Genomic DNA, 57,203 nt, shown 5'->3' on the forward strand with positions numbered 1-57,203 from the left:
ACAAGTAAAACCATTGGGGTATATTTTCCAAACGTATCTTCAATGGTTACAATATCACTACCAGCTCTTGTGTTCTCTGGTTGTTCCCCAATTCCATAGGTGAAATTAGTTTGACTCTGTGCTAAAAATGCTGGGATGATTAATAGAAATACGATGATTAAACTTGGGATCTTTATTTTAACAATTTTCCTTTCTATTTTTCCAAAGCTTGAAAGGAACGGTCTATGCTGTGTTTTGTCGATCCATTTGTAAAATAGGAGTGTGAGTGCTGGTAAAAATACCATCACACTAACAAAGCTTAATAGAATACCTTTTACTAGATTTACACCCAAGTCAGAGCCTATTTCGAAGTTCATAAAGGTTAATGCAATAAAACCAAAGAAGGTGGTTGAAGCACTTGCTGCAATAGCAGGAAAGGAACGCTTCATTGCCAGTTTCATTGCTTCTTCCGGAACTTTCCCCTGACTTCTGTAATCTTGGAAACTATGAAGTAGGAAAATAGCATAGTCTAGTGATACCGCAAGCTGCAAAATCGGCGCCACTGATTGGGTAACAAAGGATATTTCCCCTAAAAATATGTTCGTCCCTAAATTAATTAGTATCGAAACTCCAATAGCTGTTAGGAAAAATACGGGTTCCATCCAGGAATTGGTTGAAATTACTAAAATTAATATAATAATAGGAACCAATAATGCGGCGGCGTACATCGACTCTGTACCAGCCATTTTTTGGGATGTAGCTGTATCAAGTGCTTCCCCTGACATTGCATTATCGTCCCCAATAAGCTCATAGATGGCATCGGTCGTCTCTACTTCTTTACCTTCTTCAATACTGAAGGAAAATAAAGCATGATTGTCTTTGTAATAGGACTCTACCATATCCTCATCCATCATTTCGATAGGTGTTTTTATATCAACGGCATCGTCTAGCCATGTTACATCTGTCACTCCGCTGACCGTGGCAAGCTCTTCTTTAAATGCCAATGCTTCCGCTACCGTGACGTTATGGATCATAACTCTTGTATTAGGAATGGTACCTGGAAATTCTTGTTCCATTAAATCTGTTGCTTCCATTGATGGAGCATCTTCTGGTAAGTAATCTACCATGTTGTAGTTTATAGATACAAAAAACTGCGTAAAAATGCTAATTATTGTAGCAATCGTAAAAGCAATAACAATGGATTTTTTATGTTTTAAAATTTGTGTTGCCATATCATTCAAGTTCATCCTCTCTTGCATTATGCCTATTTCCACTTTATTATATAAACACGGTGTTGGATTTTCAACAAACAGTTTATTAATATGCGTTTAGTTGACAACAAATGAAGAAAATCTGTTGGATATTTTAATTTTTTTGGGTGTACAAGGCGCTCGATTTTTCAATATAAAGGGAGATAACCATGAATTCGAAATTGGATAGAAGGAAAAAATATACGAGAATGGTCTTAAAAGATAGCCTAATCAAGTTATTAAAAGAAAAGCAAATTTCTCAGATAACGGTAAAAGAAGTATGTGAGCTTGCTGATATAAACCGCTCTACATTTTATTCCCATTATAGAGACCATTTTGATTTACTTTATCAAATTGAGGAAGAAATTATAGAAGATATGAATGAATATTTAAGTCAGTACAATTTTACGAAAGAGGAAGAGTCTGTAAAGATGACGGCCAAGTTATTAGAATATATTGCTTCTAAACGGGATATTTGCCAAACGCTCCTACATGAGAATGGGGACACTACTTTTCAAAAACGAGTTATGAATGTAGCACACCGATTTTTAATGAAAAGTTGGAAGGATATGATTAATCTAGATGAGGACATTTCAGGGTATTTGAGCACCTTTATCATTAGTGGAAGTATTCATGTTATCAAAAATTGGCTTGATCAGGGGATGGATCAATCACCTAAAGAAATGGCAGGAATCATTAATGCGTTTACAAATAAGGGGCTTTCTTCTATGAATGATTTTTAGTATGGTAGTCTTTAATGAAGTATGAATATAGGGAGGGGATAGTATGGATAAATTTATGAAACGAACAGTAGAGTTAGCACTTCAAAATGTAGAAGAAGGTGGACAGCCTTTTGGTGCAGTCCTTGTGAAAAATGATAAAGTGATTGCTGAAGGAGTCAATGAATTACATAAAAATTATGATGTCAGTGGTCATGCTGAATTACTAGCAATACGAAGGGCCCAGGAGATGTATCAGGTGAATGATTTATCGGGATTTACGATGTACGCAAGTGGTGAACCTTGTTCAATGTGCTTAACAGCGATGTATTTTGCTGGAATTGATAAGGTGTATTACTGTCAATCTGTTGATGATGCGATGGCAGTAGGGCTAGGAAAATCTAGTTTCATTTATAATGAATTAAACAAGTCAAAAGAAAACAGAGAAATAGAAATGATACAAGTGCCACTAAACGAAGCTCAAGAAAACCCGATGAAAAATTGGAAAGAAAAGCAGTAAATAGGAAAGGACAGGCGTAGTTGTTACACCTGTCCTTTCTTAATAAAATTGTATACTCTAAAGAGTCGTTGCTTAAAATTCTTCGTAAACGGCAGGGTCTTGATTTTTAAGTCTTCCATTTGTACGTGTTAATTGTAAGATGGTGTTCATTTCATCGTCATTTAAAGAGAAGTCAAATATACTAATATTTTCTAGTTGTCGTTCTGGGGATGCGGATTTCGGGATGGCAACTGCTCCAAGTTGATAATGCCAGCGTAAGATAATTTGTGAAACGGTTTTAGAATGACTTTCGGCTATGTTTTGTAACGTTTCATTGCCGAAAACTTCATTTGCACGTGCTAATGGACTCCAAGACTCGGTTATGATTCCGTTTTCTTCATGCCACTTTCTTTGTTCCTCTTGGTTAAAAAATGGATGAAGCTCAATTTGGTTGATACTCGGTATAACGCCGGTTTCTTTTTTTAGTCGTTCTAGATGTTCCGGTAAGAAGTTGCAAACACCAATGGAACGAATTAGTCCCCACTTCTTGGCATCGATTAATGCTTGCCATGCTTCTACATACACGTCTTGTTTTGGATTGGGCCAATGGATTAAATATAAATCGTAATAATCTAGATTTGCACGATACAAAGACTCTTGAATGGAAGTAACAGCCTTTTCGTATGTATGGTAACGACCTGGTAGTTTAGAAGTAATTCGTAAATCCTCTCTTGGAACTGAACTTCTCCGAACAGCTTCCCCTACGGTACCCTCGTTTTCATAATTATAAGCTGTATCAATTAATCGATAACCGTTGTGGATTGCACTTGAAATTGCTGCAGCACCATCATTTCCGTTAAGGTTATACGTCCCAAACCCTATAGATGGTATCGTCAATCCATCATTCAATGAAAGTTCTGGTATAGAAATACTCATGTCAGCACTCCTCTTTTTCAAATATTTATAATTATATAACAAGATTATCACCTTGCTAACTGTGATGACAACTTTTATGCGATTGCACTTCTTTCAATCTATTAAATATTCACGGTGGAATTGCCACCGAATTTGTGGAAATATATAAGCGTTGTTATAATGATATAAGTTTATTGGGGGAAAATAATGAAATAAGATAAGGAAGGTAATTATGAAGGCAAGTTTTAAGGTTTTTATAAATGACTTAAAGAATATGAGTACAAATTGGGTTGCAGCTCTTTTAATTGGGGGATTAATCCTCTTACCTTCACTTTATGCTTGGTTTAATATTGCAGCATCATGGGATCCATATGGCCAAACCGATCAAATTCCGATTGGGATTGTGAATGAAGATAAAGGGGCAATGGTTCGTGATGAGGAAATTCATGTGGGCGATGAGATTGTCGATACATTGAAAGAAAATCGTACACTGGATTGGAAGTTTGTTGATCGTGAAAAAGCAATGGATAAATTAGAGTATGGAGATTATTTTGCAGTTATTGTTATTCCAGAAAAGTTTTCTGAAAGACTCGGTACAGTGATTAGTGATCATCCGGAAAAGGCGGATGTAGAGTATTATGTAAATGAAAAGATTAATGCTATTGCACCAAAAATTACCCAAAAAGGTGCAAGTGTTATCGTTGAGCAGGTGAGTAGTAATTTTATTTCGACTGTAAATGGAACGATCTTTGAAATATTTAATGACTTGGGTATCGAAATTGAAGAAAATTTGCCAGATATCGAAAAATTTGAAGATTATCTTTTTACATTGCAAGAAAACTTGCCAGAAATACACAAGAAATTAAATCAGACAGCAGAAGATGCGGATCATGCTGATGATTTAATGGAAAAGGCTAAGGGTCTTATACCAAGAGTGGAAGAAGTAACTTCAAGCGGACTTTCAACCATTAATAATACGACAAGCTATTTGGAGAAGGCGGAGGCCCGTTTAAATGAAATTTCTCCACAAATCGAAAAGGACTTAGGGAAAATTCAACAGATGGTAGCTGATACGAATGCATTTGTTGGTGAAATCAACGAGTCCTCTATTGACTTTAGTGATGAAAAGCAAATAAAAGATTCAATAAACAATCAAATTAATGGCACATTGGAATCAATAGGTACGATAAAGAACGCACTTCAACAGGTAAAAGAAAATGGTCAATCAAATGAACAAGGGCAGGAATCAGAAGACCAGTCGGGTGAAGAAAATAACAAGGTCACTATAAACCCTAATCAAGAAGTAATTAACAATGCAATTTATGAATTGGAAAACATGGAACAACAATTAAAGGAAATACAAAAACAAGGGAATGCAATAGATTCATTGGTCGATAAAAGAAAAGACCAAGTTGAAGGGATCTTCAATTCACTGAAGGAACGTGCGGAAACAGTTAATGAGCGTGTGGATGCTTTTGTTATAGAATATAAAAATAACATTGAACCAACTGTTAAAGCAGAGGTAGCGAGTGCGAAACAAACACTTACAGAGGCTAAAGATATACTAGTTGGTATTCAGTCGACCATCCCCGAAGTGGAGAATTTACTTAATCGAACAGAGAATAGTTTAGGGGATGGAAAAGAGGTTTTACATGATGTTCTCGGAGAATTCCCTTATATTAACGATAAAGTAAATGAATTAGCGAATCGCGTAAGAGACACTAAAGAAGATACCGATATTAATGATATCATTCAGCTTCTACAAAATGATCCAGAAGCGGAAAAGGGCTTTTTTGCGGAACCTGTTGTATTGAATGAAAATAAAATCTTCCCTATTGAGAACTATGGAACTGGTATGACCCCATTTTATACGGCTTTATCTCTTTGGGTTGGTGGACTACTATTAATTTCATTAATGTCAACGGAGGTACACGGTCCTCAGGCAGAAAATTATACCGCCAGACAAATTTATTTCGGTAGATTACTTACATTTATAAGCATTGGAGTTTTCCAAACATTAATTGTGACCTTGGGAGATCTCTTGATTTTAAATGTAAATATTAAAGAGTCGGTTTGGTTTATCCTATTTGGACTTTTATGCAGTATGGTGTTTGTTACAATAGTGTATACAGTAGTTTCTGTATTTGGTGACGTAGGAAAAGCTATTGCTATCATCATGTTAGTAATACAAATTTCCGGATCTGGTGGAACATACCCTGTTGTATTACTTCCTAAGTTCTTCCAGATGATTAATCCATTCTTGCCATTTACTTATGCGGTTGACCTTATGAGAGAAGCTGTAGGTGGAATTGTTTGGGCAAGAGTATTTCATGACGTAACATTCCTCCTTATTTTTGGCATTGTCTTCCTTGTTTTAGGGGGAGTACTTAAAGGTGCAATAAACACAAGCGTATTAAGTGAAAAATCCAAGGAATCTGGACTTTTCCATTAAATTAAGAAAGCTAATAGCGCCAAGCAATTAGCTTTCTTACATGTATAAATTTATAGTATGATCAGCCTTAGTCCCCCTGTTCTGTGACAGGAACCTTGAAAGCGATTTATAATAAATGTAAAATGAGAAAGATAAAAGGAGTGGGATGGTATGAACAACTATAATTTTCAAACACCACGTTATCTCGTGGTGATTGAACAAATAAAAGAAAAAATTAAAAATGGAGAATTGGCACCGGGTGAACGTTTGCCGTCTGAAATGGCTTTTGCTAAGGAATTAGGTGTCTCAAGAAACACACTACGAGAAGCTTTACGGATTTTAGAAGAGGAAAATATCATTATCCGTAAGCATGGAGTTGGTACGTTTGTGAATAAACAACCTGTATTCTCCGGTGGAATAGAAGAGTTATTTAGCATTACCGACATGATTGAAAGAGAAGGGAAGAAGCCTGGAACAGAAATTCTTTTTACAGGATATGTTGATCCACACGGTGATGATATAAAGGAATTAAATTTGGAAAAAAATGAACAAGTTTTTTTAGTTAAACGGGTTCGAACAGCTGATGAGACGCCATTGGTTTATTGTATTGATAAAATCCCAGCGAATTTACTGGAAAAAAGATATAAATTAAATCAAGAATCGATTTTATTATCATTAGAAGAAGAGGGGATCACGATTGGGTATGCAAAAGCTGAAATAAAAACAATGGGCTATAATGAGGAAATCTCTGATATTATGAAGTGTGATCAAGATACACCACTATTAATATTGCGCCAAATCCATTATGATTTAGATAATAGACCTGTTCTTTACTCCATAAATTTCTTTAATTCCAATCAAATATCGTTTAATGTATTGCGTAAACGTACCATTTAGCTGAAGGGGAACTTCCAGTTAATAAAGAAGTTTGAGAAGCTACTTGTGACGGTTTCGTAAAATCGCAGTAATTTTCGACAAGATATTCAAAAAAACAATTGACTTGTTGGACGTCTAACCTTACAATAGTATTGTAATCAAGGTGAAAGGGATTACAATGACTATACGTTGTTGGACGTCCTATCTATTTTAAGTAAAGATAAAACACCCAAACATGAAAGGTGAGAGTGTTTAATGAATATTTTATGGGGCATCATGGGGATAGTTGTTATACTAGGGATAGCATTTCTATTTTCCAATCAAAAGAAAGCGATTAAGCTAAGGACGATATTTGGTGGATTAGCAATTCAAATTTCATTTGCATTTATTGTACTGAAATGGGAGGCAGGAAAGGAAGCCCTCCAATGGTTTACCTTAAGAGTTCAAGATATTATAGACTTTGCGAATGAAGGTATCGGATTTTTATTCGGTTCCTTGGCGGATAATAATCAGTTTGGTACTATATTCGCTTTTCACGTTTTACCAATTATTATTTTCCTTTCAGCATTAATTTCAGTTTTATATTATCTAGGTATCATGCAATGGTTTATTAAAGTTATTGGTGGTGCGCTGTCTAAATTACTAGGAACGAGTAAGACAGAGTCCATGTCAGCTGCAGCGAATATTTTCGTAGGGCAAACAGAGGCGCCATTAGTTGTACGACCATTTCTTGATAAAATGACACAGTCAGAACTTTTTGCTGTAATGACTGGTGGTTTGGCATCTGTTTCTGGTGCTGTATTAGTTGGTTATTCCTTATTAGGGGTACCTCTTGAATATTTACTTGCTGCAAGTTTCATGGCAGCACCAGCAGGATTGGTTATGGCTAAAATGATGATGCCAGAAACAGAAACTGCGAAGGTATCAGATGAGTTTAAATTGGAAAAGGATACAGAAACAGTCAATGTAATTGATGCTGCTGCCAAAGGTGCATCAGACGGTTTGAAATTGGCATTAAATGTTGGTGCTATGTTGTTAGCGTTCATTGCACTAATAGCTTTGATTAATGGAATATTAGGCATTTTCGGTGGAATTACGTTAGAACAAATTTTAGGTTATTTATTTGCTCCAATTGCTTTTGCCGTGGGGGTTCCATGGTCTGAAGCAATACAAGCAGGAAGTTTTATTGGGCAAAAATTAGTACTAAATGAATTTGTTGCCTATGCTTCATTCGCACCGGAAATTGGTGTCTTAACAGAAAAAACAACACTTGTCATAAGCTTTGCCTTATGTGGATTTGCAAACCTTAGTTCCATGGCAATTTTATTAGGTGGATTAGGTGGTCTTGCACCAAGCCGTAGAGGTGACATTGCAAGATTAGGTTTAAAATCTGTACTAGCTGGAGCACTTGCCTCTCTACTAAGTGCAGCAATAGCAGGAATGTTCTTCTAACTTAATACAATCGATATGGAAAGAGAGATGATCACGATGAGAATGTTAGATATTATTGAGAAAAAACGTGATGGTTATTCTTTAACAAAGGAAGAAATTGATTTTGCAATTCAGGGTTATACAAAAGAGGAGATACCTGATTACCAAATGTCCGCATTAGCGATGGCTATCTTCTTTAAAGATATGACGCCAGAAGAAAGGGTTCATTTAACGATGGCAATGGTAGATTCAGGTGATCAGATAGATTTATCTGATATCGACGGCATTAAGGTGGATAAACATAGTACGGGAGGGGTTGGTGATACAACAACACTTATCCTTGCCCCACTTGTTGCTTCTGTAGGTGTCCCTGTAGCTAAAATGTCAGGGCGTGGATTGGGTCATACTGGTGGTACCATTGATAAACTGGAATCTATTGAAGGATTTCAAGTAGAAATTGATAGTAAAACATTTGATGAATTAGTTAACAAGAATAAAATTGCTGTTGTTGGCCAAAGTGGGAACTTAACTCCTGCCGATAAAAAGCTATATGGACTTCGTGATGTGACAGCAACAGTCGACTCCATCCCATTAATCGCTAGTTCGATAATGAGTAAGAAAATTGCCTCTGGTGCAGATGCGATCGTCCTTGACGTGAAAACAGGATCAGGAGCTTTTATGAAGGATCTTGATAGTTCTAAAGAATTGGCGAAAGCGATGGTTCAAATTGGTAATGGTGCTGGACGAAAAACTATTGCTGTAATCTCAGATATGAATCAACCATTAGGTTTTGCCATAGGTAATGCATTAGAGGTAAAAGAAGCTATCGATACGTTAAAAGGTAAAGGTCCAAAAGATTTAGAAGAGTTATGCTTAACGCTAGGTAGCCGAATGGTTTATTTAGGAGGAAAAGCGGAAACCGTAGAAGAGGCGAGAGAAAAATTAGTGGATGCGATGAAATCTGGCAAAGCCATTGAAACATTTAAAACCTTTGTTGCTGCACAAGGGGGAAATGCATCGATTATCGATGAACCAGAAAAATTACCAACCGCAGCATATACCTTTGAAGTTGAAGCGAAAGAAGATGGATTTATCACGCAAATTACTGCAAATGAAATAGGGGTTGCTGCAAGTCTTCTTGGAGCAGGTCGTGTGACAAAGGAATCACAAATTGATTTGGCAGTAGGTCTAGTCCTAAATAAAAAAGTCGGTGAACAAGTTAAGAAGGGTGACTGCTTAGTGACCATCCATAGTAACCGTGAAGATGTTGCAGAGGTTGTTGAAAAAATATATGAATCGTATACAATTTCGAGTGAATCAATTGACAATCATCCATTAGTATATGACGTTATCTCTGAATAACATATAAGGGTCCAACAAATATTGGACCCTTTCTATTGACCTAGAGAGGTTGGACGTCTTACAATAAAAGTATTGAAGGAGGAAAACAGCATGGGCAAAACAACACCATTTAAACGTATATTTCTAATTGTTATGGATTCAGTAGGAATAGGCGAGTCACCAGATGCAGAAAAATACAATGACAAAGGTGCAGATACATTAGGGCATATTGCTGAGCATATGGGCGGATTATATATGCCTAATATGGGCGCGCTTGGATTAAGTAATATCCGTGAATTAAAAGGTATTAAGCCTGTTGAAAAATCTCTTGCTCATTACACAAAAATGCAGGAAGCTTCAGCAGGAAAGGATACAATGACAGGCCACTGGGAAATTATGGGGCTCCATATTGATACGCCTTTTAGAACGTTTCCAGATGGATTTCCGGATCAAATAATTAATAAGCTTGAAGAAAAGACCGGCAGAAAGATTATTGGAAATAAACCAGCATCAGGAACGGAAATTTTGGATGAATTAGGCGAAGAACATATGAAGACTGGAAGCCTTATCGTTTATACTTCAGCTGATTCCGTGTTACAGATTGCTGCTCACGAAGAGGTAGTTCCTTTAGAAGAACTTTACGATATTTGTCAATATGCACGTGAATTATTAAATGATCCAGAATATATGGTTGGACGCGTTATCGCTCGTCCTTTTGTTGGAGAACCAGGTCATTTTGAACGGACACCAAACCGACATGATTATGCATTAAAACCATTTGGACGTACAGTTATGAATGAGTTAAAAGATGCTAATTATGAAGTAATCGCCATTGGAAAAATTTCTGACATTTATGATGGTGAAGGGGTAACCAAGTCACTAAGAACGGTATCAAACATGGATGGTATGGATAAATTACTAGATACGCTAGATATGGATTTTACCGGGTTAAGCTTCCTAAATTTAGTAGACTTTGATGCAAAATATGGACATCGTCGTGATCCACAAGGGTATGGAGAAGCATTAGAAGAGTATGATGCAAGATTACCTGAAGTATTGAGAAAACTAAAAGAAGACGACTTACTTATCATTACGGCAGACCATGGGAACGATCCAATCCACCACGGAACAGACCACACAAGGGAATATGTTCCATTACTTGTTCATCATAAAGGAGTCACAGAAGGTAAATCATTACCAATTAGAAATACGTTTGCGGATATTGGTGAGACCATTGCGGAAAACTTCCAAGTAAAAAGTCCACAACATGGACAAAGCTTTTTGAACGAAATTTGAAGGAGAATGAGCATGAGTAAAATCGAAATCGCGAAAGCATTTATAGAAGAAAGAATTACCTCTAAACCAAAAGTTGGTCTCATTTTAGGATCAGGTTTAGGTGTGTTGGCAGATGAAATACAAAATCCAGTTAAAATTAAATATGAATTGATTCCAGGATTTCCAGTATCCACAGTAGAAGGGCATGCTGGACAATTGGTAATTGGGGATTTAAAAGGGACTACGGTATTAGCAATGCAAGGACGTTTTCATTATTATGAAGGATATCCTTTAGATGAAGTAACTTTTCCTGTTCGAGTAATGAAAGCACTAGGAATTGAAACAGTTGTCGTAACGAATGCTGCTGGTGGTGTAAACCGTACTTTTACTCCTGGGGATTTAATGCTAATTAACGACCATATTAATAATGCAGGAGCCAATCCATTAATCGGCCCAAATGACAGTAAATTAGGTGTACGCTTTCCTGATATGTCAACTGCTTATACACCATCTTTACAGGAACTTGGACGTGAAGTTGCTAAAGATTTAAATATCTCACTAAAAGAAGGGGTTTACGTTTGGAATAGCGGACCAAGCTATGAAACACCAGCGGAAATACGTATGCTAGAGAAAGTTGGTGGAGATGCAGTTGGAATGTCTACGGTACCAGAGGTAATTGTTGCGCGTCACGCCGAAATGAACGTCATTGGTATTTCCTGTATTACGAACATGGCTGCAGGTATTTTAAATCAACCACTTTCTCATGAAGAGGTTATTGAAACAACGGAAAAAGCCAAGGAGGATTTTTTAAACTTGGTAAAAGGTATTGTCGAACGACTGTAAACTGCATGAATTTAAAATAAAGAGGAGATATAATAATGGAAAAAAACGTTGCAAAAATGATTGACCATACGGCTTTAAAACCAGATACAACAAAAGAACAAATTATAAAACTATGTGAGGAAGCAAAGGAATATGGCTTTTATTCTGTTTGCATTAACCCATCTTGGGTGGAAGAAGCCTCTCGTCAGTTAGAAGGTTCTAACGTGGAAGTATGTACTGTAATTGGCTTTCCGTTAGGGGCTAGCACATCTGAAGTTAAGGCTTTGGAGACAAAAGATGCTATTCAAAATGGCGCAAATGAAGTTGATATGGTTATTAATATCGCTAAATTAAAAGATGGCGATCTTGACTATGTCGAAAACGATATAAGAAATGTAGTGGAAGCAGCAAAAGGAAAAGCATTAGTTAAAGTAATCATAGAAACTTGTCTACTTACAGATACTGAAAAAGAAACAGCATGTAAGCTCGCTGTAAAAGCTGGTGCTGATTATGTTAAGACATCCACTGGTTTTTCAACTGGTGGGGCAACTGTAGAAGATATTCAATTAATGCGTCAAACAGTAGGTCCTGATGTAGGTGTGAAAGCATCTGGTGGGGTAAGAAATCGCGAAACTGCATTTGCATTGATAGAAGCAGGGGCAACAAGACTTGGGGCTAGCTCAGGAGTTGCGATTGTTTCTGGTGAAGAAGCGAAAACAGATTATTAATTGATTTTGGTCATTACTTTAAGTATGTGTTCAAAAAGGAGGATAAAAAGGACCGAGTCGGCTAAGAACGCAACGTCCTGTTGCAACGCCGACACTAGCACGTCCTGTGCGTCGGAAGTTCGAGACGGCGTAGTTTTGAGCAGAAGGAAAGCTTCTCTGATTCCGCATCGCACGTAGGAAAAGTGTTCTTCTTTTCCAAGGACCGGAATGTACATTAAAAGGTACATGAGGAGCGGAAAAGCAAGCCAACGAAGAAATTCGAAGTGTCATTTTTACCGGACTTTTTGAACATCCCCTTAAATGACTGGGTGGGTGAGGGAGATTAATAAAGAAGGAAGAAAAATGAAGGAAAAAATGAATAACCTCACAAATCTATCTGCAAAAGGAACAACGATGAAACGAGAGATTCTTGCTGGTTTCGTCTCATTCTTTACCATAGTATATATTATTGCTGTAAACTCAAGTATTTTAGCAGATGCGGGTATACCAATAGAGGCTGCGGTTTGGGCTACTATTCTAACCTCTGTAGCTGGGTGTTTAATTATGGGGATATGGGGTAATGTCCCCCTTATCTTAGTTCCAGGTATGGGTGTCAATGCAATGTTCACTTATACCTTTGTCCATACCATGGGCCTAACATGGCAAGAAGCACTTGCTGTCGTATTTGTTGCCGGATTATTATTTGCTATCATTGCTTTTACCCCATTGTCGGATATACTCGCAACTGCGATTCCAGATTCGTTAAAGGATGCAATTAGTGTTGGTTTAGGCTTGTTTTTAGCCTTGATAGGGCTAGAAAAAAGTCAACTGATTACAAGAGGAGAGCATTCTTTAATTAGTTTAGGTGATATAAGCAGTCCCGAGGTCATTGTGTTTATCCTAACGCTGATTATTGCTGTTATCTTATTTTTACGAAACATTCCAGCTAACTTCTTAATCACTATTTTTGTTGGGACGCTTATTGCTTGGATGTTTGGACTTGTGGACATGAGTCAAATGAAAAATGGCTTTGGAATTTCTTCTGGTGATTATGGTTCTGTATTTGGTGCGATGTCATTTCAAAGCATGACGTCCATTACGTTTTGGATTGCTGTTTTTTCCTTAACAATGGTACTCGTTTTTGAAAACATCGGATTGATTAGTGGACAGTTAGGACAGATAAAACAAAGTGAAAAATATAGTAAAGCTTTTCGGGTTACATCCATTTCAGCTGCGCTTAGCGGTATTTTTGGTTCTAGTCCTACTGTATCGACAGTGGAAACTGCAGCAGGGATTACTGCAGGAGGAAGGACCGGAATTACGTCAATCGTAACGGGTCTGTTATTTTTATTGTCGATATTCTTTATTCCGTTTGTAACGATTATACCGAATAGTGCTATTGCACCAATTCTAATTATTATAGGGGGATTAATGCTTCAGAATGTGAAAAGTATTAATTTCGAGGATTTATCTGAAGTTATCCCTGCTTTTTTAATTATTATTATGATTCCTTTTTCGTATAGTATTGCTGATGGGATCGCATTTGGATTTATTGCCTACCCAATTGCAAAATTAGTAGTTGGAAAAGCATCTCAAGTTTCCATCCCACTATATGTTATTGCAGGTTTATTTTTATTGAATTTTATATTGCACGGTGTTTAAAAAGGGTTGAGCTTTATTGCTTAATCCTTTTTTTAACAAAGAGGAAGAAGTATTTTTTCAAAAGTGCAAAAATATCTGCTATGATGGAGGGTGTAGTAAATTTTAAAGGAAAAGGTAGGATGATTCTTTTGCAATCCATCATTCGTTGGTCCGTTTATTTTATGGGCCTTGTGATTTTTAGTTGTGGTATTACCATGACCATTTATATGCAACATTTGGGAATTCACCCATGGGATGTACTTAATGTTGCCATGTATGAAAAAATTGGGCTAACTATTGGATCATGGAATATTATTTTTTCTTTTTTACTAATTATCGTTTCCTGGATTTTGGATAAAAGTTATATTAAAATCGGTACGTTTCTTAATGCTATTTTAATTGGTGCATTTGTAGATTTTTATATGTGGCTAGATTTTCTTCCAAAGGCAACACATACTTGGCTAGATATCTTTATTATATTGCTTGGGATTATGGTGATGGGAATTGGTGGAGGAATCTATAATGCTGCTGGAGTAGGATCAGGACCGCGAGATGGTTTTATGTTATCCATTTCGGATAAAACAAAGCAACCGATAGGAAGAGTTCGTATTATTGTAGAAAGCTTAGTATTAGTGATTGGACTTATTCTAGGAGGGCCAGTATTTATCGTGACATTTCTATTTACCTTTATCCAAAGCCCTATCTTTCAATTCGTTTACTTAAAATTAAGTAAACGAATTGAGCAGTTTGAATGTAACCAAAAAAGAAAAAGGTCTGTTTCATAACAACACTCTAGTTAAAGCTAGGATGTTGTTTTTTTAAAAGAGATTTTGAAGAATTGTATTATATAACGATGGAAAACAAAGAAAAAACGAGAAAAAGTCATTTGTTTGCGCTTTCCTACCATTTGCATAAATCTGTCGATGTGTTATGATGCAGAAGTTATGGACGGAATCAAGCTTCGAGAAAAGCTTAAAAAATTAAAAGGAAAGAGGGAAAAATTTTTGAAAATAGAACAATTGAAGAATGATTGGTTTGGCAATATTAAGGGTGATGTACTTGCAGGTATGGTTGTTGCATTAGCATTAATTCCAGAAGCAATCGCCTTTGCCATTATTGCTGGTGTGGATCCAATGGTTGGGTTGTATGCATCATTTTGTATTGCGGTTGTGATTGCCATTGTTGGCGGACGACCGGGTATGATTTCTGCAGCAACTGGTGCTACGGCGATGCTAATGGTTACTTTAGTAGCGGACCATGGATTACAATATTTACTTGCGGCTACAATCCTAGCAGGTATTATCCAAATAGTTTTTGGTTTATGTAAATTAGCGAATTTAATCAAATTCGTACCACGTTCGGTGATGGTCGGGTTTGTTAATGCGTTAGCAATTGTCATTTTTACTGCTCAACTTGTCCATTTTGTTGGAGAGTCATGGGTCATGTATGCATTGGTAGGATTAACCCTTGCTATTATTTATCTTTTTCCTAAAATTACAACTGCTGTTCCATCCACACTTGTTGCGATTATTGTGGTAACAGCGCTTGCGATTTTTGGCAATATTGGAGTACGTACAGTAGGAGACTTAGGTTCGATTACACAGCAATTACCAATGTTTTTGCTTCCTAATATCCCACTAAACTTTGAAACATTGATGATTATCTTTCCGTATTCTTTATCACTAGCGATTGTTGGTTTACTAGAAACATTGTTAACTTCGAATATAGTAGATGATATGACAGATACAGAGAGTGATAAAAACAAAGAATCACGAGGACAAGGAATTGCGAATATTGTGTCAGGCTTCTTTGGTGGAATGGCTGGTTGCGCGATGATCGGTCAATCGGTTATTAATGTAAAATCTGGTGGTCGTGGTAGATTATCTACCTTTGTTGCAGGTGTATTCTTAATGATACTCATTGTTGTTTTTGGTGATTTAGTTGTTCAAATACCAATGGCTGCGTTAGTCGGAGTTATGATTATGGTATCCATTAGTACCTTTGATTGGAAATCACTAACAACATTACACAAAATACCACTTACGGATGCGATTGTAATGGTTGTTACCGTTGGAATTGTTTTAGCCACTAATGATTTATCGAAAGGTGTGTTAGCTGGTGTCCTGTTAAGTGCTATCTTCTTTGCAGCTAAGATTTCAAAAGTAAAAGTAACAGAAGAGTTGGATATTCGTGCACAGAGACGTATTTATCAAGTGGAAGGGCAGATTTTCTTCGCTTCCGTAAATGACTTCACGGAAAAGTTCCATTTTGAAGATACGGTTAAAACGGTTGAAATAGATTTAACAAATGCTCATTTATGGGACGACTCTGCAATTGGGGCGTTAGATAAGATTGAAATGAAGTTTGAACAAAATGGGATACATGTCGAGTACACGGGACTTAACACCGAAAGTAAGCAACTAATTAATAAGATTGGTGGACTTACAAAAGCATCCGGAAACTAAGATATAAAAGCAGTTATTTTCAAATAATATTGGAAATAACTGCTTTTTTCTAAGCGGTGAGGGAAAGAATAAAATCTTTCCCGTCTGGGGCTCCGGTTACTCGCCCCACCGTAAAGATTTGCATAAGTGCAACTAAGTCATTCTCCTAAAAGCTTGGTGAATGACAAGTTTTCTAAGCAGTGAGGGAAAGAATAAAATCTTTCCCGTCTGGGGCTCCGGTTACTCGCCCCACCGTAAAGATTTGCATAAGTGCAACTAAGTCATTCTCCTAAAAAGCTTGGCGAATGACTAGTTTTCTAATAAAATTAGATTATTAAATTACTGGATAAGAGGTGTCTATATGTTCCAAAGAATATTACTGGCGACAGATGGATCACAGCATTCTATCAGAGCAACGAAACATGCTATTGAATTAGCCGAGAAATTTAAGGGGAGTTTAGATATTGTTTATGTAGTCGATGGTGAAACTGCAAAAGCAGATGTATTACATGCTGGATCGAAATTTGAAATAGAGAAGAATAGAAAGGAACGACTTAACCCAATTAAAAAGTTGATGGATAAATCAGGAGTAGATTATAATACGCATATTCTACATGGAGAAGCAGGTCCGACTATAGTGGATTTTGCTAATAAAAATGAATTTGATTGTGTAGTAATTGGTAGTAGAGGATTAAACGATCTGCAAACATTTATATTAGGGAGTGTTAGCCATAAAGTTGCGAAGCGTACAGATTGTCCAGTATTAATTGTGAAATAAATTAGAGTGCTCGATTGCAGCAATTTTTCTGGTGGGAAAATAAAAGCTAAAGGAAAATTCGCCGATAAATGAAAAGGGTCATGGGAGCTTTTCCTATGACCCTTAACATAAAGAGGTTTTAGTCCATCAAAGCACCACTAACTGGATAATCAGAAATATCGATTTCAACCTTATTACCTAAAGCTAAATTTGCTAATTGCTTTCCTACAAAAGGGCCGGTAGTTAATCCTGATGAGCCGAGCCCGTTAGCTAACAATAATCCTTCAATACCAGGTAATTCACCAATGACAGGTAAAAATCCTGGCGTAAATGGGCGAAAACCAACTCTTGACTCTAGAATAGTGCTTTTACTTAAGGTAGGAGCGAATTCCAGAACGTTAGATAAAATATCATGCAAACCTCCAACCGTTGTTTCAGAATCGAATCCTTGTTTATCTTCATGAGTACTTCCTAAGACGATATGGTCATCAAAAGATAATATATATTTATTCGTTGGTGGCATAACTACAGGCCAATTCGAAGTATCCATGTTAGGCATTTTTACGTGTAGGATTTGTCCTTTTTGCGGAACTACATCAAAATGGACACCTAAAGGCACCAGTAGTTCATTCATCCATGCTCCTGAAGTAGCGATAACTTTATTAGCTTCAAATACACTATTTTCAACGGAAGCTCCAATTACCTTTTCTTCATTTGCTATCAATTTGGCATCTCCAAAAATCACTGAAGCACCATGTTTTCTTGCTCCTCGAATGAGTGAATCCCTTATAGCTTTCCCGTCTACCCTAGCCCCGCCAGCAATATGGACGGATTGAAAACCATTAGCAAGTAATGGGAACAGTTCTTTCGTTTTCTTTTCATCAAGTAGGCTGATTTCACCGATTTCAGGGGCTGTTTCCCGACGCTTTAATGCCCTTTCTTTCATCCCCATAAGCTTTCTTTCATCTGTATGGATACTAATTGCTCCTACTTGAGAATAGCCAGTCTCTGTCTCTCCATCCTGTTCTAGTTCTTTTACTAGTTCAGGGTAAAGTTTTGCACCACCTTTTGCAAGGGTATACCATGCTTTGTTTCTTCGTTGAGATACCCAGGGACAAATCATTCCGGCAGCAGCGTTAGTCGCTTGTCCAACGTCTTTTCTATCTATTATCGTTACCTTTGCACCGTTTTTAGCTAAGTAATAAGCTGTGCTCGCTCCTAATATACCGGCACCAATTACAATGTATTGATTCATTCATAACATCTCGTTTCTTTTTGTTCTACGCGGCGTTACTAAAACTCCTGCCTCTACAGGCGGGAGATAAGTGCCACCAAGCTTCGAAATAAGGACGACTAAGTTTTAGGTGGAGTTAAAACTCTACCTGAACCAAGTCTTCTTTATTACTATAAAAATAAAAAATGGAAAAGTAAAATGGAACGGACAGAATTTCCAAATATTGAAGAACAAATAGCCTTGTGATAAAATTTGTAGAGGAATTGGAAAGCTATAAATTGTGACGAAGATTTACATAAAAGGAGAAATTAATATGACAAAAACACTTATTTTTGGACATAAAAATCCAGATACTGATACTATTTGTTCCGCATTGTCTTATGCTGATTTAAAAGGGAAAATTGGTGAGGATGTAGAAGCAGTACGACTTGGACAAGTAAATAAAGAAACACAATTTGCTTTAGATTACTTTAAAGTAGATGCACCTGCATTAATAGAAAGAGTGGAAAATGGACAAGAAGTAATTTTAGTTGATCACAATGAATTCCAACAAAGTGCGGATAACATCGAAAATGCAAAAATCAAAGAAGTAATTGATCATCACCGTGTTTCAAATTTTGAAACAAAAGAGCCTTTGTATTTCCGCGGGGAACCAGTTGGTTGTACGGCAACGATTTTAAACAAAATGTACAAAGAAAATAATAAAGCAGTTTCAAAAGAAATCGCTGGTCTTTTATTATCGGCTATAATTTCAGATTCTTTATTATTGAAATCACCAACGTGCACACAACAAGATGTGGATACAGCACATGAACTTGCAGAAATTGCTGGGGTTAACCTAGAACAGTACGGTCTTGAAATGCTTCAAGCAGGCGCTGATTTAAGTGACAAATCTGCTTTAGAACTCGTAACAATGGATGCGAAAGAATTTACGATGGGTAACGCAAAAGTGGAAGTAGCTCAGGTCAATGCGGTAGATACATCTAAAGTTTACGAAATTCAAGCAGAATTAGAAACAGAAATTAATAAAATTATTAATGAAAAAGGATTAGATTTATTCCTATTCGTTGTAACGGATATTTTAGAAAATGATTCTGAGGTATTTGCGCTTGGAGAAGGTAAAGGAAAAGTGGAATCTGGCTATGGAGTAACGTTAGATAACAACAGTCGTGCACTTCTTAAAGGTGTTGTATCTCGTAAAAAACAAATTGTTAACGTACTAACTGAAGAATATACGAAATAAGTAAACAGGCAAAAACCAACCAGCTGGATGGTTTTTGCCTGTATTATTTATTTTAGTAACGCCAAGCTTCAAAATAAGGGCGACTAGTTTCAGGTAGAGTTAAAACTCCACCTAAACCAAGTCTTCTTTATAATTGGCTTTTCTGTTTCTCTCATTTGTTCGGATATCATCATTTTTTTTAGAAGGATTTTTTAATTGTTTAGTGAATGGATTTTCCTTTTTCGAATGTTTTGAACGGTAAACGCTAGACAATATTTCCCCCTCCTTATTGATTGTCCTCCATTCATGTTACGTTAGTTTATTATAGATTGACCGTGTATTAGTCTACTGTTTAAATAATTAGATATTTGTCCAGCCTGCATAATTCATAAATTTTCTCAAACAATATAGTTGGTGAAAGGAGGAGTATGAATGGTAAATCCAAAAGGACCAAAACAACAAGAACGCCCACGTTTACCCCAAAGTCCACAACAAGGGTATGGTGAACCATTAAGTGGTTCGAAAAAGACGAAAAATGCAAATCATTCAAGACAAAAACATAATCCTCACCATGACATGTAAGAAAAAAACTTCCATCTTCAAAACGATGGAAGTTTTTTGATTTATTTATTTTCTGAAGTATTCGTTGCAGATAAATAAATTTTTCTTGATATAGTGGTTTGGATTATCATAAACAGCCCACCAACAGCCCAGTAGAGTGGTAGTGCAGCTGGTGCTGTTAACGAAATAACTCCAATCATAATCGGAGAAATAAGTCCCATTATAGCCATTTGTTGTTTAAGCTTTGGATCCATACCAATTTGAGAAACTTTAAATTGGAAGAAATATATAACGACTGCTAAAACGGTCAGTATAATGTCACTTTGTCCCAAATCAAACCAGAGAAAGGAATGGGTTGCAATTTCTGGTGTACGACGAATTGCGTAATAAAATGCAATTAGGATAGGAAATTGAATCACCATTGGTAAACAACCGCCGAGGGAAGCTAAAGGATTCATATTATGCTTTTGATAAAGCTCCATCATTTCCTGTTGCATTTTAGTTTTTGATTCCATATCTTTTTTATCTTTGTATTTTTCTTGTAATGCATGAAGCTCAGGTTTGATTTTTTCCATTTTTTCTTTCATTTGCACGCTATTCTTTGTTTGTTTTAAAATAAACGGCATTAATATTAAGCGAATAACCAATGTAATGATAATGATGGATAATCCGTAGTTGTCGTTAAATAATGCTGCTATACCTTTAATAAGTAATGAAAAAGGATAAACAAAGTTATGATCGAACCATCCCGTAGAATTGGCGTTAATCGGTTCGAATGATGCACTTTGACAACCTGAAAGTAACAAAAGGGTGAGAATCCCTAAAAGAATGCTATATTTTTTAAAGTTAGTGAATACAGATTTTGGCTCCATTTTTTTCCTCCTTGTCTTTTTGTTATTAAGGTGACAAAGAAGGAAGGAGCTTCGGAATCATCTATTGAATCGATTCTTTTTGTAATCGTACATATCCAATTTCTTAATTCTATAATACGAGGAATTATTTTTAGTTTTGGCAATAAACGAAATTGAACATCGTGACACTTACGAATGTAGATTTGATTTTCAAAGCTACGATATTGTAAATCAAATTGAAGAAATCCCAAGTGAAGGTTGGCAATGACTAAACTTAAGTATAGATAAAATGGTGATAAGTCATTTAGAAGTTCATTCAATAATTCAAGTAACATCTGTATTCACCTCCTTTTTTATTACCGTCTTTTATTATCGTAGTATTTAGTACGTTTCTATCGTATGACAGGTTTCGTTTTTTTTCAATGGTAATAGTAGTAAATTTAAAATGAGACAAATGCCATGATTAATTTAAACTCTTATTAAAATTGGGTACTCGCTTATACACAACCAATACAAATAACATAGGTTATTAGTGTATCAAAACAAGAAAGGGGAATGTATATGAGACGTCATCATGGACCACATTGCGGATGTCCGACATGTGTATATCCAACTAAAGTAAATAACGTTCATACTTGTTCAGAAAGCGTGGTAAATCACGTTCATCCATCTCACACTAATGTCATTAACCATCACACAGTTAAAAATGTTCACACTTATCCACACTCTACTTCTTATCAAAATGTAACGAATAGTGTTGATATTCAAGGACCATCATATCAAGTTCCAGGCCCAGGTTTTGGCCCGGGAACAGGTGTAATGGGGGCATCTACAGGTCCGGGACCAGGAATGATGGGACCAGGATTTGGACCAGGAGCGATGGGCCCAGGACCAGGTGTAATGGGAGCTTCGACAGGCCCAGGTTTTGGCCCAGGAATGATGGGCCCAGGCTGCGGTCACCATAATATGAACCATAAATGCGGCCCTTGCAATAGATAAATGTTATATTAGAAAAAGCTAGCAGTTAATTGCTAGCTTTTCTATTTAAGCGAATAAGTAAGTATATACTTACTTACTTATCTTGTACAGGTGGGAGGATTATATATGAAAAATTTAGTTGTGTCGGGATATAAATCCACGGAGTTAGGTATTTTTAAAGAGAATGATCCACGAGTAACCTTTATTAAGGCGGCAATCGAGAAGCGCTTAATTAGCTGTATCGAAGAAGGACTAGAATGGATTATTATTACCGGACAATTAGGTGTAGAAATGTGGACTGCCGAAGTTGTACTAGACCTTAAAGAAAACTATAATATCAATATCGCTATGATTCCGCCATTTGAGAATCAAGAAAACCGCTGGCCGGATCCTCTAAAGGAGAAATATCAGGAATTAACATTTGTAGTCGATTTCTTCCAACCATTGTATAAAGGCGAATATAAAGGACCTTATCAATTTCAAGCAAAAAATAAATGGTTAGTTGAAAAAAGTGATGGCTGCTTACTCCTGATGGACGAAGATAATCCGGGGAGCAATAAATATTTATATGATATAGTAAAGGAAAAAAAAGGTTATAATGTCTATTTGATTACTCCAATGGATTTGGAAGACATCGTGGAAGAGATTAGAATGAACGACCCAGATTATTGGGGATGATTACCAAAGGCTTGGCGAATGCCAAGTTTTCTAATCATCGTTGACAATGAGAGAATGGTTGATTTCAATAAAAAGGAGGAATAAGGTTATCCCTTACTCCTGCCATAAATATTCCCTTATATCCCCTTGGAATAGGTTTGTATCGATAGTACATGATTCCGCTTCAAGACCGTATTGCCAGCCGTATAGCATAGAATTTTCTGGCCCTTGAGGATTAAATTCAGGAGCGTTATCTTTTGTGGTGATTTGTTCTTGTGGGTAGGCTGTCCATACAATTGTATTTTCTTGAGTTTCTTGTTCCATTGCATTATATGCTTCTAATAAGCTACTACTTTCATCAAAAACTCCGTAAATACCTGATTGATAATTGGCGTTCTCTATCACTTCGTACCATGCTTCTAGAAAAGCGGAATCAACTGGGTAATCTGGCTCAACATCTAGAAAGAGAGCTATTCCTTCAGGTACTCCCAATTCTTCAGCCATGGAGATTGCTTTCTCAGCGTGATTTTTTCCTTGTTCACTACCAGTTACATCATTAACATGGTTATAGATTAATAGAATCGAAATGTTATTTTCGTGAAGAAATTCTATTTCTTGCTTGTCTATTCCAGTAGATACCCCTTCATTTTCTCCGATATATCGGCCCCAAACATCGGGATTTCCGAAGTTATCCACTACGCAAGAATACATGTTTTCATCCGTGTAATTAGCTGAGTCAACTCCCCAGTATAGTTCCTGAGTGTCTTTGTCATTATTGTTAGTTTCATCATTTTCATCATTTTCATTCTCATTATTATCCTCTTCTGCATTTTCCTCCTTATTTTCTTCTTGATTATTTTCCTTCTCATTTGAGTCATTATTATTTGACTCATCCCCGTTCGAATCGGATTTTTCTTGATCATCATCGGAAGATTCCTCATCTTCTCCGTTATTCTTATTTTCCTCATCCGACACTTGTTCTGAAGAAAGGCTGTTGTTCTCAACTTCATCATGTTTTGTTAATGCAAAAAGAACATAAATGAATAGGAACATAATTGCGAAGAAGACAGTTAATCCCCAAAGAGTAAAAGAAAAAATTTTTTTCATCTGATTTTTTACCCCTCCTATTTTCACATTTAATGCAGTATATTAAGGAGAGGCATGAGGTGTGCGGGTGGATAGTGAAATTGATTAAAGAGGATATTTCTTGCTTGAATGAATATAATTTATACAGGTCCATGTTATAATGTTATAAACTGTAATATTTCACTAATTAAAAGGGTGATTAATAGTGGACTACAATATTCGGTTAATGAAAAAAAAGGATATTTCACAAGTGCAGCACGTTGCTAGGGTAAGTTGGAATAGTACATATGAAGGAATTATCCCACTCGAGATTCAAAATAACTTTTTGAAAAAGGCTTATAGTTACAAGGTGTTGAAACGAAAATTGAAATATTCGATGATGTTAGTGGCTGAAGTTCATGGTAAAATTGTTGGATTTGCCAATTATTCCCACGTTTCTACAGAAGGTTCGACTTTGCTTGGAGCTATTTATATTTTTCCAGAATTTCAAGGTTATGGCATAGGAACTGCTTTTTTAAAAGAAGGTGTGAAAATATTCGATGATGTAAAGGAAATTCAATTAAATGTGGAAAAGCACAATTTGGTCGGTATGAGATTTTACGAGGCAAAAGGTTTTGAAAGAATTAGTGAAACTGAAGAAGACTTTAACGGTCATACTATACATACGATAAATATGAAATTGAAAATATGAATGTGTAAAATGTTAGGATGTTTAGATGAAGAAAAATGGTTTCTTTCGAGGATTTAAAATATTTGGTGGAAACTTAATTGCGGTTGCGTTATTAGGTTTAGTTATTATAGCTTCTCTATTATTGATTATTGGTACATATTTCTTTGGGTTCGCAGGATTTTTCTATATCTTTAATGTGAAATATGATTCACTATACTTTTTACTCTTATTCCTAGTCTTTTTTTTCATTTTAAGTTATTTTACTAAATTAATTGCTAAATTATCTCTCATTATCTTTGCGCCTTATTTAAAATCGAAAAAAAGATTTATGAGAATGAGCTTCATTTTACATAGCTTTGCTCTTTGGTTAGCTATTTTCATAATAGATGAAATGATGGTTCAAATTACAGTTCCTATCGGGACAGAAATATTAGGAGCATTCTTGCTATCTATTGCAGATATAGCATTCAAAGGTAAAATGAAAAAAATCGTTATTGTAAAGAAACAATAAGGAAAATCGTCATTGTTTATAGAAGTTTTTGAAAAACCTTTATCTATTGGTGAAAAATATCCCATTGCAACAGTAGTGTATTCCAAAGGGGACAGTATTAGTATTATCGATGATTTGTCCTGAGGATGCATTAAAACGACAAACTGATTATGAAGAAGTTTATATCTTTTCTGTCCAATTAAAATAAAATGCTTGGGCCAAGCAGAAATGACTTGGCCCTTTTCTTATGGCATTTCATCTTCTTTTGGTCTATTTTTAAAAGCTTCATGTGTCACAATATCCTCTACTTGTTCAAATTGTCTGCTATGCTCCTTACCTTCTACCATATTATGTTCTGGAAGGCTATTCGGATTACCTTTCTTTTTATGGTTATAAGCTTTTCCTCGTCCCATGCTTACACTCTCCTTTCAAATAATTCCTAGTTAGTTTACGCGTAAATGTCCTTAACCATTCAAAAATGATACATAAGCACGGATAAATTAGAGAAAATAAAGACATATTATTGATAAGAAGGAATGGAGGTACATAAACATGGCTTACGAAAATTTACATGAAGAATTACAACGAGCAAGTGTGCAAGTAAACGCTGCACAAGAAGCTGTGATTCAAGCGCAAGGGCGAGACACTCAAGTCCTGGACCAAGCAGAACAGCAATTAAAGAATGCTGAACAAATATTAAGAAATTTACAAAGTGAAGCCGGAACAGAAGCAACACAAAATTCACAATTCCAACAAGCGTTTGAAGAATTACACGATGTACGTCAACAAGTACAAGAAGCGCAACAAAACATAAATGATACACTTTAATAAATAAGTAGGGGGTTTGGCCCCTACTTATTTTTTGTTTCGTAGTAGAAAAAACTATTTTTTTCCAAATAAATGGTATGAAGGAAGTTTCTTTGTCGAAACATGTATTAATGCCTTATAATAAAGGGATATTCTAATAAGAGAATGAGTAGGTAATAAAGGAGCTTAAATCCCATGAATTACGAGGAAGCACTACAATATATTCATAACCCAAAGTATAACAGTATGAAGCTTGGTTTAGATAATATTAGATTATTAATGAACGCTTTAGGAAATCCCGAAAAACAGTTAAAGTTTGTCCATATTGCGGGAACAAATGGAAAAGGTTCTGTAGCATCCTTTCTTTCACACATTTTACGGAAAGCTGGTTATAAGATAGGGTTGTTTACTTCACCATATATTACAAGATTTAATGAACGAATTAAAGTGGATCATGAGGATATTTCAGATGATTCTTTAGCGAAAATTACGGAAATGATTAAGAATAAAATAGAGGAAGAACACATACCTACAACAGAGTTTGAAATAATGACGGCAATTGCTTTTCAATACTTTTATGAACAGCAATGTGATATTGTAGTACTCGAAGTAGGGTTAGGTGGTAGGCTTGATTCGACAAATGTTATTGAAGATCCATTGCTTTCTATTATTACTTCTATTGGTTTAGACCATCAAGCATTTTTAGGTTCTACCTTACCTGAAATTGCTGGTGAAAAGGCAGGAATAATTAAAGAAAACACTCCGGTACTTTTATACTCACAAGAAAAAGATGTTGAGGATGTCGTTTTCCAAGTTGCAGAAGAAAAAAATAGTCTTGTTTTTCAACCGGACTTTTCCCAAATAGCGAACGTTTCAACTGATTTGAGTGGGCAGTCATTTGATTATAAATCCATTCAAAATCTAAAAATCACATTGTTAGGTGAACATCAACTTAAAAATGCAGCTGTCGTTTTAGAAGCGGTCCAGCTCCTTAATGAAAATGGAATTTATATCGATGAAAATGCACTAAGATCGGGTTTAGCGGAAACGACGTGGCCAGGCCGATTTGAAGTCATTCATCAAAATCCAATCGTTGTTATTGATGGTGCTCATAATATTGACAGTATCATTGCATTAATAGATAATTTAACAAAGTATTTTAAAGATAAAAAAATAATAGCGATTCTTGGTATTTTAAAAGATAAAGATGTTGATGAAATGATTGAAAGAGTTTCTCCTGTTGTAGATCGTTTTATTACAGTTACTCCTGGTAATCCGAGGGCGATGAAGGCGGAAGATTTAGCCCTTCGTTTAAAAAATAAAAATCAGTTAGCCATGGTTAGTCAGAGTTTTGAAGAAGCGATTGATTTAGCACTGGAAGCGGCTGGGGAAGATGGTATAATTTGTAGTTTCGGATCACTTTACTATATAGGAGAAATCCGAAAAACTATCAAGTCAAAAAAATACGCTAGTAAGAAATGAGGCTTTCATAAATGGATAAGGAAAAAATTCAGTTAGCAGTTCGACAAATTTTAGAAGCGATTGGTGAAAATCCAGATCGCCAAGGTTTATTAGATACGCCAAAACGAGTAGCGAATATGTATGAAGAGGTTTTTTCAGGACTTTCAAAAAATCCCGCTGTTCACTGTGAAACGGTGTTTGAAGAACAACATGAGGAAATGGTACTTGTAAAAGATATTCAATTCTCCTCTATGTGTGAACATCATTTAGTACCATTTATTGGTGTCGCTCATGTTGCCTATATTCCGAAAAACGGCCGTGTCATTGGTTTAAGTAAGATGGCAAGAATTGTGGATGAAATTAGTAAAAGACCACAATTACAAGAAAGGATTACCAAATCTGTTGCAGATTTATTAATGGAAGAATTAGATCCAGTTGGTGTAATGGTTATTTTAGAAGCAGAACATATGTGTATGAGTATTCGTGGTGTTAAGAAACAAGGCTCTAAAACTGTAACGAGTGCAGTACGCGGATCATTCAGAGAAAATAGTAAATCAAGAAATGAAGTGCTTTCTTTAATTAGTAGGTAAAAGAGGTTACATGAATAGTGGCGGATTCACTGAATAAAACAGAGCTTAGAAAAAGAACGATTAACAAATTGAAATATCTGTCAGAGGATGAAAAACTAGAAATTGAACAGCAATTAAGAAATAATTTATTAGGTTCTGACATTTGGCAAAAGGCAAAAACAATCGGAATCACCATTTCACAAGGAGTTGAATGGGATACAACTACCCTTATTGAAAAAGCATGGGATGAGCGGAAAGCTGTTTGTGTTCCAAAGTGTCTTCCGAATAAGGAAATGGTATTTTATTTAATCAATGATTTTCATCAATTAGAAAAAGGTTTATATGAAATTCTGGAGCCAAATCCTAAAAAAACATCAAAAGTAAAAAAACAAAATATTGATTTGTTAATTGTTCCAGGTGTTGTTTTTGATCAAAATGGATATCGAATTGGTTTTGGTGGGGGATATTATGACCGCTTTTTAGTTGATTTTCCTAATGAAACGATTTCCTTGGCAAGCCATCTCCAAGTGATAGATCGAATTCCTACCGACTTCTATGATCTTCCAGTTAAATGTATTATTACGGAAGAGGGAATGATATAAATACGTTTATTAAATAACAAAAAAGCTTGGATTCTATCCAAGCTTTTTAATTTGATACAGATTAATCAGTGACTATTGCTGATTCAGAAGGCATATTTGATTTTCCCTTTTTCATAATTTTCCCATCTGGCCCAACTCTGCGAATGAAGAAGGCTAAGATTAGTGCAAGTGCAGCAATGAAGGTTGAGACTAAGAATGAAAAATTAATTCCATGTAGCATCGCTTCATTTAAAATCTGTGTTTTCATTTCTGTCACTGCTTGTTCCGATGTCGCAGCAGATGGATCCATATTTAACATCGCATCCTGCATTAATACTTCTGCTTCTGATTCACTGCGTTTATTCATGATTGTGATTAATAATGCAGAACCAATGGCACCAGAAACTTGCTGAAGTGTGTTGTTCATCGCAGTACCATGTGGATAATCTTTTTGAGGTAGTTGGTTTAAGCCATTTGTCATAATAGGCATCATTACCATCGACATACCTAAACTACGGATGGCAAAGAGAACCATTAATGCCGTATAAGAAATTTCCATATCTAATTTACTAAAATAATACGTAGTTACAATCGTAATAGTTAACCCAATAATACCTAAAGTCTTTGCACCATATTTATCAAATAGTTTACCGGTGATAGGGGACATGAATCCCATCACAAGGGCTCCTGGTAGCATTAATATTCCAGCTTCCATCGGGCTAAATCCACGAATGGTCTGTACATAAATTGGAAGAAGAATCATTCCAGAGAACATCGCAATTGCTAATACGATGGAAATAGCTGATGATAGAGCGAACATGGAATGTTTATAGATTCTAAATTCAAGCATCGGTTCATCCATACGCAATTGACGGAAAATAAGCCCGATAACAGAGATAACACCTACAATGATAGATCCATAAACGAATGGATTCGTCCATCCATCACTCCCAGCATTACTAAACCCATAAAGTAATCCACCAAAACCAAAACTGGATAAGATAAGTGAGAAAATATCTACTTTAATAGCACGCTGAGGAGTTAGATTTTTAAGTTTGAAAATACCGATTACTAAGGATAGTATCGCAATTGGAATGACAATATCGAATAACGTTCTCCAACTGTAATGTTCGACAACCCATCCTGATAAAGTTGGCCCTAAGGCTGGAGCAACAATCATTACTAGTCCAAAGGTTCCCATCGCTGCTCCCCTTTTTTCCACTGGGAAGGCAACTAGCATAACATTCATTAACAATGGCATCATGACAGCAGAACCTGAAGCTTGAATCATACGAGCAGCTAAGAGTACTCCGAATGTAGGTGATATGCTAGCTAGAATGGTACCTATAGTAAATAAAGTCATCGCTGTAAGGAATAAACTTCTATTTGTAAATCGTTGAATAAAGAATGCACTTGCAGGAATTAATATTCCATTAATTAACATATATCCAGTTGTTAACCATTGCACGGCAGTTGCATCGACCTTAAATTCCGTCATAATGGAAGGTAGTGCAACATTTAACAACGTTTCATTTAGAATTGCTACAAACGCACCGATAAAAAGAATTGCTATCATTCCATATGGTGGTTTACTATGCATTTGATTTTCTTGTGACATGTATCATCCTTCTTTCTTATTTTTACATTTTACAAAAAGGATCCCCATTCATTAAAACAGTGGGGGATTCTCATATACTAATTAGACTTTATACATTTTATACCGATAGTCCAAAAATAGCAATAGTATTTTTCTTTTTTATATTAAACATTGAATTTATGGGATTTAGGCTCTAAAATAAAATAGACTAATATTACAAAGGTGGTTTTTATGAACCAAAAAGAGAAGCAAATTATGGATGCTGCTCAAAAACTTTTTATAATTAAAGGATTTCGCGTGACATCCATTCAAGATATATTGAGAGAAGCTAAAATCGCAAAGGGCACTTTTTATAATTATTTCAATTCTAAAAACGAGTGTTTAATGGCTATACTAGATTCAGTAAATGAAGAAATTAAAAATGAGCGTATGAAACTCGTCTTCCACGAAGAATTAGATGATGAAACTGTGTTTATCAAGCAAGTGGACGTGCGCTTTAAAATGGATAAAAAACATAATTTGATGGCATTGTTTCATTCTATCCCCATTTCAGATGACGAAGATTTAAAGAAATTTATGGAAAAGCATTATAAATTAGAACTAGAATGGATTGCAAATAGATTGGTAGATTTGTATGGGGCTGAAATTAGTAACCACGCTTTGGATCATGCAATTTCGCTATTAGGAATACTCCAACAAGGTATGTATGCCACGAAATTGTTTAAAATGGAAATGAAAAAAACAGAGGATGTTATTAAGTTTGCCCTACAGAGAATGAAACAGGTAATCCAAATCAATCAGTCTGATACTGTGTTTTTCACAAACGACTATTTACATGCATCGAATAAACCAAAAGATTGCGAGAATTATAAAGAAGTGATCATCATTCAACTGAGGGATTTAATGTCAACGGTTCAAAATAAAAAAATCCATGATTATCTTCAATTTTTATTAGAAGAACTTCAAGAAAAGAAACCGAGACTTTACTTAATAGAAAGCGTACTTGAATCATTACAAAAGGAATTGAAGATAAAAGATATGGAATTTGAAGGTCAAAAAATATCTCAGCTAGTGTGGCGATTTATGGAAAGATGGAAAAATGAAAATTCATCTACTAAGGCTTTCAACTAGGCGGAAAGTATTTGTGAAAACGAGGAGATAGAATGCAATTATTGATACAGAAAATGACGGAAAAGTATGCAATTGAGGCGCTTTGTTGGAAATATGAAAAACCGTATAACTTTTATAATAATGTGTTATCAGGAAGCGCTATTATGGAACTTCTTACTAATCGATATTTTGTTGTGTTAAATGAGAAAAATCAATTGATTGGATATTTTTGCGTGGGGAAATCAGCTCGGGTACCTAATGGAGAGGTAGAAGGTCTATATAAAGAGAAATGCGTGGACATAGGAGTTGGAATGAGGCCAGAATTGACTGGTAAAGGGTATGGCTATCTTTTCTTTTCTACTATTCTTGAATTTGTTCAGGAAAACCATGTAGAAAAGGATCTTCGCTTAACAGTTGCTTCATTTAATCAGCGTGCTATTCATCTTTATGAGAAGTTCGGATTTGTTGTAAAAAGGAGGTTTACTAATAAAAAGGTAGAGTTTCTCATAATGAAGAGGAAAGGGGATAAAGGTAGAATGTAGAAATGGCGGAGAAGGTGGGATTCGACTCACGCGACGGCTATCTGTCCTAATGCATTTCGAGTGCATCCCCCTCAGCTGGGTTTGGGTAGTTCTCCGTTATAGAAAGAGGAGTGGATTTCTCCTCAACTAACGGTTAGTAAATTATTTTAAATGCTTTTATCCTTTCAGCCAAGTAGTGTTTAGGCTTTTTCCATATGAGCAAAGTTCAAGTTTGTGTCAATATTACCAATAATTTGTTTTAGGCTTATGTTCTCTCCGTTTAACCATTTCTTAAAATCGAAGACAGTTGGTTCCTGATCTCCTCCTAATGCAAAGCCTACTTTCATTTCATTAGGCAGGTAAGTGGAGGTATGTATCGTACCAGCCCAATTTTGATATTCCTTAGAAAATACACCTTTATCTGTATCGTTCATCAACCGGAATGCTTTGGAAACATCTGTAGCTTGTTCTTGCTGTTCATCCATGGCTTGTAAACGGCGATAGGAATCATCTAAAAATCGCTTGTTTTCATCTTGTTGAAGTTCAAAATGATTTGTACACATGTTGGATTGACGTATTTGAATCGAACGTGGGCTTGCCTCTATTATATAGGTTTCCCCTTTTTTATCTAGTACGATATAGCTAAAAGAATGTCGATGTGGTATTTCTTTTAGCATCATAATCGCATCTCCAACATCTTTACAATTTTCGAGTATGATTCGTCCAATCATATGACAAACGAATCCATCTTTTGGTTTTTTTCGGTGGATAGAGTTATAACCTAATACAAGGCCGTGTTCATTCATTCCATCCATTCTGCCGGTTATGCGTTGTTGTGGTCCGATAATAGCAAATCCAACATCATTTGGTTGAAAAATGCTAAATCGTCCTTCATATGTTTTTGGGTGATAATCATAATTACGCACCATAAAATCTTTACCTGTAAAGATGGAACAACCACTTTTTTCAATTTCCACCCGATAGCCACCATAGTTTAACAATATTTCCTCCATCGGTTCGTTTAACGCATCCCGTAATCCCTCAATCTCCTCCCAAATTCCAGGTGCAAAATGATTTAACATTTGTTTTGTTTCATTTTGATTAATTTGGAATTTAGGTCTACGTAATTTCCAAAATCGTTTACGGTTATTCACGATAAATGAATCTTTTAATTGCTTTCCTTGTAAATATCCAAATTCATAATGGCTTCCTCGAAATTGGATAATATCACTATATATCTGTTTCATTTTTACCATCCTTGTACTAGTTGTTTATTTATTATTCTACATCTAATATTTACTTATTTCTACGTAGCTTTACTAAAACTCCGCCTGAACCATCTTCTTTATAAAACGTTTCGAATTGATCGGTAAATTATAAATTTTTCTACTAATAAAACAGTATGAACAAATTATGACAACTGGCAAATAAGGTGTATTTTAATCTATGAATAGTTTACAATACGATTGATTAAAACTTAGGAGGAAAGATAAATTGCATACAGCAGTGTTTGAGTTAGAACCATTAACTTCTCCATCTTGCATTAATAATATCGAAAACACATTAAACACAACAAAAGGAATATTTTCCGCATATGTTTCTTTTAGTTCGAAACGAGTAGAAGCACAATATGATGGGAAGCTAATTCAAGTAAAACAAATTGAAGAATTGATTAAAGATTTAGGCTATCCAGTCGTACATAGTAAATAAAATGTAACGTTGGATTAATATAAAAAGGAGAACACTAGATATTTATGATATGTCTAGTGTTCTTCTTTCTTTATGAGTAGCGGAGCGTTGACTTTTTCCATGTGTACCGGCACTCATTGGTTGTATGAGTAGCGGAGCGTTGACTTTTCCCATGTGTACCGGCACTCATTTGTCGTATGAGTAGCGGAGCGTTGATTTTTTCCATGTGTTCCGGCACTCATCGGTCGTATGAGTAGCGGAGCGTTGACTATTCCCATGTGTTCCGGCACTCATTGGTCGTATGAGTAGCGGAGCGTTGATTTTTCCCATGTGTACCGGCACTCATCGGTCGTATGAGTAGCGGAGCGTTGACTATTCCCATGTGTTCCGGCATTCATCGGTCGTATGAGTAGCGAGCGTTGACTTTTTCCATGTGTACCGGCACTCATTGGTTGTATGAGTAGCGGAACGTTGATTTTTTCCAACTGTTCTGGCATTCGTCCGGCGTGTGGGGGTAATATTAGAAAATTAAAATTTAAGATCGGAAGAATTATCCATTATGTGAAACAAACGTCACTTGATGTTGTGGGGATTCTTTGGAATAATAGATTTATAATTATTACAAGAATGAATATACATATGGAGGAATACATGTATGAAAATAGTAGCAATGGTAGGAAGTGTTCGGAGAGAATCTTATAACATGAAATTAGTTCGGTATATGCAAGAAAGATATTCGAATAAAGTAGAAATCGAGATTCTTCCTATAAATGAACTTCCTTTCTTTAATGAGGATGAAGAATTAAATCCCCCAGAACTCGTAAAAATATTAAGAGAAAAGATAAAAGAAAGTGACGGTATTTTATTTGCAACTCCTGAATATAATGCCTCCATTCCGGCTGTCTTAAAGAATGCTATTGATTGGTTTTCAAGAGTGGAACCAGTCTTAGTGAATAAACCAGCAATGATTGTTGGAGCTTCTATGGGAGTATTAGGTACTGTGAAAGCTCAATTACACCTTCGCCAAATTTTAAATGCTGGGAATGTTTCGACTAGAACATTACCTGGAAATGAAGTTTATGTAGGCTCTGTACATCAAAAGATGGATGAGTATGGTAATGTAACTGATGAAGCTACCATTCAATTTATTGATTCTGTAATGGAACAATATGTAAAATGGGTTGAAAAAACAGTAGAATTTAACACTTCATATTAATAGATTAATAGATGAATGTAACGCTTGGATTTTCATAATCTGAGCGTTTTTTTTATTTCATCCAATGGAATACATTTTCATTTTCTTTCCGGGCATACTACTTTATGAAAAATACATTTAGGGGTGAATTTATTGAATAGATATTTATTTTTATTAATTAGTACGATGGTATTAGGGATGTTTTGGATAGCTCCTACTACTTCTGCAAAATCCGATCATCATCCGTTGATTGAATCTGTTTGGGGAATAGACAATAAAGCGGAAGATAATAAAGGACAAGGTCACTTTTTCTCAGATGCTATGGTAAAGTTACACGCGAAAGAGCTTGGAATGGAAATAGAAGGTAAAGATATGGAAACTTTAAAAGAAGAAGTTTATGAAGCATTAATAATGAATGCTGCCGAGGAGCTAGAAATAAAAATAGAGGTTGAAGATACAAGTATTGAAGATATAAAGAAAAAAGTTCATAAAGCGAAAATAATAAAGAAAGCGGAAGAACTAGGAATCGAACCTGATGGAAAGGATCCGAAGACACTTGCTAAGATGGTTTATGAAGAAAGTATAAAACAAAAAGCTGGGGAATTAGGAATCACTACAGAAGATAAAGATAGTAAAGAACTTAAAAAGATGATCAAGGAAAAGAAAATAAAACAAGAGGCAGATGCATTAGGAATTGATACGGATGGAAAAGACTTGCGTGATTTAGCAAAAGAAGTTCAAGAAACAAAAATTTTACAAGCAGCTACTCAACTTGGGATTGACACAAATGGTAAAAATGCAGAAGAAATTTTGGACATGATTATTACAGTCTATTATGATGAAGCAAAAAGCCAAAGAGTATATCCTTTTGAAGGTGAACTTCATTAGAAATGAAACAGATTGCTTAGTATTAGCTAAGCGATCTGTTTTCTTTCTGTATGAATTATACCCGATCTATTTACCTATTCTAGTCGACTACATTATTTACCAAATCCAAGTATATAAGAGTAATTGTGAATATATATAAGCATTCTTAAGTTATATTACTTTTAATATGAATAAACCGTCTAGATTCAGGGATATGAATAAAAATAGAATTTTCTAAAAAGTGTATAATTTGCTAACATTAATGGTATTAGTTTTCCAAATTGATTATATAAATTAAGTAAGAGATAAAAAGGGGGCCTATTAAATGGGGAGAAGTAAATGGAAATTAACTTTAGCATTATTGGTGTCACTTATGTTTGTTTTACTACTTGTAGCTTGCGGAGGGGATAACGCAGCTTCAAGTAATGACGGGGAAGAAACAAATGGTGCGAAGGAAACGGCTAATAAGGAAGAAGAGTCTAGTGCTAGCGAAAGTGAGTTAGAAGACACATATACGGTTGTTAGTGATACATCTTTTGTTCCATTCGAATTTAAAGGTGAAGATGGAGAATATACTGGATTTGATATTGAGCTAATTAAAGCTATCGCTGAAGAAGCTGGATTTGAAATCGAGTTAGAAACAACAAACTTCGATGGAATAATTCCGGGTCTACAAACTGGTCAATTTGATATTGCTATAGCTGGAATTAGCATTACGGAAGAAAGAAAACAAGTAATTGATTATAGTGATCCTTACTATGAATCTGGTTTACAGATTGGGGTTGCTAAAGATAATGATGAGATTCAAAGTATTGAAGATTTAGAAGATAAAATAGTTGCGACACGTATGGGTTCAACAAGTTCGCAATTTATTAAAGAAAATATTGATGGTGCAGAACCTAAAGAATATGAACAACTAGATCAAGCTTATTTGGCAGTAGAGAATGGAAGTGCTGATGCCATTCTATACGATGCTCCAAACGTGAATTATTATATTAATACTACAGGAGAAAAATTAAAAGCAGTTGGAGAACTATATCAAGCAGAAGACTATGGAATCGCTATTACGAAAGGGAAGGAAGAATTAGTTACTGCAATTAATGATGCACTTGCTACACTAAAAGAAAATGGCACATATGATGAAATCTATGAAACATGGTTTGGCGCAAAACAAGAATAATATAAGAGGTACGCTTCAAGTGAAAAAATCTAAAAATAGGGCTTATCTCATGTAAGATAAGCCTTGTTTTCATTCTAAGAGGTGGAGATATGGAAGGCAGATTTAATTGGGCTGGTGTGATTGACTTTTTACCAGAGCTTGGTACGGGTCTTTATTATACATTACTCATTTCAATCATAGGACTTATTATCGGTTTTATTTTAGGAGCTATATTTGGACTTGGACGTATATCCAAAAACAAAATTTTTTATGGAATTTCATCCATATATATTGAAGTTATCCGAGGGACACCAGTACTTGTACAAGCAATTTGGATCTTCTTTGCGTTACCGCTAATAACTGGATATAATATGGCATCTGTAACAGCGGGAATTGTCGTTATTGCTGTTAATTCTGGAGCCTATATTGCCGAGATTGTACGTGGTGCGGTTCAGTCCATCGCGAAAGGACAAGTAGAAGCGGGAAGATCACTTGGTTTAACCCATAATCAAACGATGCGTTACATTGTATGGCCTCAAGCCTTTAAACGAATGATCCCTCCGCTAGGGAATCAATTTATTATTAGTATTAAAGATACTTCTCTATTATCTGTTATTCTTGTTCCAGAATTAATGTTTCAAGGTAGATTAATTGCATCTAACTATTTTAATGCTGTTGAAATTTATACAACGGTTGCAGTCTTTTACTTAATTATTACCTTAACATTATCGTTTATATTACGAATGATTGAAAAGAGGTTAGATGTCCAATGATTAAAGTAGAAAATTTACACAAAAGTTTTGGAGAACATGAAGTGTTAAAAGGGATAGATTGTGAGATTCACTCCTCTGAAGTTCTTTGTGTCATTGGACCAAGTGGTTCCGGAAAAAGTACGTTTTTACGCTGTTTAAATATGTTAGAGTCCATCACAAGTGGACAGGTGACCGTTGATGGATTTAATTTAAAAGACAAGAAAACAAACATTAATATGGTTCGAACGGAAGTAGGGATGGTATTCCAACAATTTAATCTATTTCCACATAAGACAGTTATAGAAAATATTATGCTCGCCCCAATGAAAGTTCGAAAACTCTCCAAAAATGAAGCGAAAGAACGTGGGCTAAAATTACTTAAGAAGGTAGGTTTATCGGATAAGGCTGATAAATATCCATCATCCTTATCTGGTGGACAACAACAACGTGTTGCCATTGCTAGGGCACTTGCAATGGAACCAAAATTAATGTTATTTGATGAGCCGACCTCGGCACTTGACCCTGAACTGGTTGGGGAAGTACTTGAAGTAATGAAACAACTTGCTAATGAAGGGATGACGATGGTTGTTGTGACACATGAAATGGGTTTTGCAAGAGAAGTGGCAGACCGTGTTTTATTTATGGATGAAGGGATTATTATGGAAGAAGGCAGTCCAGATGTTATCTTCTCAAACCCTACATCAGATCGAACAAAGGAATTTTTAGATAAAGTACTATAATTAAGAAAAAATTCCCTATGGTTAAAGGTGGGGATTTATGTTATTCTAAAAAAGCGATGAGCTGATTTGTGTAAGTCGAAAGATAATGAAATATATGTGAATGTGAACACATAGTTCTTTCGCCACAAATATATCGAAGACGCCTATACCATTGTTGTATAGGCGTCTTTTTATACTAAAATATATAAATAGTCACGAGTTTACCTCCTGGATAATATGTTATCAAGAAGGATTTTTTAATCGACTTTTATCTACGTGGCGTTACTAAAACTCCCGCCTCTACAGGCGAGAAATAAGTGCCGCCAAGCTTCGAACCAAGTCTTCTTTAAAGATAACTAAATAATCGTTTTTACCTTATAAACAGGAGGAATACGAATGTTTCCATATTATTTTTATCAACTCCCTTATTATGGGAATTCTTTTCCATATCAATCCGGTATACCCTATGAAAGAAACGACGCATTTACTATGGATGAAAGACAACCAGTACATGGGCAAGTTACATGGACATATGGAGGGCCGGTAACGAAATGTGAATTACCGTGGTCAGAAAATAATTATATGACAGCAGCTGTTGGGGAAGATTCACCTTATCGATGTGGTCAATTTATAAGATTAAAAAATATACAGGCTCCATATGGTAGGGAAATTGTTGTCATGGTAGTGGATGAGGTGGAAGGGTATCCATCCAATAGAATAAATATTCATCGGAAAGCATTTGAAGCTTTAGGAGTCAATCCTAGTGTAGGAGTTTTAAATGTAGAAATTATTCCTGCCTCCGATTCCCAAATGGAAGGATGGGGGGCACGCTTGCTCCATGTCGTTGAAACAGCCTATCCAGGATATCGAATGAAGGAATATCATTTATTGACTAAAACAAGGGTATCGGAAACTACAATGAAAGAAAGTTATTCGTTCAAGTTGCAGAAATCTCATGAAACACTTGAAATTCAAGGGGATATATTCTACAATCCAGAATTGAATCGACTTCGCACTATCCAAATAAGAGAAGTGTAAACACAATGTGTTTGCACTTCTCTTATTAACTAATTGGATAGTACATAACCTTTTCTTTGAGACCCGATTACTCTCCTTGCTGTAACGATTTACATAAATTCACCTAGTCTAAAGCGAATGCCAAATTTTCTAATGCAGTTATAATTCTTTAAATTTGGGTAAATTAAAACAGATACTACGTGCAAAGTGCTGAATTATTAATAAAGAATATAAGGGGAAAAAACAATTATCTTGATATTATTCTTCTGTTTTGGTATTATGTTAAAATTGCTCTTATAAAAATCAACCTTTTGAAATAATGTATAAAACCATTTATCCAATAAACTTAAGAAGGAGGAACAAGAATTGTCTGATCAAAATTCACAGGGGACTGAGAGTATTAATAAAGTGCCTTTACTAATCGTATTAATTTCAGGAGCGTTTATTGCAATTCTAAATCAAACGTTACTAGGTACTGCATTGCCTCATATTATGGCAGATCTACATATTGATGAAAACACGGTGCAATGGCTACAATCCGCGTTTATGCTTGTTAACGGTATAATGATTCCAATCACCGCTTTTCTGATTGGAAAGTTTTCAACTAGGACCTTATTTTTAACTGCAATGGGATTATTTGCAGTAGGTACGCTACTCGCTGCTATTTCACCAAGTTTTTCTATATTACTACTAGGTAGAATTTTTCAAGCAGCAGGTGCAGGTATTTTAATGCCTTTTTCGCAAACGATTATGATGCTTATTTTCCCTATTGAAAAACGTGGAACAGTAATGGGAATGTTTGGTCTGATTATTGCATTTGCTCCAGCGATAGGACCATCCTTATCTGGATATATTGTTGAGAATGCACCATGGCGAACGTTGTTTTATATGATTTTACCAATCGCTGTTATTAATATTATCGTTGCTTATTTTATACTTAAGAACATTACGAAATTATCGAACCCTAAGGTTGATGTTTTATCGATTATTTTATCTACCTTTGGATTTGGTGGTTTATTGTATGGATTTAGTATCGCTGGAAGTGCTGGTTGGGGAAGTATGCAAGTTATCGTTTCATTTGTTGTTGGTGCCATTACACTTACATGGTTTATTTTAAGACAATTAAGCTTAAAAGAACCCATTTTGGAAATGCGTGTTTTTAAATATAAAATGTTTACCTTAACGACTGCGCTTGGAATGGTTACATTTATGGCAATGATTGGTGCGGCGGTTGTTTTACCATTGTATATGCAAAATATGCACAGGTTCACCGCATTCGAATCTGGATTAGCATTATTACCTGGTGCTGTCCTGCAAGGCATCATGAACCCTATTACTGGTAGAATATTTGACAGATTTGGGGCTAGGTGGTTATTGATCCCAGGTTTGATTCTTATTACGGTCACTACATTTATGTTGGCAGTTCTTACGGCTGAGACGACATTTACGTATATTGCAACAGTTCATGCGTTTCGAATGTTAGGGATTGCGATGGTTATGATGCCCGCGACCACAGCTGGCTTAAATGTGTTGCCTATGCATTTAATACCACATGGAACTGCAGTGAACAATACATTCCGACAAGTATCAGGTGCCATTGGGACAGCATTACCAATTACCATTATGACAACAGCTGCTATCCCAGAAGAAGGAGTTAACGGACTTATTCATGGTGTGAATGTATCCTTTTTTGTTTCGGGTATCTTTGCGGTCATTGGCCTTGTTATTGCATTCTTTGTTCGAGATAAAGTTAAAGGAGAAGAGGGAAGGATTAAAAGTAGATAAAGGTTGTTGTGATAAAAGCTTGGCATTCTTGCTAAAAAACGCATGGGACTTTTCAATCCATGCGTTTTTTTTAGCTAAATCAATGGTATGATGAATGAAAAAAAGAAAAGGGATGTCAAATGACTTTACAACAATTAAAATATGTTATTGAAGTAGCAAGAAGCCGTTCCATAAGTAAAGCGGCACAGAATTTATTTATAAGCCAACCAAGTCTTTCTAACGCATTAAAAGAACTAGAAAAGGAAATGGGAATTACGATTTTTTATAGAACTAATAAAGGGATTACTATAACGCCAGAGGGCTCTGAATTTTTGGGTTATGCTAGACAAGTTGTTGAGCAAGCAGAACTTCTGGAAAATCGCTATTCCAATACACCAGATCCGCATCAGCAACACTTTTCTGTTTCCGCACAGCATTATGCGTTTGCAGTCAGTGCTTTTGTTCGACTTTTGGAAGATTATAATCGTGAAGAGTATGAGTTTACATTAAGAGAAACAAAAACATATGAAATTATTGATGATGTTAAAAACCTTCGTAGTGAAATTGGGATTTTATATATAAATGATTTTAATGAACATGTCATTTCCAAATTTATTAGAGAAGGAAATTTAATTTTCCATAAGTTATTTGATGCAACACCACATGTGTTTATTAGTTCAACTAACCCGCTTGTAAACAGGGAGTATGTAACATTATCTGATTTACTTCCCTTTCCATACTTATCATACGAACAGGGAGATTATAACTCTTTTTATTTTTCAGAAGAAATTCTTAGCACACTCTCCAGGCCGAAAAACATTCGGGTTACGGACCGTGCTACAATGTTTAATTTATTAATTGGTCTAAATGGCTATACAATTTCTACTGGGGTCATTAGTAAAAAATTAAATGGAGATATCGTTGCTGTTCCACTCAAAGTAGATGGGACCATTACGGTCGGTTATATTACTCATAAAAATATAACTAATAGTCCATTAGCTGAAATTTATATTCATTATTTAAAAGAATCAATTGAAGAAGAAAGAAAGTTGCTATAGTTTAAAGCTATAGCAACTGATAGCTTTAAAGTGTTACGCTATACTAACTCTTCCATGCTACACTTTGTTTAACAAATTAATTCAAAGGGAGAGAGAGTAAATGACTGTAAAAGTTAATTCCGGAGAAAGAACAGTAGCACCATTTCGATTCGATAATGTAGGAAGTTTTTTGCGTCCTGAAAAATTAAAAGAAGCACGCGCGGCTTTTGCAAAAGGAAGTATTTCAGAAGATGAATTGAAAAAAGTAGAAGATGAAGCAATTGTTGATTTAATTCAAAAACAAAAAGAAGTAGGTCTGCAAGTAATCACTGATGGAGAATTTCGTCGTTCATGGTGGCATTTAGACTTTATGTGGGGGTTGAATGGAGTTAACAAAGAATCCATTGAACAAGGTTATAAGTTCCATCATGAGGAAACCCGGGCAGAAACAGCACGTCTTACAGGGAAAATTAGGGGGGAGAACCATCCATTTATTAAGCATTTTTCTTTTGTTCAACAATATGCAACAGAAAGTGTTTTAGCAAGACAAACCATTCCGGCGCCAGCTCAATTTTTGGCGGAATTAGAGCGACCAGAAAATATAAAGGCAACGAAAGAGTTTTACCCAGATGTAAATGAGCTTGTTAAAGATATTGCAAATGCATATCAAACGGTGATAAAGGATTTATACGATGCTGGATGTAGAAATGTTCAATTAGATGACTGTACATGGGGAATGCTTGTAGATGAAAATTATTGGAAAGCACGCCAAGACAATGCAACGGTAGAAGGTGTTGGAGAACTATACTTACGTGTGAACAATTTGGCCATAGAAAATCTACCTGAAGATTTAGTTGTAACAACGCATGTTTGCCGTGGTAACTACCATTCTTCATGGGCCTCTTCCGGTGGATATGATCCAATTTCTAAATTATTATTTGCAAAAGAAAATGTTTCAGGGTACTATTTAGAATTTGATACGGATCGTGCAGGGAACTTTGAACCTCTAAAAGATTTGAGTGATGACAAATTAGTTGTTTTAGGACTTTTCTCATCAAAAACGGGAGAATTAGAAGATAAAGTAACAATTAAAGGTCGTATTGAAGAAGCTACAAAATATGTGGATTTAGACCGACTTTGTATTAGCCCACAATGCGGCTTTGCTTCCACTGAAGAAGGAAACATTTTAACAGAAGAACAACAATGGAATAAACTTCGCTTGATCAAAGAAGTAGCAGATGAGGTTTGGGGTTAAAAATGAAGTCGCAAGTAAACGTTACTTGCGACTTTTAATTTTAGTTAGTTACTTCTTCCTTATATTTATTAAACGCACCATGCATAACAGGACCAACATATTCATTTAGTTTCCATCCATGTTTGATTGCTGCGTTTACGAATGCTTTAGCATCAGTTACTGATTCTTTTACAGATTTACCATTTGCTAAATTTGCGGTAATCGCTGCGGCAAATGTACAACCTGCACCATGGTTATATGTCGTATCAATTTTTTCCCCTTCTAAAACGGTGAAGTCTTCTCCATCATAGAAAAGGTCGATTGCTTTGTCGTAATCTAATGCTTTTCCGCCCTTAATAACGACATTTTTCGCGCCTAATTCGTGAATTTTAACTGCAGCTTCTTTCATACCGTCAATATCCCTGATGGGACCGTTTGTTTGAGCAAGTTGCCATGCTTCAAAAAGGTTTGGAGTTGTTACAAGTGATGATGGTAAAAGTAATTCTCGCATTGCATCCGTATTTTCTGGTTGCAATACTTCATCTTCCCCCTTGCATACCATTACAGGGTCAAGCACATATTTATCTAGATTCGCCTCTTTAAACTTCTTCGCTCCTAATTCAATAATATCTACAGAACCAAGCATTCCAGTTTTAGCTGCATCGATTCCAACAGATAATGCTGTTTCTAATTGTTTTTCCACAAGTTCAACATCAATTGGAGCCACGTTATGATGCCATCCCTTTGGATCCATTGTAACGATTGTAGTTAAGGCAGTCATACCGTATACATCATGTTCTTGGAATGTTTTAAGGTCGGCTGCAATACCTGCGCCACCACTTGTATCAGAACCTGCGAGTGTCAACGTTTTTTTCATAGTCATGTAAAATCCCCCTAAAATCGTAAATTAAAACATAGTATAATACTAGGATATTGATATTTTATGAGTAAATAATAAACCTTTTTGTCATTAGTGTAAAGATTACTGCGATAAATATTCAAGGAGTAATATTTAAATTGGTTTTGGATAATGCTAGGTATATAACGATTTATTAGGAGAGATGAAATGGATATCCATCAAAATAGAAGTATGGACCAGCTCAATGAAGTGAGGGCGAGTATGTCGTTATCTGACGAATTAATTGGTCAAGCTATTCAAAAATATGATTCTGATCCATTACTATATGAAGAATCAATTCGCCAAGCTTCCAGGGAGTTAGCTCACATCCAATCTGTTCTTGATAATTCCCTATTTACTAGTTAGTTTTAATGCAACTGCGAACTCATTAGAGTAGGTAGTTGCATTTTTTACTTTATCAAATTGCAAATAATTGCAAATTATCTGATGTGTATGCTAATTTAAGTATAAATGAGAATAATAGGTGAAAACTTATGCAAAAGATGGATGGAAGAAAACTAAATGAAATAGATGAAAAACTTGAGAAATTGAAGGCAATATTTCCAGAAATTTTTACAAAGTCTAAAGTTGATTTAGAGAAATTAAAATTATCATTAGGAGAACTTCTTGTAGATAACCTTGAGCAATATGAATTTTCGTGGTATGGGAAAACGGAAGCGATTCGTTCAGCTTATGATCCACTTACACTAAGAGTATCCTCAAATCGTTTAAAAAGCGTCGATTGGGATACGACAGAAAATATTTATATAGAAGGGGATAATTTAGAAGTATTACGACATATGCAGCAATCACATCAAGAAAAAGTCAAAATGATTTATATTGACCCCCCGTATAACACTGGAATGGATTTTATTTATAAGGATAATTTCAGTGAAGCATTACGCAACCACAGAAGTTTTACTAACTCCACCCATTCATCAGGAAGATTTCATACAAATTGGTTAAATTTCATGTATCCAAGACTACTTCTTGCTAGAAATCTATTGACAGAGGACGGCATGATTTTTATTAGTATTAGTGACAAAGAACTTTATAATCTGAAAAAAATATGCGATGAGATTTTTGGTGAGGAAAATTTTGTTTCTACGTTTATTTGGGAGAAAAAGAAAAAGCCTTCTTTTTTGGATCGAAATGTAGGATGTGTAACGGAATATATTGTTGCCTTTTCTAAAAACAATAAACGATCTCACGCGCTTTCTATTGAAAAGACGGAGGAAGGAAAGAAGTATCCGTTAAATAACGCTGGAAATACACTACGTACGTTAACTTTTCCGAAAGGCGCTGTTCGATTCAGGTTTGGCGATAAAGTAGTTAAAGCTCAGAATATGTCTGGTGGTAAAATTATTACTAAATTATTAGATGACGTCATCATTGAAAATGGTGTGAATCAAAATTCCTTTCGATTAAAAGGAGAATGGCGTTATTCTCAAGAAAAGCTAAATGAGATTATTCGAAATGGAGAGGAAATTGTTATTAGTAAAGTACCTTTTCGTCCTAACCACGTAAAAAGAGGTGGAGAAGTAAAAAAAATTAAAAACTTATTTACTATAAATGGGTACGGCTTTCCTACTTATGAAGATGCAGATAAGGAAATAATAGATTTATTTGGAAAAAAGGTATTTGATTATTCGAAACCGGAAAAATTAATCCGTCACTTAATTCAATCCCTTTTATATAACGACGAGAAGGCCATTGTGCTCGATTTCTTCTCAGGTTCTGGTACAACTGGGGAAGCGGTATGGCGTTATAATCGGGAGTTTGGAACAAAGCATCAATTTATATTGGTCCAACATGCAGAAATAATTGATAAAAAGTCCATTGCATATAAAGCTGGATTTCGAACCATTTCAGAAATTGGGAGAGAGCGTCTAATAAAAAGTAGGAAGAAACTTTTAGATGAAAGAAGAGTCGGTGATTTGGGTTTTAAATTTTTTGAATTAATGGATGATTAGCATATGTTACAATATAGCTGGGAGGGATTATAGTGGACGTATTTAAAGCGATACAAGAAAGAAGAGAGATTACGAAATATAGTGATAAGTTGATTGCTGACGACAAACTTGAGAAAGTAGTGGACGCAGGTTACTATGCACCAACTGGTAACAATTTACCTTCGAAACATTTAATTGTTGTGAAGCAACGCGATATGCTAGATAAATTATCCGTTACGACTCCATATATGAAATGGCAAAAGGAAGCCCCGGCAGCAATTGTTGTTACTGCAAATCCTTCCGTGAGTAAATATTGGTTACAAGATGCATCCATTGCATGTGCTTTTATATGGTTGCAAGCAGTGGAGGAAGGCCTAGGTTCTGCCTTTGGAGCGGTTTATCATTCAGAGGATGAAGAAGAGTCAAGGAAAAGGGAACAACATGTTCGAGATTTATTAAACATCCCCGAGGAACAGCGGATTGTTGCGGTGTTAGGAATAGGCTATCCGAAAGAAACACCAAAACCAAAAAAACATGTGCCAAGAGAAAGTATTGTTTCTTATGAAAAGTTTTAAAAATATAAGGAAGCAGTCCGTAGCTTCGGGCTGCTATTTTTATGGAAAATTTATTATTGGAAATTTTATGTGAACATGAGAGAATTTTGGTTCCGGTATATATTTTGATATAATTTTTATGAGAGTAAAAAACTCAATAATAAATATGTGTAAAAGGGAGCTAATACCATGGCAGAAATTAAATACGATATTATTGAAACAATCGCAGTGATTTCTGAATCACCAAAAGGGTGGACGAAAGAGTTGAATTTGATTAGTTGGAACGGTAGAGAACCGAAATACGATCTTAGAGACTGGGCACCAAATAAAGAAAAAATGGGAAAAGGAATTACCCTAACTAAAGATGAACTATTAAATTTAAAAGCAACCCTTGCCGAGTGGGAATAATGGTATTTTCTAAGATATTCATTAAGCCTAATGTCGATTTTAAGTTTTTTTAAAAAAGGTCTTGCATTCTGTATTCCTATTTGTTACAATAGTTAAGTCGACAGGGAATACGGGACATTAGCTCAGTTGGTAGAGCAGCTGACTCTTAATCAGCGGGTCGTAGGTTCGATCCCTACATGTCCCACTAACTAAAGAGAGAGAGAGGGTAGGCATCTAGCCTACCCTCTTTCTTTTTATACAATCTATAACTCTTGTAAAATGAACATACAAAGGAGAGTTGATAGTTAAGATGAGAGAAATAGTCATTATTCTGGCAGATGTTGTTAATGAAATACATGACATACTGACTTTTCTTTTTAGCGGTATGACAGATAAAGAATTACATTTCTGGGTTATGGGAATTATCGGCATGGTTACATTCTTAGTCGTGCATTTTTTCTTTAAATTAATTGAAAGATTAAAGTGGAGTACCACGATTTTATCTTTTATATATACGTTTACTGGAATGATTGTTTTAGTGTTTGCGATTGAACTGCAACAAGCAATAACGAATCGAGGTAATATGGAATTCGCTGATGCTGTTATTGGTTTATGGGGATTTATGGTCTTGTTTTTTATTTATGCTGTAATAGGATTAATCATTTATTTTATAAAAAAATCGATATTTAAAAGAAAGGATGAATAATAGTTTTCATCCTTTCTTTTATTATTAAGTGTTTTCAGTTGTTTCTTAATCGATTGAAAATCTATATTGTTTTTCTCTTTGGAATTTTCCGTTCTCATATGTACGTTCATTAAAAGTTACGTTATTTTCTTTATCAATTAATAAAACAGTAGAAGATCTTGTTCCGTAATCAGGGGATGTGATGAATAGAGAGGATAGGATTCTCTCTAACTCCATTCCTACTCCTGTATTCGGTAAATCCTCATCGTTTGCTTGCTCAGAATTGGATGTAATACGGAATAATTCATTTGCTTCCATTTTTTTATGATTGGTTACATAATCCTGTAACATTTGCTTCCCTTTTTCTACTTTAGGCCATGGAGTATCTAATGTAGCATTGCTCAATCCATGTGTACCAGGGGTGATTTCATTTGTTTCATCTAAAATATTGTTGTAATGATATAATTCATCACCATTGCCGATGAGGACATTGAAGCCTGCATATTTCTCTTTATTTTTTTTTAATGATTGTAAAAATTCATTAGGAGATTGTTCGCCTGCTAAAAAGGAACGGACTACTTCTCCTCGCGAAAAGTCCCCTGTTTCCGGTAAATCTGGATCACGATAATTAGTTAATGCAGCGAAACGCCCTCCTCTTGTTATGCCAAACCAAGTTCCCATCTGTAGTAAGTCTCGCCCAGCTAAAATATTAGGGTCATCTTTCCAATAGGATGCAGGTGCAGTTGGACGCTGATAAAATTCATCCCGATTTGCCGCAACAATCAATTTGTAATTAGGATGATCATGAAAATGAAAGTTTATTAGACACATATAGATTCTCCCCTTTTGTCACATTATAACATTTTCTTCCCAGTGTTTAACTATTGACATATATTCGGTTTCTATCCATAATAATGTTAATAGATTAGAACGTTTAGGAAGGACTAGTAAGTGAACATTGCAGTGTCAGAGAGTGGAATTAGTAGCTGAGAGATTCCACCACAGGCAACCCACTGAACCTACCTTCGTCAGTCCTTTGTGAAAACATTGGCGTCTCTTCAGCGTTATTTGAAGAAAAGTGGGATGGTTGAACATCCAAAAATGGTGGTACCGCGGAAGTAGAGCTCTTTCGTCCTTTTAAATAGGAAGGATGATTGGGCTCTTTTTACTATTTAAGATTTGAATTAGAGTTTTCGAAATCATCATAATAAACAGGAGCAGAGATAAATGGCAAAGGAACGAATTGTGGTTAAAATCGGGAGTAGTTCATTAACGAATGAACAAGGAGAAATCGATCATAAGAAATTAGAAGACCATGTACATGCGATAGCTGCATTAAGAGAGAACAACCATGAAGTCATTTTGGTTTCATCTGGTGCTGTAGCGGCGGGTTTTAAAAGGTTGGGTTATTCTTCGCGTCCAGTAACGATAAAAGGAAAACAAGCTGCAGCTGCAGTTGGTCAAAGTTTACTTATTCAAACCTATTTGGATAAATTCCATGAATATGATGTTACTGCTGCTTTAATTTTATTAACCCGTTCAGACTTTTCTAATAGAGAACGGTATCGAAATGCATTCGCTACCTTAAGTGAACTGTTGGATCGAGGAGTTTTGCCAATTATTAATGAGAATGATACGGTATCCATTGATGAGTTAACTTTTGGTGATAATGATATGCTATCTGCTTTAGTAAGTGGCTTTGTTCATGCAGATAGACTGATTATTTTAACCGATATAAATGGAATCTATGATGGAAATCCAAGGACGAATCCAGCTGCAAAAAAATTTGATTATTTAGATACTGTAGATGATGAGATGTTTCAAGCGGTAGATTCAAGGGGTTCTAAAGTTGGTACCGGGGGAATGAAATCAAAATTACTAGCAGCAAGGACTGCTCTTTCTTTAGGAGTTCCTGTTTTCATTGGTCAAGGGGAAGGAAAAAGTAAATTACTTGACGTATTAAGTGGAAAAGGAAATGGAACATATATAGGCAATAAGGAACTAACTTGGGTAAATACAAATAAACAGTGGATTGGTTTACATTCTGAATCCTCTGGGAAAGTGTATGTTGACCAGGGAGCAGAAGAGGCGATTCTATATCATGGCCGCAGTTTGCTTTCACCTGGTGTGTTTAAAGTTCAGGGTATGTTTGAAAAGGGAGACGTTGTTGAAGTTTTAAGTAAAAACGGTCTCCTCGGAAAAGGTCAAGTGAAATGTTCTTCTAGTGAATTAAATAAAAGGATGGAATTACGTAGGGAAGAAGAAGCGACTCGGATTCCGGCAATTGAAGTGATACATCGCGACCAGTGGGTTGTTTTAAATAAAATTGGGGAGGTAATCGAATGAGTGAAGTACAATTTAAGGGGAAAAAGGCGCAAGATGCAAGTTATCAAATGACAGTATTAACAACAGAGGAAAAAAATGAGGCATTGGCCTTAATTGCTGAGCAAATCGTTGCAGACCAAGATATGATTTTGGAGGAAAATAAGAAAGATATACAAGATGGCAGAGAAAAGGGCCTAACGGAAGCTGTATTAGATAGAATTTTTCTTGATGAAGGTCGAATCGCGGGAATGGCAGAAGGGATTACACAGGTTATTGAATTAAAAGATCCAATTGGTGAAACGTTGGAAACGATAGAAAAAGAAAATGGCTTATATATTGAAAGAAAAAGAGTTCCTATCGGGGTAGTAGGAATGATTTATGAAGCGAGGCCGAATGTCACCATTGATGCAGCGGCACTAACATTGAAAACGGGTAATGCAGTTATATTAAGAGGAAGTTCCTCTGCCAAGTATTCTAACATTGCAATAATGAAATCCATTCATAAAGCATTGGAAAAAAGTCCTGTTCCAGTAGATGCTGTTCAATTAATAGAAGATACGAGTAGGGAAACAGCTAAGGAACTTTTCCGTTTAAATGAATACTTAGACGTTCTAATCCCAAGAGGTGGGAAAAATTTAATTGACACAGTCGTACGAGAATCAACCGTTCCAGTTATTGAAACAGGTGCAGGAAATTGTCATATCTTTATTGACGAGTCCGCGAAAGAATCAATGGCTGAGGAAATGGTGTTAAATGCCAAATTACAACGACCATCTGTATGTAATGCGATAGAATCCCTTCTTATTCATCCAGTTTGGTTTAAGAAAAATGGTGTCAACCTTCTAAATAAATTAAAAGAAAATCAAGTAGAAATATATGGGGATGAAGCAGTATGCGATGCGTTCCCTGAAGCGAAACTTGCAACGGAAGAGGATTGGGCTACAGAATATTTAGGTTTAATAATCAGTGTGAAGTTAGTTGATAACGTTACTGCTGCTGTTACTCATATTAATAAATATGGGACAAGACACTCTGAAGCTATTATTACTGAGGATGAACGAAATGCACAGATTTTCCAAAATGGTGTAGATGCTGCTGCTGTTTATCACAATGCTTCTACTAGATTTACGGATGGATTTGAATTTGGCTATGGAGCTGAAATCGGAATTAGTACACAAAAACTTCATGCAAGAGGACCAATGGGGTTACCGGCTTTAACATCAAGTAAATTTTTCATAAATGGTAATGGTCAAATTAGAAAGTAATCTACAAAAGCTGTCACACTCGTGATGGCTTTTGTATTTTTATAATGAAATATTTTCTACCGAGATGTGGTTTCAATTTACAGAATACTCTTAACTATGATATCATAATAATATGAAAATGAAATGAAGGGATTGGTATCTTGGATAGAATAAGAGAAAAACAAGCGTGGAGATTAAATGGCTTTTTAGGAATCTTAATCATTGCTATACTTTTAGCTGGAGCGGTATTTAGTATTTTAGAACAAGGATTTGTACTTGGCGGGATTTTAATTGTACTTGCTATTACACTAGCTACTGGAATTACATTGGTGCAGCCTAATCAATCGGTCGTCGTTATTTTTCTAGGAAAGTATATGGGAACCATTAGGCAAGAAGGAATTGCTCTTACAATACCATTTACGGTAAGAAGAACCATTTCACTTCGCGTTAGAAACTTTAATAGTAATAGACTGAAGGTAAATGACGTTAACGGGAATCCGATAGAAATTGCAGCAGTTATCGTATTTAAAGTGGTTGATGCAGCAAAGGCTGTATTCGATGTGGATCAATATGAAAAATTTGTAGAGATTCAAAGTGAAACAGCAATTAGAACGGTTGCGACGAAATATCCTTATGATTCTTATGAAAACAACGATCTTTCGCTACGTGGAAATGCAGAAGAAGTATCACAGGAATTATTAGTTGAATTACAAGATAGATTAAAAGTTGCGGGTGTAGAAGTGATTGAAGCAAGGCTAACGCACCTGGCTTACTCTACGGAAATTGCTCAGGCGATGCTTCAACGTCAACAAGCAAGTGCTATCATTGCTGCACGTAAGCAAATTGTGGATGGAGCAGTGGGAATGGTAGAAGATGCGATTCAAAGGTTAGAAAAGGAAGGAATTGTCGATTTAGATGAGGAACGTAAAGTCGCTATGATAAATAATTTACTCGTTTCCATCGTTTCAGACCATGGTGCACAACCAGTAATCAATAGTGGATCATTATACCAATAAAGTAGGGCTATTATGGCTAAAAAGAAGAATTTTCCTTTACGAATCGATCCAACATTATATAAAATGATAGAATCATGGGCAAACGATGAATTTCGCAGTGTTAACAGTCACATCGAGTATTTGTTACGAGAACAAGTGAAAAAAGCGGGAAGGTTACCAAAAAAACGTGACGGGGATGAGTCATAGTTTTTTCAGGTAAGCAAGTTCCAGTAAAGGTACAATTAAGGCATTCGCAAATCTTGATTGCGAATGCCGAGTTTTGTATTTCGATAAGAAGGGGTGATTATGATGGGTAGTCCTTACGTCCAAAATTTACTAGTAGGGATAGTAAAACAATTAGGCAAGCCCGGGGCCAAAAATCCGCTGGAACGTGAGTGGGAAAGTGGAATATATAAGAACAGTGTTAACGATGAAAAATGGCTTAGTAAAAACGGGTTAACAGGGGATGAAGTAGCGGATAAGAAAAATCATGGAGGACCGGAAAAGGCTGTTTTTGCCTATTCAACAAAACATTATGATGCATGGAAAGTGGAACTCGATATAAATATTGGAATTGGGGCAATGGGTGAAAATATCGCACTAGATTATTTGGATGAGGAAACGGTTTGTATAGGAGATACTTATCGATTTGGCGATGCAATCATTCAGGTATCTCAACCTCGTCGACCTTGTTGGAAACCAGCTCGTCGCTTTAAAATTATAGATTTTGCGTTACGAATCCAGAATACAGGAAGAACGGGATGGTACTTTCGGGTCTTAAAGGAAGGGTTTGTTCAAGAAAAACAAAATCTTATACTGTTAGAGCGACCTTATCCTGAATGGACGATTTCAAAATGCAATGACGTGATGTATGTAAAAAAATCTGATTTACAATTGGCGGAAGAGCTTGCTTCCTGTGAATTTTTGGCACCAAATTGGAAACAAACATTATCGAAACGGTTGGAGGGGAGAGAATCTTCAATCGAAAAACGTGTGTTTGGCCCGAATAAAGATTGAATTACATTTGTAAAAACACCCCAAAAGCTAGAATTTCACACAGCTTTAGGGGTGCACTACTATGCCTTAAAAGATTTATTTACTCTCCAAAAACATCTTTCCATTCATTTCTTTTTGCTAGCATTTCACGAGCTAATTCTTTCGCACCATCTAAGCTGTGACTTGCAGCCCAGCCGCATTGTACCTCATTACATGCTGGTACTTCTTCAGCCTTTAAAACATCTTCTAATGTTTTTTCAATGGTATCTAAAATTCTATCAAAATTATCATCATTTAAAACAGTGAGATAAAAACCAGTTTGGCAACCCATTGGGCTTAAATCCACAATTGTACTATGGTGGTTTCTAATTAATTCAGCCATTAAATGCTCTAATGAATGTAAAGCAGGCATTTCCATATGTGCTTTGTTAGGTTGTTTGAAACGAAGATCATATTTATGAATGATATCCCCATTTACACCTTCTGTAATTCCTGCTAAGCGAATGTATGGTGCTTGAACTTTAGTATGATCAAGGTTAAAACTTTCTACGTTCATTTCTTTTACCATTTTATCACTCCTTAACTTTTAAATTATCAATCTATATTTCATAGTAACACAGATAGAAGTACCTGATAAGTAGGCAATAACTGGAGAACTTTATGCGTTATATTCTATAATAGAAGTAATGAATACGTTTCAGGAGGACGTTATAATGACGATACCATTAAAGAAAATAGTCCTAAGAAAATTAAACATGCGGTTGAAAGACCCTTTTGTAACGAGTTTTGGAACGACTCAAGATAAGGAGTTTTTTGTAATAGAGGTATATGATGGGGAAGGAAACTGTGGCTACGGAGAATCAGTTGCGTTTGCCCAACCTTGGTATACAGAAGAAACGGTGAAAACGACACAACATATGTTAGAGGATTTCTTGATTCCCATTTTGAGGGGTAGTAGCGTTAATCATCCAGACGATGTTTCTAAAGCATTTCAGTCTATAAGAAGAAATAATATGGCTAAAGCAGCGATTGAAGGGGCAATATGGGACTTATATGCAAAACGAGAAAATACTTCATTAAGTAAAGCACTTGGTGGAGAAAAACAGGAAATAGAAGTTGGAATTAGTATTGGGATTCAGCCGACTATGAAAGAATTGATAGAAAGAATAGAAGATGCACTTCAAATAGGGTATAAGCGAATAAAATTAAAAATTAAACCAGGAGCAGATATTGAAGTTCTGCGAGAAGTGCGCTCCTATTTTCCGAATACAGCAATTATGGCAGATGCAAATTCAGCATATAGTTTAGAGGATATCAATCATTTGAAAAAGTTAGACGACTTAAATCTTATGATGATAGAACAACCTTTGGCACATGATGATATTATTGAACATGCTAAATTGCAAAAGGAAATCAATACACCGATTTGCTTAGATGAAAGCATACATTCTGTAGAAGATGTAAGAAGAGCATATGAATTAGGAAGCTGTAAAATTATTAATATAAAAATAGGGAGAGTTGGTGGGTTAACAGAGGCTAAAAGAATCCATGACTTTTGCCAAGAACATCAGATGGAAGTTTGGTGTGGTGGAATGCTTGAAGCGGGTATAGGACGAGCCCATAATATTGCGTTAACCACCTTGCCACAATTTGTTCTTCCGGGAGATACAGCTGGTTCCGGGAATTATTGGGAAAAGGATATTATCACACCTGAAGTAATTGTGAAAAAAGGTATGATTGAGGTTCCGAATAAACCAGGAATTGGATATGAGATAAATGAAAAGGTATTGAATGAATTCACAGAATGGAAAAAGGAAATAACAATGTAAAGAGCAGAAGGGGTAAAATTATGTTAACAGAGGTAACGGAAGGAATACAAAGATTAGTTGTCACATTTCCAATGGGGATGGGAGATGTAAATAGTTATTTAATCGAAGGAGAAAATGGTTATACTGTAATCGATCCAGGTGCTAACTTAGATGAAGCTATTGAAATATGGAAAGATGTATTAGATACAGGTATAAAGGTAGAAAAGGTAGTTATAACGCATACACATGAAGATCATGTAGGTCTAGCTCGTTGGTTTGGAGAAACACATGGCGTTCCTGTGGTTATACCCAAAATAGGTATTAAAGTAATGGAGAATGAATTAAATCAGGATTTAGAAGAAGTAAAGGCATATATTAAAAAATATGATGGTCCTGAACTTCCTGATTTTTATTTTGAAGATAAGTCGATTTTTGATTTTCAACCAGACGAAACGTTTGAAAACCACCAGCAAATTAAACTAGGTGATGATTTATATGAAACAATATGGACTCCAGGTCACGCTTATGATCATTTTTGTTTTTATAATAAAGATAAGAATGTTTTAATCGTTGGTGATCATGTATTAAAAGATGTTTCTCCAGTAGTTGGTATATGGGGTGGTGAAGAGGAAAATCCATTACAAGACTATTTCCAATCATTGGAAATAATTAAAGGTTATGCGCCAAGTATTGCTTTGACAGGACATGGGGAACCTATTTATCATTTTCAAAAACGTGTAGAGGAATTGCAAGTTAGACATGAAATGCGACTTGAAGAGGTATTTGATACTGTAAAAGATGAATATAAGACCATAAGACAAGTATGTGAAGAAATTTATGGTACGATGAACATTATTATTAACTTAAGTGCATTCATGGCGGTTTTAACAAGGTTCATTTATTTAGAAAATATGAAAAGGGTAGAAAGAAAAGAGATAAACGGGAAAGTGTTATTTAAGGCAAGATACGAAGAATAAGGTGGAAATATATATGAAGAATTCTGATGTGTTTTTAGCTTCTTTTAATCGTATTGATAAGGAATTAAAATCATCATTAACTCGTAAAGAATTCGGGTTTTCTAGGGCGGTTAGAATTTTGCAAAAGTCTAATCCGTTAATTAAACGCTATAAGGATGACTTGTTGGAATTTGCTGAATTAAGGAATGCAATCGTTCATAATCGGACGGATGTATCTTATGTCATCGCTGAACCACATGATTCAATAGTAGAGAGCATTATAAAAATAGAAGAAGAACTTACGAAACCGAAAATAGTATATTCTTATTTTGCTCGAAAGGTATATACCCTTCAAGCTAATGAAAAAGTGTTAACTTTATTAGAAGTTATTCGGGAAAGAGAATTCACGAAGTTTCCAATTTATAATGGGAAAGAGTTTTTAGGATTAATAACTCAAAAAGGAATAACAAACTGGCTTGCGAATGAAGTGTATGATGGCAATGACATTTTGATAGAAAAAACATTATCGGATGTATTGCAATATGAAGATAATGAAAATTATAAGTTTATTTCTGGAAACAGTTCCCTATATGAAGCGGTTGATTTGTTTAAAGAACAAATTGGAAATGGACATCGATTAGAAGCTATTCTTATTACGGAAAATGGTGCCCCTACTGAATCGCTAGTTGGCATTGTAACAAATTGGGATATTATGAAAGTGAATACATAAGATGAAGCGCAACGAAATAGTTGTGCTTTTTATATTGAATAATTCATATTTCTGAATTAATATAAAAGGTAGAAAATTCATTAAATAACTTACATCTATTTTCTTTTAGGGGTGAAGAGATGAATGTCCATACACAAACTAAATTAGACCAAATGGTTAGGCGTGCTCGAAGAAATACACTTGGTGATTTATTGGAACGTACGAAAGATCGTTATCCGACAAAAAAGGCGATAACATACAATGATAGAGAATTAACATATGAACAATTGGATAACTTAGTAAACCAAACTGCTCATGCATTTATTGAAGCTGGAATGAAAAAAGGTGACATGATTAGTGTGTTATCCAAAAATAGTTTAGATTTTGTCATTGTTAACTTTGCTTTAGCCCGTATTGGTGCGGTAATGATTCCCATTAACTATATGCTAACAGTAGATGATTTGCAGTATATATTAGAACATGCAAACGTAACAGGATTAATTGCGTCTGAAGAGTTTGCTCATTCGTTAGATAAAGCGGCGGGTAATTTAGCAATCGAGTATCGTTATTTAATGGATATCACCGAAAATAATAAAAAAGAACTTGCCTCGTGGAATATGTTGTCTGAGGTAAGAGATGGTAGACCTATAGAAATAATTGAAGCAGATATTGATGATGATGACCTAGCTCACGTATTGTATACGAGTGGAACAGAATCTAAGCCAAAGGGCGTTATGTTAACCCATAAAAGTATTATTAGTGAGTATATGAGCACGATT

62 protein-coding genes and 2 tRNA genes (2 of these 64 cut by a window edge) are annotated in these 57,203 nt (G+C 35.5%); 50 read left to right on the top strand and 14 right to left on the bottom strand.

The annotated features are described in order from the left end of the window. Nucleotides 1-1,211, bottom strand: the 5' portion of a protein-coding gene (locus A9178_RS11690; RefSeq protein WP_082918193.1) for an efflux RND transporter permease subunit. It extends 838 nt beyond the left edge of the window; the window shows 1,211 of its 2,049 coding nt (coding positions 1-1,211); it begins with the start codon at nt 1,209-1,211; its stop codon lies beyond the left edge, outside the window. A gap of 188 nt (nt 1,212-1,399) precedes the next feature. Between A9178_RS11690 and A9178_RS11695 the strand changes: the two genes are divergently transcribed. Continuing rightward, entirely contained in the window at nt 1,400-1,972 is a 573-nt protein-coding gene (locus tag A9178_RS11695; RefSeq protein WP_068675499.1) for a TetR/AcrR family transcriptional regulator, read from the top strand. Nucleotides 1,973-2,015: 43 nt separating this feature from the next. Then, nucleotides 2,016-2,468 (top strand): nucleoside deaminase, encoded by a 453-nt coding sequence (locus tag A9178_RS11700; protein ID WP_068675501.1) that lies wholly within the window; start codon nt 2,016-2,018, stop codon nt 2,466-2,468. Nucleotides 2,469-2,540: 72 nt separating this feature from the next. On the opposite strand, the gene A9178_RS11705 is transcribed toward A9178_RS11700, so the two are convergent. Next, the gene (locus A9178_RS11705; protein ID WP_068675503.1) at nt 2,541-3,383 is read right to left on the bottom strand and encodes an aldo/keto reductase; all 843 of its coding nucleotides are present in this window, start codon (nt 3,381-3,383) and stop codon (nt 2,541-2,543) included. Nucleotides 3,384-3,594: 211 nt separating this feature from the next. Between A9178_RS11705 and A9178_RS11710 the strand changes: the two genes are divergently transcribed. From A9178_RS11710 to A9178_RS11760, 11 genes are all read left to right on the top strand, one after another. Next, nucleotides 3,595-5,814 carry a YhgE/Pip domain-containing protein gene (locus A9178_RS11710; protein ID WP_068675505.1) on the top strand — a complete coding sequence of 740 codons (2,220 nt, stop codon included), beginning with the start codon at nt 3,595-3,597 and terminating at the stop codon, nt 5,812-5,814. A gap of 150 nt (nt 5,815-5,964) precedes the next feature. Beyond that, nucleotides 5,965-6,690: a GntR family transcriptional regulator gene (locus tag A9178_RS11715; protein ID WP_068675506.1), complete on the top strand. Its 726-nt coding sequence runs from the start codon at nt 5,965-5,967 to the stop codon at nt 6,688-6,690. A 234-nt stretch (nt 6,691-6,924) separates the two neighbouring features. Next, on the top strand, nt 6,925-8,121 hold the full coding sequence (locus tag A9178_RS11720; RefSeq protein WP_068675508.1) for a NupC/NupG family nucleoside CNT transporter: 1,197 nt from the start codon (nt 6,925-6,927) through the stop codon (nt 8,119-8,121). A gap of 36 nt (nt 8,122-8,157) precedes the next feature. Then, the gene (locus A9178_RS11725; protein ID WP_068675510.1) at nt 8,158-9,462 is read left to right on the top strand and encodes a pyrimidine-nucleoside phosphorylase; all 1,305 of its coding nucleotides are present in this window, start codon (nt 8,158-8,160) and stop codon (nt 9,460-9,462) included. Between the two features lie 90 nt (nt 9,463-9,552). Continuing rightward, nucleotides 9,553-10,737 (top strand): phosphopentomutase, encoded by a 1,185-nt coding sequence (deoB, locus tag A9178_RS11730; protein ID WP_068675512.1) that lies wholly within the window; start codon nt 9,553-9,555, stop codon nt 10,735-10,737. Nucleotides 10,738-10,743: 6 nt separating this feature from the next. Next, on the top strand, nt 10,744-11,559 hold the full coding sequence (locus A9178_RS11735; protein ID WP_068675514.1) for a purine-nucleoside phosphorylase: 816 nt from the start codon (nt 10,744-10,746) through the stop codon (nt 11,557-11,559). A gap of 35 nt (nt 11,560-11,594) precedes the next feature. After that, the gene (gene deoC / locus A9178_RS11740; RefSeq protein WP_068675516.1) at nt 11,595-12,266 is read left to right on the top strand and encodes a deoxyribose-phosphate aldolase; all 672 of its coding nucleotides are present in this window, start codon (nt 11,595-11,597) and stop codon (nt 12,264-12,266) included. Between the two features lie 342 nt (nt 12,267-12,608). Then, nucleotides 12,609-13,907 (top strand): NCS2 family permease, encoded by a 1,299-nt coding sequence (locus tag A9178_RS11745; RefSeq protein WP_068675518.1) that lies wholly within the window; start codon nt 12,609-12,611, stop codon nt 13,905-13,907. A gap of 119 nt (nt 13,908-14,026) precedes the next feature. After that, a complete protein-coding gene (locus A9178_RS11750; protein ID WP_068675760.1) occupies nt 14,027-14,671 on the top strand; it encodes a YczE/YyaS/YitT family protein in 645 nt (214 codons plus the stop codon). 219 nt (nt 14,672-14,890) lie between these two features. Beyond that, nucleotides 14,891-16,351, top strand: coding sequence for a SulP family inorganic anion transporter (locus tag A9178_RS11755; RefSeq protein ID WP_068675761.1), 1,461 nt, complete (start codon nt 14,891-14,893; stop codon nt 16,349-16,351). 340 nt (nt 16,352-16,691) lie between these two features. After that, on the top strand, nt 16,692-17,108 hold the full coding sequence (locus tag A9178_RS11760) for a universal stress protein (RefSeq protein WP_068675520.1): 417 nt from the start codon (nt 16,692-16,694) through the stop codon (nt 17,106-17,108). Between the two features lie 118 nt (nt 17,109-17,226). Here the strand turns inward: A9178_RS11760 and A9178_RS11765 are convergent, their stop codons facing one another. Further along, a complete protein-coding gene (locus tag A9178_RS11765) occupies nt 17,227-18,342 on the bottom strand; it encodes an NAD(P)/FAD-dependent oxidoreductase (protein WP_068675522.1) in 1,116 nt (371 codons plus the stop codon). Between the two features lie 292 nt (nt 18,343-18,634). On the opposite strand from A9178_RS11765, the gene A9178_RS11770 reads away from it, so the two are divergent. Continuing rightward, the gene (locus A9178_RS11770) at nt 18,635-19,564 is read left to right on the top strand and encodes a manganese-dependent inorganic pyrophosphatase (protein WP_068675524.1); all 930 of its coding nucleotides are present in this window, start codon (nt 18,635-18,637) and stop codon (nt 19,562-19,564) included. 111 nt (nt 19,565-19,675) lie between these two features. On the opposite strand, the gene A9178_RS18985 is transcribed toward A9178_RS11770, so the two are convergent. Continuing rightward, entirely contained in the window at nt 19,676-19,816 is a 141-nt protein-coding gene (locus A9178_RS18985; RefSeq protein ID WP_156520767.1) for a hypothetical protein, read from the bottom strand. 159 nt (nt 19,817-19,975) lie between these two features. Between A9178_RS18985 and A9178_RS11775 the strand changes: the two genes are divergently transcribed. Beyond that, a complete protein-coding gene (locus A9178_RS11775) occupies nt 19,976-20,125 on the top strand; it encodes a small acid-soluble spore protein P (RefSeq protein ID WP_068675526.1) in 150 nt (49 codons plus the stop codon). Nucleotides 20,126-20,166: 41 nt separating this feature from the next. Here A9178_RS11775 and yidC read toward each other — a convergent pair whose 3' ends face one another. Both yidC and A9178_RS11785 read right to left on the bottom strand, forming a co-directional pair. Continuing rightward, nucleotides 20,167-20,976, bottom strand: a complete 810-nt coding sequence (gene yidC / locus A9178_RS11780; protein WP_068675528.1) for a membrane protein insertase YidC — start codon at nt 20,974-20,976, stop codon at nt 20,167-20,169. Further along, nucleotides 20,925-21,290 (bottom strand): hypothetical protein, encoded by a 366-nt coding sequence (locus A9178_RS11785; protein ID WP_068675530.1) that lies wholly within the window; start codon nt 21,288-21,290, stop codon nt 20,925-20,927. Before A9178_RS11785 ends, yidC begins: the two co-directional genes overlap by 52 nt. Before the next feature lie 226 nt (nt 21,291-21,516). On the opposite strand from A9178_RS11785, the gene A9178_RS19570 reads away from it, so the two are divergent. Both A9178_RS19570 and A9178_RS11795 read left to right on the top strand, forming a co-directional pair. Beyond that, nucleotides 21,517-21,954 carry a CotD family spore coat protein gene (locus tag A9178_RS19570; protein ID WP_068675532.1) on the top strand — a complete coding sequence of 146 codons (438 nt, stop codon included), beginning with the start codon at nt 21,517-21,519 and terminating at the stop codon, nt 21,952-21,954. Nucleotides 21,955-22,059: 105 nt separating this feature from the next. Further along, nucleotides 22,060-22,611: an SLOG family protein gene (locus A9178_RS11795; RefSeq protein WP_068675534.1), complete on the top strand. Its 552-nt coding sequence runs from the start codon at nt 22,060-22,062 to the stop codon at nt 22,609-22,611. 93 nt (nt 22,612-22,704) lie between these two features. Here A9178_RS11795 and A9178_RS19375 read toward each other — a convergent pair whose 3' ends face one another. Then, complete coding sequence (locus A9178_RS19375; protein ID WP_068675536.1) at nt 22,705-23,697, bottom strand: glycoside hydrolase domain-containing protein; 993 nt, start codon at nt 23,695-23,697, stop codon at nt 22,705-22,707. 184 nt (nt 23,698-23,881) lie between these two features. On the opposite strand from A9178_RS19375, the gene A9178_RS11805 reads away from it, so the two are divergent. Continuing rightward, nucleotides 23,882-24,367 (top strand): GNAT family N-acetyltransferase, encoded by a 486-nt coding sequence (locus A9178_RS11805; RefSeq protein WP_068675538.1) that lies wholly within the window; start codon nt 23,882-23,884, stop codon nt 24,365-24,367. Nucleotides 24,368-24,392: 25 nt separating this feature from the next. Then, nucleotides 24,393-24,857 (top strand): YrvL family regulatory protein, encoded by a 465-nt coding sequence (locus tag A9178_RS11810; RefSeq protein ID WP_068675540.1) that lies wholly within the window; start codon nt 24,393-24,395, stop codon nt 24,855-24,857. A 224-nt stretch (nt 24,858-25,081) separates the two neighbouring features. Here A9178_RS11810 and A9178_RS19180 read toward each other — a convergent pair whose 3' ends face one another. After that, nucleotides 25,082-25,249: a hypothetical protein gene (locus A9178_RS19180; RefSeq protein ID WP_197482189.1), complete on the bottom strand. Its 168-nt coding sequence runs from the start codon at nt 25,247-25,249 to the stop codon at nt 25,082-25,084. Between the two features lie 139 nt (nt 25,250-25,388). Between A9178_RS19180 and A9178_RS11815 the strand changes: the two genes are divergently transcribed. The 4 genes from A9178_RS11815 to A9178_RS11830 all read left to right on the top strand — a co-directional run bounded on the left by A9178_RS11815 (nt 25,389) and on the right by A9178_RS11830 (nt 28,275). Beyond that, a complete protein-coding gene (locus A9178_RS11815) occupies nt 25,389-25,664 on the top strand; it encodes a hypothetical protein (protein WP_068675542.1) in 276 nt (91 codons plus the stop codon). A 174-nt stretch (nt 25,665-25,838) separates the two neighbouring features. After that, nucleotides 25,839-27,125 (top strand): bifunctional folylpolyglutamate synthase/dihydrofolate synthase, encoded by a 1,287-nt coding sequence (locus A9178_RS11820; protein ID WP_068675545.1) that lies wholly within the window; start codon nt 25,839-25,841, stop codon nt 27,123-27,125. 11 nt (nt 27,126-27,136) lie between these two features. Continuing rightward, nucleotides 27,137-27,694, top strand: a complete 558-nt coding sequence (gene folE, locus A9178_RS11825) for a GTP cyclohydrolase I FolE (protein WP_068675547.1) — start codon at nt 27,137-27,139, stop codon at nt 27,692-27,694. Between the two features lie 17 nt (nt 27,695-27,711). Further along, complete coding sequence (locus tag A9178_RS11830; protein WP_231889846.1) at nt 27,712-28,275, top strand: 5-formyltetrahydrofolate cyclo-ligase; 564 nt, start codon at nt 27,712-27,714, stop codon at nt 28,273-28,275. A 61-nt stretch (nt 28,276-28,336) separates the two neighbouring features. On the opposite strand, the gene A9178_RS11835 is transcribed toward A9178_RS11830, so the two are convergent. After that, on the bottom strand, nt 28,337-29,872 hold the full coding sequence (locus A9178_RS11835) for a DHA2 family efflux MFS transporter permease subunit (protein WP_068675549.1): 1,536 nt from the start codon (nt 29,870-29,872) through the stop codon (nt 28,337-28,339). A gap of 210 nt (nt 29,873-30,082) precedes the next feature. Between A9178_RS11835 and A9178_RS11840 the strand changes: the two genes are divergently transcribed. Further along, a complete protein-coding gene (locus A9178_RS11840; protein WP_068675551.1) occupies nt 30,083-30,982 on the top strand; it encodes a TetR/AcrR family transcriptional regulator in 900 nt (299 codons plus the stop codon). 32 nt (nt 30,983-31,014) lie between these two features. Beyond that, the gene (locus tag A9178_RS11845) at nt 31,015-31,503 is read left to right on the top strand and encodes a GNAT family N-acetyltransferase (protein WP_068675553.1); all 489 of its coding nucleotides are present in this window, start codon (nt 31,015-31,017) and stop codon (nt 31,501-31,503) included. Between the two features lie 3 nt (nt 31,504-31,506). Here A9178_RS11845 and A9178_RS18990 read toward each other — a convergent pair. Next, nucleotides 31,507-31,598: transfer RNA gene (locus A9178_RS18990), tRNA-Ser, on the bottom strand. 84 nt (nt 31,599-31,682) lie between these two features. Then, on the bottom strand, nt 31,683-32,729 hold the full coding sequence (locus tag A9178_RS11850) for a C45 family autoproteolytic acyltransferase/hydrolase (protein ID WP_068675555.1): 1,047 nt from the start codon (nt 32,727-32,729) through the stop codon (nt 31,683-31,685). Nucleotides 32,730-32,976: 247 nt separating this feature from the next. Between A9178_RS11850 and A9178_RS11855 the strand changes: the two genes are divergently transcribed. The 10 genes from A9178_RS11855 to A9178_RS11900 all read left to right on the top strand — a co-directional run bounded on the left by A9178_RS11855 (nt 32,977) and on the right by A9178_RS11900 (nt 42,936). Beyond that, a complete protein-coding gene (locus A9178_RS11855) occupies nt 32,977-33,192 on the top strand; it encodes a heavy-metal-associated domain-containing protein (RefSeq protein WP_068675558.1) in 216 nt (71 codons plus the stop codon). A 634-nt stretch (nt 33,193-33,826) separates the two neighbouring features. Next, nucleotides 33,827-34,387, top strand: coding sequence for an NADPH-dependent FMN reductase (locus A9178_RS11860; protein ID WP_068675560.1), 561 nt, complete (start codon nt 33,827-33,829; stop codon nt 34,385-34,387). Between the two features lie 132 nt (nt 34,388-34,519). Beyond that, a complete protein-coding gene (locus A9178_RS11865) occupies nt 34,520-35,254 on the top strand; it encodes a hypothetical protein (protein WP_068675562.1) in 735 nt (244 codons plus the stop codon). 304 nt (nt 35,255-35,558) lie between these two features. Then, nucleotides 35,559-36,413, top strand: coding sequence for a transporter substrate-binding domain-containing protein (locus A9178_RS11870; protein ID WP_068675564.1), 855 nt, complete (start codon nt 35,559-35,561; stop codon nt 36,411-36,413). Between the two features lie 89 nt (nt 36,414-36,502). After that, nucleotides 36,503-37,165, top strand: coding sequence for an amino acid ABC transporter permease (locus A9178_RS11875; protein ID WP_068675566.1), 663 nt, complete (start codon nt 36,503-36,505; stop codon nt 37,163-37,165). Next, nucleotides 37,162-37,884, top strand: coding sequence for an amino acid ABC transporter ATP-binding protein (locus tag A9178_RS11880; protein ID WP_068675568.1), 723 nt, complete (start codon nt 37,162-37,164; stop codon nt 37,882-37,884). The genes A9178_RS11875 and A9178_RS11880 overlap by 4 nt, the downstream gene beginning before the upstream one ends. 375 nt (nt 37,885-38,259) lie before the next feature. Next, a complete protein-coding gene (locus tag A9178_RS11885; RefSeq protein ID WP_068675570.1) occupies nt 38,260-38,901 on the top strand; it encodes a DUF3889 domain-containing protein in 642 nt (213 codons plus the stop codon). 345 nt (nt 38,902-39,246) lie between these two features. Then, a complete protein-coding gene (locus tag A9178_RS11890) occupies nt 39,247-40,665 on the top strand; it encodes a DHA2 family efflux MFS transporter permease subunit (RefSeq protein WP_068675572.1) in 1,419 nt (472 codons plus the stop codon). 119 nt (nt 40,666-40,784) lie between these two features. After that, nucleotides 40,785-41,702: a LysR family transcriptional regulator gene (locus A9178_RS11895; protein WP_068675574.1), complete on the top strand. Its 918-nt coding sequence runs from the start codon at nt 40,785-40,787 to the stop codon at nt 41,700-41,702. A 100-nt stretch (nt 41,703-41,802) separates the two neighbouring features. Further along, the gene (locus A9178_RS11900) at nt 41,803-42,936 is read left to right on the top strand and encodes a 5-methyltetrahydropteroyltriglutamate--homocysteine S-methyltransferase (RefSeq protein WP_068675576.1); all 1,134 of its coding nucleotides are present in this window, start codon (nt 41,803-41,805) and stop codon (nt 42,934-42,936) included. 40 nt (nt 42,937-42,976) lie between these two features. On the opposite strand, the gene pdxK is transcribed toward A9178_RS11900, so the two are convergent. Next, the gene (gene pdxK, locus A9178_RS11905) at nt 42,977-43,798 is read right to left on the bottom strand and encodes a pyridoxine/pyridoxal/pyridoxamine kinase (protein ID WP_068675578.1); all 822 of its coding nucleotides are present in this window, start codon (nt 43,796-43,798) and stop codon (nt 42,977-42,979) included. A gap of 183 nt (nt 43,799-43,981) precedes the next feature. On the opposite strand from pdxK, the gene A9178_RS11910 reads away from it, so the two are divergent. From A9178_RS11910 to A9178_RS11935, 6 genes are all read left to right on the top strand, one after another. Continuing rightward, a complete protein-coding gene (locus A9178_RS11910) occupies nt 43,982-44,179 on the top strand; it encodes a hypothetical protein (protein WP_068675580.1) in 198 nt (65 codons plus the stop codon). A gap of 128 nt (nt 44,180-44,307) precedes the next feature. After that, nucleotides 44,308-45,786, top strand: coding sequence for a site-specific DNA-methyltransferase (locus tag A9178_RS11915; protein ID WP_068675582.1), 1,479 nt, complete (start codon nt 44,308-44,310; stop codon nt 45,784-45,786). 32 nt (nt 45,787-45,818) lie between these two features. Next, nucleotides 45,819-46,340 (top strand): nitroreductase family protein, encoded by a 522-nt coding sequence (locus A9178_RS11920; protein ID WP_068675584.1) that lies wholly within the window; start codon nt 45,819-45,821, stop codon nt 46,338-46,340. Nucleotides 46,341-46,508: 168 nt separating this feature from the next. Continuing rightward, nucleotides 46,509-46,727 (top strand): YdbC family protein, encoded by a 219-nt coding sequence (locus A9178_RS11925; protein WP_068675586.1) that lies wholly within the window; start codon nt 46,509-46,511, stop codon nt 46,725-46,727. A gap of 111 nt (nt 46,728-46,838) precedes the next feature. Then, a tRNA-Lys gene (locus A9178_RS11930) sits at nt 46,839-46,911 on the top strand. A gap of 105 nt (nt 46,912-47,016) precedes the next feature. Continuing rightward, the gene (locus tag A9178_RS11935; protein WP_068675588.1) at nt 47,017-47,412 is read left to right on the top strand and encodes a hypothetical protein; all 396 of its coding nucleotides are present in this window, start codon (nt 47,017-47,019) and stop codon (nt 47,410-47,412) included. Nucleotides 47,413-47,457: 45 nt separating this feature from the next. Here the strand turns inward: A9178_RS11935 and A9178_RS11940 are convergent, their stop codons facing one another. Next, entirely contained in the window at nt 47,458-48,222 is a 765-nt protein-coding gene (locus A9178_RS11940) for an NRDE family protein (protein WP_068675590.1), read from the bottom strand. Nucleotides 48,223-48,618: 396 nt separating this feature from the next. On the opposite strand from A9178_RS11940, the gene proB reads away from it, so the two are divergent. The 5 genes from proB to A9178_RS11965 all read left to right on the top strand — a co-directional run bounded on the left by proB (nt 48,619) and on the right by A9178_RS11965 (nt 52,972). After that, a complete protein-coding gene (gene proB, locus A9178_RS11945; RefSeq protein WP_068675592.1) occupies nt 48,619-49,737 on the top strand; it encodes a glutamate 5-kinase in 1,119 nt (372 codons plus the stop codon). Next, nucleotides 49,734-50,981 carry a glutamate-5-semialdehyde dehydrogenase gene (locus A9178_RS11950; RefSeq protein WP_068675594.1) on the top strand — a complete coding sequence of 416 codons (1,248 nt, stop codon included), beginning with the start codon at nt 49,734-49,736 and terminating at the stop codon, nt 50,979-50,981. The genes proB and A9178_RS11950 overlap by 4 nt, the downstream gene beginning before the upstream one ends. A gap of 149 nt (nt 50,982-51,130) precedes the next feature. Continuing rightward, nucleotides 51,131-51,976 (top strand): SPFH domain-containing protein, encoded by an 846-nt coding sequence (locus tag A9178_RS11955; RefSeq protein WP_068675765.1) that lies wholly within the window; start codon nt 51,131-51,133, stop codon nt 51,974-51,976. 12 nt (nt 51,977-51,988) lie between these two features. Beyond that, complete coding sequence (locus A9178_RS11960; RefSeq protein WP_068675596.1) at nt 51,989-52,162, top strand: type II toxin-antitoxin system antitoxin; 174 nt, start codon at nt 51,989-51,991, stop codon at nt 52,160-52,162. A gap of 102 nt (nt 52,163-52,264) precedes the next feature. After that, nucleotides 52,265-52,972, top strand: a complete 708-nt coding sequence (locus A9178_RS11965) for an MOSC domain-containing protein (protein WP_068675598.1) — start codon at nt 52,265-52,267, stop codon at nt 52,970-52,972. 79 nt (nt 52,973-53,051) lie between these two features. On the opposite strand, the gene A9178_RS11970 is transcribed toward A9178_RS11965, so the two are convergent. Then, nucleotides 53,052-53,519 carry an S-ribosylhomocysteine lyase gene (locus tag A9178_RS11970; protein ID WP_068675600.1) on the bottom strand — a complete coding sequence of 156 codons (468 nt, stop codon included), beginning with the start codon at nt 53,517-53,519 and terminating at the stop codon, nt 53,052-53,054. A gap of 145 nt (nt 53,520-53,664) precedes the next feature. On the opposite strand from A9178_RS11970, the gene menC reads away from it, so the two are divergent. From menC to A9178_RS11990, 4 genes are all read left to right on the top strand, one after another. Continuing rightward, on the top strand, nt 53,665-54,780 hold the full coding sequence (gene menC / locus A9178_RS11975) for an o-succinylbenzoate synthase (RefSeq protein ID WP_197482190.1): 1,116 nt from the start codon (nt 53,665-53,667) through the stop codon (nt 54,778-54,780). A 20-nt stretch (nt 54,781-54,800) separates the two neighbouring features. After that, entirely contained in the window at nt 54,801-55,736 is a 936-nt protein-coding gene (locus A9178_RS11980; RefSeq protein WP_068675602.1) for an MBL fold metallo-hydrolase, read from the top strand. Nucleotides 55,737-55,749: 13 nt separating this feature from the next. Further along, nucleotides 55,750-56,445: a CBS domain-containing protein gene (locus A9178_RS11985; protein WP_068675604.1), complete on the top strand. Its 696-nt coding sequence runs from the start codon at nt 55,750-55,752 to the stop codon at nt 56,443-56,445. A 119-nt stretch (nt 56,446-56,564) separates the two neighbouring features. Beyond that, nucleotides 56,565-57,203 carry the 5' portion of a fatty acyl-CoA synthetase gene (locus tag A9178_RS11990; RefSeq protein WP_231889847.1) on the top strand. It continues 960 nt past the right edge of the window, so only the first 639 of its 1,599 coding nucleotides appear in the window; its start codon is at nt 56,565-56,567; its stop codon lies beyond the right edge, outside the window.

This window comes from Oceanobacillus sp. Castelsardo, assembly GCF_001659985.1.
Lineage (GTDB): Bacteria > Bacillota > Bacilli > Bacillales > Amphibacillaceae > Oceanobacillus.

What these genes read in the sequence shown, in the direction of transcription:
- A9178_RS11885 (WP_068675570.1), top strand. Translation starts at nt 38,260, where the DNA reads ATGTTTCCATATTATTTTTATCAACTCCCTTATTATGGGAATTCTTTT.
- A9178_RS11840 (WP_068675551.1), top strand. Translation starts at nt 30,083, where the DNA reads ATGAACCAAAAAGAGAAGCAAATTATGGATGCTGCTCAAAAACTTTTT.
- A9178_RS19570 (WP_068675532.1), top strand. Translation starts at nt 21,517, where the DNA reads ATGAGACGTCATCATGGACCACATTGCGGATGTCCGACATGTGTATAT.
- A9178_RS11960 (WP_068675596.1), top strand. Translation starts at nt 51,989, where the DNA reads ATGGCTAAAAAGAAGAATTTTCCTTTACGAATCGATCCAACATTATAT.
- A9178_RS11970 (WP_068675600.1), bottom strand. Translation starts at nt 53,519, where the DNA reads ATGGTAAAAGAAATGAACGTAGAAAGTTTTAACCTTGATCATACTAAA.
- proB (WP_068675592.1), top strand. Translation starts at nt 48,619, where the DNA reads ATGGCAAAGGAACGAATTGTGGTTAAAATCGGGAGTAGTTCATTAACG.
- A9178_RS11850 (WP_068675555.1), bottom strand. Translation starts at nt 32,729, where the DNA reads ATGAAACAGATATATAGTGATATTATCCAATTTCGAGGAAGCCATTAT.
- A9178_RS11785 (WP_068675530.1), bottom strand. Translation starts at nt 21,290, where the DNA reads ATGTTACTTGAATTATTGAATGAACTTCTAAATGACTTATCACCATTT.
- A9178_RS11720 (WP_068675508.1), top strand. Translation starts at nt 6,925, where the DNA reads ATGAATATTTTATGGGGCATCATGGGGATAGTTGTTATACTAGGGATA.
- A9178_RS11735 (WP_068675514.1), top strand. Translation starts at nt 10,744, where the DNA reads ATGAGCATGAGTAAAATCGAAATCGCGAAAGCATTTATAGAAGAAAGA.
- A9178_RS11895 (WP_068675574.1), top strand. Translation starts at nt 40,785, where the DNA reads ATGACTTTACAACAATTAAAATATGTTATTGAAGTAGCAAGAAGCCGT.
- A9178_RS11710 (WP_068675505.1), top strand. Translation starts at nt 3,595, where the DNA reads ATGAAGGCAAGTTTTAAGGTTTTTATAAATGACTTAAAGAATATGAGT.
- A9178_RS11820 (WP_068675545.1), top strand. Translation starts at nt 25,839, where the DNA reads ATGAATTACGAGGAAGCACTACAATATATTCATAACCCAAAGTATAAC.
- A9178_RS11980 (WP_068675602.1), top strand. Translation starts at nt 54,801, where the DNA reads ATGTTAACAGAGGTAACGGAAGGAATACAAAGATTAGTTGTCACATTT.
- A9178_RS11745 (WP_068675518.1), top strand. Translation starts at nt 12,609, where the DNA reads ATGAAGGAAAAAATGAATAACCTCACAAATCTATCTGCAAAAGGAACA.
- folE (WP_068675547.1), top strand. Translation starts at nt 27,137, where the DNA reads ATGGATAAGGAAAAAATTCAGTTAGCAGTTCGACAAATTTTAGAAGCG.
- A9178_RS11810 (WP_068675540.1), top strand. Translation starts at nt 24,393, where the DNA reads ATGAAGAAAAATGGTTTCTTTCGAGGATTTAAAATATTTGGTGGAAAC.
- pdxK (WP_068675578.1), bottom strand. Translation starts at nt 43,798, where the DNA reads ATGACTATGAAAAAAACGTTGACACTCGCAGGTTCTGATACAAGTGGT.
- A9178_RS11695 (WP_068675499.1), top strand. Translation starts at nt 1,400, where the DNA reads ATGAATTCGAAATTGGATAGAAGGAAAAAATATACGAGAATGGTCTTA.
- A9178_RS11925 (WP_068675586.1), top strand. Translation starts at nt 46,509, where the DNA reads ATGGCAGAAATTAAATACGATATTATTGAAACAATCGCAGTGATTTCT.
- A9178_RS11815 (WP_068675542.1), top strand. Translation starts at nt 25,389, where the DNA reads ATGGCTTACGAAAATTTACATGAAGAATTACAACGAGCAAGTGTGCAA.
- deoB (WP_068675512.1), top strand. Translation starts at nt 9,553, where the DNA reads ATGGGCAAAACAACACCATTTAAACGTATATTTCTAATTGTTATGGAT.
- A9178_RS11875 (WP_068675566.1), top strand. Translation starts at nt 36,503, where the DNA reads ATGGAAGGCAGATTTAATTGGGCTGGTGTGATTGACTTTTTACCAGAG.
- A9178_RS11795 (WP_068675534.1), top strand. Translation starts at nt 22,060, where the DNA reads ATGAAAAATTTAGTTGTGTCGGGATATAAATCCACGGAGTTAGGTATT.
- A9178_RS11760 (WP_068675520.1), top strand. Translation starts at nt 16,692, where the DNA reads ATGTTCCAAAGAATATTACTGGCGACAGATGGATCACAGCATTCTATC.
- A9178_RS11910 (WP_068675580.1), top strand. Translation starts at nt 43,982, where the DNA reads ATGGATATCCATCAAAATAGAAGTATGGACCAGCTCAATGAAGTGAGG.
- A9178_RS11870 (WP_068675564.1), top strand. Translation starts at nt 35,559, where the DNA reads ATGGGGAGAAGTAAATGGAAATTAACTTTAGCATTATTGGTGTCACTT.
- A9178_RS11750 (WP_068675760.1), top strand. Translation starts at nt 14,027, where the DNA reads ATGATTCTTTTGCAATCCATCATTCGTTGGTCCGTTTATTTTATGGGC.
- A9178_RS11950 (WP_068675594.1), top strand. Translation starts at nt 49,734, where the DNA reads ATGAGTGAAGTACAATTTAAGGGGAAAAAGGCGCAAGATGCAAGTTAT.
- A9178_RS11715 (WP_068675506.1), top strand. Translation starts at nt 5,965, where the DNA reads ATGAACAACTATAATTTTCAAACACCACGTTATCTCGTGGTGATTGAA.
- A9178_RS11860 (WP_068675560.1), top strand. Translation starts at nt 33,827, where the DNA reads ATGAAAATAGTAGCAATGGTAGGAAGTGTTCGGAGAGAATCTTATAAC.
- menC (WP_197482190.1), top strand. Translation starts at nt 53,665, where the DNA reads ATGACGATACCATTAAAGAAAATAGTCCTAAGAAAATTAAACATGCGG.
- A9178_RS11705 (WP_068675503.1), bottom strand. Translation starts at nt 3,383, where the DNA reads ATGAGTATTTCTATACCAGAACTTTCATTGAATGATGGATTGACGATA.
- A9178_RS11965 (WP_068675598.1), top strand. Translation starts at nt 52,265, where the DNA reads ATGGGTAGTCCTTACGTCCAAAATTTACTAGTAGGGATAGTAAAACAA.
- A9178_RS11765 (WP_068675522.1), bottom strand. Translation starts at nt 18,342, where the DNA reads ATGAATCAATACATTGTAATTGGTGCCGGTATATTAGGAGCGAGCACA.
- A9178_RS11915 (WP_068675582.1), top strand. Translation starts at nt 44,308, where the DNA reads ATGCAAAAGATGGATGGAAGAAAACTAAATGAAATAGATGAAAAACTT.
- A9178_RS11880 (WP_068675568.1), top strand. Translation starts at nt 37,162, where the DNA reads ATGATTAAAGTAGAAAATTTACACAAAAGTTTTGGAGAACATGAAGTG.
- A9178_RS11845 (WP_068675553.1), top strand. Translation starts at nt 31,015, where the DNA reads ATGCAATTATTGATACAGAAAATGACGGAAAAGTATGCAATTGAGGCG.
- A9178_RS11700 (WP_068675501.1), top strand. Translation starts at nt 2,016, where the DNA reads ATGGATAAATTTATGAAACGAACAGTAGAGTTAGCACTTCAAAATGTA.
- A9178_RS11985 (WP_068675604.1), top strand. Translation starts at nt 55,750, where the DNA reads ATGAAGAATTCTGATGTGTTTTTAGCTTCTTTTAATCGTATTGATAAG.
- yidC (WP_068675528.1), bottom strand. Translation starts at nt 20,976, where the DNA reads ATGGAGCCAAAATCTGTATTCACTAACTTTAAAAAATATAGCATTCTT.
- A9178_RS11725 (WP_068675510.1), top strand. Translation starts at nt 8,158, where the DNA reads ATGAGAATGTTAGATATTATTGAGAAAAAACGTGATGGTTATTCTTTA.
- A9178_RS11935 (WP_068675588.1), top strand. Translation starts at nt 47,017, where the DNA reads ATGAGAGAAATAGTCATTATTCTGGCAGATGTTGTTAATGAAATACAT.
- deoC (WP_068675516.1), top strand. Translation starts at nt 11,595, where the DNA reads ATGGAAAAAAACGTTGCAAAAATGATTGACCATACGGCTTTAAAACCA.
- A9178_RS19180 (WP_197482189.1), bottom strand. Translation starts at nt 25,249, where the DNA reads ATGGGACGAGGAAAAGCTTATAACCATAAAAAGAAAGGTAATCCGAAT.
- A9178_RS11900 (WP_068675576.1), top strand. Translation starts at nt 41,803, where the DNA reads ATGACTGTAAAAGTTAATTCCGGAGAAAGAACAGTAGCACCATTTCGA.
- A9178_RS11775 (WP_068675526.1), top strand. Translation starts at nt 19,976, where the DNA reads ATGGTAAATCCAAAAGGACCAAAACAACAAGAACGCCCACGTTTACCC.
- A9178_RS19375 (WP_068675536.1), bottom strand. Translation starts at nt 23,697, where the DNA reads ATGAAAAAAATTTTTTCTTTTACTCTTTGGGGATTAACTGTCTTCTTC.
- A9178_RS11835 (WP_068675549.1), bottom strand. Translation starts at nt 29,872, where the DNA reads ATGTCACAAGAAAATCAAATGCATAGTAAACCACCATATGGAATGATA.
- A9178_RS11940 (WP_068675590.1), bottom strand. Translation starts at nt 48,222, where the DNA reads ATGTGTCTAATAAACTTTCATTTTCATGATCATCCTAATTACAAATTG.
- A9178_RS11770 (WP_068675524.1), top strand. Translation starts at nt 18,635, where the DNA reads ATGACAAAAACACTTATTTTTGGACATAAAAATCCAGATACTGATACT.